This is a genomic window from Actinomadura sp. 9N407, from assembly GCF_044326315.1.
Taxonomy (GTDB): Bacteria; Actinomycetota; Actinomycetes; order Streptosporangiales; family Streptosporangiaceae; genus Spirillospora.
Map to the genome: position 1 here is coordinate 1 of NZ_JBIRAW010000027.1, position 56,019 is coordinate 56,019.

At 69.9% G+C, this 56,019-nt stretch carries 54 protein-coding genes and 1 pseudogene (1 of these 55 only partly in view); 30 read left to right on the forward strand and 25 right to left on the reverse strand.

The window, feature by feature from the left end; translation table 11 throughout:
• The first annotated feature begins 2 nt into the window (after positions 1-2).
• The 7 genes from ACH34Q_RS33145 to ACH34Q_RS33175 all read left to right on the forward strand — a co-directional run bounded on the left by ACH34Q_RS33145 (position 3) and on the right by ACH34Q_RS33175 (position 5,944).
• Positions 3-155, forward strand: coding sequence for a hypothetical protein (locus ACH34Q_RS33145; RefSeq protein WP_395986792.1), 153 nt, complete (start codon positions 3-5; stop codon positions 153-155).
• A 146-nt stretch (positions 156-301) separates the two neighbouring features.
• Positions 302-1,207 carry a VOC family protein gene (locus tag ACH34Q_RS33150; protein WP_395987072.1) on the forward strand — a complete coding sequence of 302 codons (906 nt, stop codon included), beginning with the start codon at positions 302-304 and terminating at the stop codon, positions 1,205-1,207.
• A 13-nt stretch (positions 1,208-1,220) separates the two neighbouring features.
• On the forward strand, positions 1,221-2,759 hold the full coding sequence (locus ACH34Q_RS33155; RefSeq protein WP_395987073.1) for an FAD-dependent oxidoreductase: 1,539 nt from the start codon (positions 1,221-1,223) through the stop codon (positions 2,757-2,759).
• Positions 2,760-2,799: 40 nt separating this feature from the next.
• On the forward strand, positions 2,800-3,693 hold the full coding sequence (locus ACH34Q_RS33160; RefSeq protein WP_395987074.1) for an LLM class F420-dependent oxidoreductase: 894 nt from the start codon (positions 2,800-2,802) through the stop codon (positions 3,691-3,693).
• Positions 3,694-3,700: 7 nt separating this feature from the next.
• The gene (locus ACH34Q_RS33165) at positions 3,701-4,207 is read left to right on the forward strand and encodes a nuclear transport factor 2 family protein (RefSeq protein WP_395987075.1); all 507 of its coding nucleotides are present in this window, start codon (positions 3,701-3,703) and stop codon (positions 4,205-4,207) included.
• Positions 4,197-5,015, forward strand: coding sequence for an SDR family NAD(P)-dependent oxidoreductase (locus ACH34Q_RS33170; RefSeq protein ID WP_395987076.1), 819 nt, complete (start codon positions 4,197-4,199; stop codon positions 5,013-5,015). Before ACH34Q_RS33165 ends, ACH34Q_RS33170 begins: the two co-directional genes overlap by 11 nt.
• 305 nt (positions 5,016-5,320) lie before the next feature.
• Entirely contained in the window at positions 5,321-5,944 is a 624-nt protein-coding gene (locus ACH34Q_RS33175) for a class I SAM-dependent methyltransferase (RefSeq protein WP_395987077.1), read from the forward strand.
• Between the two features lie 227 nt (positions 5,945-6,171).
• Here ACH34Q_RS33175 and ACH34Q_RS33180 read toward each other — a convergent pair.
• Positions 6,172-6,523 (reverse strand): annotated as a pseudogene (locus ACH34Q_RS33180) (transposase); the annotation flags it as partial.
• Positions 6,524-6,668: 145 nt separating this feature from the next.
• Here ACH34Q_RS33180 and ACH34Q_RS33185 point away from each other — a divergent pair.
• From ACH34Q_RS33185 to ACH34Q_RS33195, 3 genes are all read left to right on the forward strand, one after another.
• The gene (locus tag ACH34Q_RS33185) at positions 6,669-7,298 is read left to right on the forward strand and encodes a class I SAM-dependent methyltransferase (RefSeq protein ID WP_395987078.1); all 630 of its coding nucleotides are present in this window, start codon (positions 6,669-6,671) and stop codon (positions 7,296-7,298) included.
• Positions 7,299-7,536: 238 nt separating this feature from the next.
• Positions 7,537-7,782, forward strand: coding sequence for a hypothetical protein (locus ACH34Q_RS33190; RefSeq protein ID WP_395987079.1), 246 nt, complete (start codon positions 7,537-7,539; stop codon positions 7,780-7,782).
• 267 nt (positions 7,783-8,049) lie between these two features.
• Entirely contained in the window at positions 8,050-8,406 is a 357-nt protein-coding gene (locus tag ACH34Q_RS33195; RefSeq protein ID WP_395987194.1) for an MBL fold metallo-hydrolase, read from the forward strand.
• On the opposite strand, the gene ACH34Q_RS33200 is transcribed toward ACH34Q_RS33195, so the two are convergent.
• Positions 8,315-8,857, reverse strand: coding sequence for a DUF4240 domain-containing protein (locus ACH34Q_RS33200; RefSeq protein ID WP_395987080.1), 543 nt, complete (start codon positions 8,855-8,857; stop codon positions 8,315-8,317). The genes ACH34Q_RS33195 and ACH34Q_RS33200 overlap by 92 nt on opposite strands.
• A gap of 200 nt (positions 8,858-9,057) precedes the next feature.
• Positions 9,058-9,504 carry an ATP-binding protein gene (locus ACH34Q_RS33205; RefSeq protein ID WP_395987081.1) on the reverse strand — a complete coding sequence of 149 codons (447 nt, stop codon included), beginning with the start codon at positions 9,502-9,504 and terminating at the stop codon, positions 9,058-9,060.
• A gap of 200 nt (positions 9,505-9,704) precedes the next feature.
• Between ACH34Q_RS33205 and ACH34Q_RS33210 the strand changes: the two genes are divergently transcribed.
• Positions 9,705-10,457: a helix-turn-helix transcriptional regulator gene (locus ACH34Q_RS33210; protein ID WP_395987195.1), complete on the forward strand. Its 753-nt coding sequence runs from the start codon at positions 9,705-9,707 to the stop codon at positions 10,455-10,457.
• On the forward strand, positions 10,454-10,663 hold the full coding sequence (locus ACH34Q_RS33215) for a DUF397 domain-containing protein (protein WP_395987082.1): 210 nt from the start codon (positions 10,454-10,456) through the stop codon (positions 10,661-10,663). The genes ACH34Q_RS33210 and ACH34Q_RS33215 overlap by 4 nt, the downstream gene beginning before the upstream one ends.
• Positions 10,664-10,945: 282 nt before the next feature.
• On the opposite strand, the gene ACH34Q_RS33220 is transcribed toward ACH34Q_RS33215, so the two are convergent.
• From ACH34Q_RS33220 to ACH34Q_RS33245, 6 genes are all read right to left on the reverse strand, one after another.
• A complete protein-coding gene (locus ACH34Q_RS33220; RefSeq protein ID WP_395987083.1) occupies positions 10,946-12,664 on the reverse strand; it encodes a DUF222 domain-containing protein in 1,719 nt (572 codons plus the stop codon).
• 1,019 nt (positions 12,665-13,683) lie between these two features.
• On the reverse strand, positions 13,684-14,667 hold the full coding sequence (locus ACH34Q_RS33225) for an ABC transporter ATP-binding protein (RefSeq protein ID WP_395987084.1): 984 nt from the start codon (positions 14,665-14,667) through the stop codon (positions 13,684-13,686).
• Positions 14,667-15,797 carry an ABC transporter ATP-binding protein gene (locus tag ACH34Q_RS33230; protein WP_395987085.1) on the reverse strand — a complete coding sequence of 377 codons (1,131 nt, stop codon included), beginning with the start codon at positions 15,795-15,797 and terminating at the stop codon, positions 14,667-14,669. The genes ACH34Q_RS33225 and ACH34Q_RS33230 overlap by 1 nt, the downstream gene beginning before the upstream one ends.
• 10 nt (positions 15,798-15,807) lie before the next feature.
• Positions 15,808-16,911 (reverse strand): ABC transporter permease, encoded by a 1,104-nt coding sequence (locus ACH34Q_RS33235; RefSeq protein WP_395987086.1) that lies wholly within the window; start codon positions 16,909-16,911, stop codon positions 15,808-15,810.
• Positions 16,904-17,857 (reverse strand): ABC transporter permease, encoded by a 954-nt coding sequence (locus ACH34Q_RS33240; protein WP_395987087.1) that lies wholly within the window; start codon positions 17,855-17,857, stop codon positions 16,904-16,906. Before ACH34Q_RS33240 ends, ACH34Q_RS33235 begins: the two co-directional genes overlap by 8 nt.
• 97 nt (positions 17,858-17,954) lie before the next feature.
• Positions 17,955-19,523, reverse strand: a complete 1,569-nt coding sequence (locus ACH34Q_RS33245) for an ABC transporter substrate-binding protein (RefSeq protein WP_395987088.1) — start codon at positions 19,521-19,523, stop codon at positions 17,955-17,957.
• A 265-nt stretch (positions 19,524-19,788) separates the two neighbouring features.
• On the opposite strand from ACH34Q_RS33245, the gene ACH34Q_RS33250 reads away from it, so the two are divergent.
• Positions 19,789-21,669: an AMP-binding protein gene (locus ACH34Q_RS33250; protein ID WP_395987089.1), complete on the forward strand. Its 1,881-nt coding sequence runs from the start codon at positions 19,789-19,791 to the stop codon at positions 21,667-21,669.
• A 187-nt stretch (positions 21,670-21,856) separates the two neighbouring features.
• On the opposite strand, the gene ACH34Q_RS33255 is transcribed toward ACH34Q_RS33250, so the two are convergent.
• Genes ACH34Q_RS33255 through ACH34Q_RS33270 form a run of 4 tightly spaced genes read right to left on the reverse strand, consistent with a single transcriptional unit; the run spans position 21,857 to position 24,993 of the window.
• Complete coding sequence (locus ACH34Q_RS33255) at positions 21,857-22,705, reverse strand: SDR family NAD(P)-dependent oxidoreductase (protein ID WP_395987090.1); 849 nt, start codon at positions 22,703-22,705, stop codon at positions 21,857-21,859.
• Positions 22,702-23,538, reverse strand: coding sequence for an SDR family NAD(P)-dependent oxidoreductase (locus ACH34Q_RS33260; protein WP_395987091.1), 837 nt, complete (start codon positions 23,536-23,538; stop codon positions 22,702-22,704). The genes ACH34Q_RS33255 and ACH34Q_RS33260 overlap by 4 nt, the downstream gene beginning before the upstream one ends.
• Positions 23,522-23,842 (reverse strand): ferredoxin, encoded by a 321-nt coding sequence (locus ACH34Q_RS33265; protein WP_395987092.1) that lies wholly within the window; start codon positions 23,840-23,842, stop codon positions 23,522-23,524. The genes ACH34Q_RS33260 and ACH34Q_RS33265 overlap by 17 nt, the downstream gene beginning before the upstream one ends.
• Positions 23,839-24,993 (reverse strand): Rieske 2Fe-2S domain-containing protein, encoded by a 1,155-nt coding sequence (locus ACH34Q_RS33270; protein ID WP_395987196.1) that lies wholly within the window; start codon positions 24,991-24,993, stop codon positions 23,839-23,841. Before ACH34Q_RS33270 ends, ACH34Q_RS33265 begins: the two co-directional genes overlap by 4 nt.
• A gap of 163 nt (positions 24,994-25,156) precedes the next feature.
• Here ACH34Q_RS33270 and hsaA point away from each other — a divergent pair, with 163 nt between their 5' ends.
• Both hsaA and ACH34Q_RS33280 read left to right on the forward strand, forming a co-directional pair.
• Entirely contained in the window at positions 25,157-26,323 is a 1,167-nt protein-coding gene (hsaA, locus tag ACH34Q_RS33275; RefSeq protein WP_395987093.1) for a 3-hydroxy-9,10-secoandrosta-1,3,5(10)-triene-9,17-dione monooxygenase oxygenase subunit, read from the forward strand.
• A 3-nt stretch (positions 26,324-26,326) separates the two neighbouring features.
• Positions 26,327-27,904 (forward strand): FAD-dependent oxidoreductase, encoded by a 1,578-nt coding sequence (locus tag ACH34Q_RS33280; protein WP_395987094.1) that lies wholly within the window; start codon positions 26,327-26,329, stop codon positions 27,902-27,904.
• Here ACH34Q_RS33280 and ACH34Q_RS33285 read toward each other — a convergent pair.
• The 8 genes from ACH34Q_RS33285 to ACH34Q_RS33320 all read right to left on the reverse strand — a co-directional run bounded on the left by ACH34Q_RS33285 (position 27,879) and on the right by ACH34Q_RS33320 (position 35,434).
• Complete coding sequence (locus tag ACH34Q_RS33285; protein WP_395987095.1) at positions 27,879-28,733, reverse strand: alpha/beta fold hydrolase; 855 nt, start codon at positions 28,731-28,733, stop codon at positions 27,879-27,881. The two genes, ACH34Q_RS33280 and ACH34Q_RS33285, sit on opposite strands and share 26 nt — an antisense overlap.
• A 46-nt stretch (positions 28,734-28,779) precedes the next feature.
• Positions 28,780-29,436, reverse strand: coding sequence for a DUF998 domain-containing protein (locus ACH34Q_RS33290; RefSeq protein WP_395987096.1), 657 nt, complete (start codon positions 29,434-29,436; stop codon positions 28,780-28,782).
• A 107-nt stretch (positions 29,437-29,543) separates the two neighbouring features.
• Positions 29,544-29,903 (reverse strand): dihydrofolate reductase family protein, encoded by a 360-nt coding sequence (locus ACH34Q_RS33295; RefSeq protein WP_395987097.1) that lies wholly within the window; start codon positions 29,901-29,903, stop codon positions 29,544-29,546.
• Positions 29,904-29,990: 87 nt separating this feature from the next.
• Positions 29,991-30,275, reverse strand: a complete 285-nt coding sequence (locus ACH34Q_RS33300) for a DUF397 domain-containing protein (RefSeq protein ID WP_395987098.1) — start codon at positions 30,273-30,275, stop codon at positions 29,991-29,993.
• Positions 30,163-31,224 carry a biotin synthase BioB gene (gene bioB / locus ACH34Q_RS33305; RefSeq protein ID WP_395987099.1) on the reverse strand — a complete coding sequence of 354 codons (1,062 nt, stop codon included), beginning with the start codon at positions 31,222-31,224 and terminating at the stop codon, positions 30,163-30,165. Before bioB ends, ACH34Q_RS33300 begins: the two co-directional genes overlap by 113 nt.
• Before the next feature lie 612 nt (positions 31,225-31,836).
• Positions 31,837-32,394, reverse strand: coding sequence for a hypothetical protein (locus tag ACH34Q_RS33310; protein ID WP_395987100.1), 558 nt, complete (start codon positions 32,392-32,394; stop codon positions 31,837-31,839).
• A gap of 353 nt (positions 32,395-32,747) precedes the next feature.
• On the reverse strand, positions 32,748-33,926 hold the full coding sequence (locus ACH34Q_RS33315) for an alpha/beta fold hydrolase (RefSeq protein WP_395987101.1): 1,179 nt from the start codon (positions 33,924-33,926) through the stop codon (positions 32,748-32,750).
• Entirely contained in the window at positions 33,923-35,434 is a 1,512-nt protein-coding gene (locus tag ACH34Q_RS33320) for an FAD-dependent oxidoreductase (protein WP_395987102.1), read from the reverse strand. The genes ACH34Q_RS33315 and ACH34Q_RS33320 overlap by 4 nt, the downstream gene beginning before the upstream one ends.
• A gap of 152 nt (positions 35,435-35,586) precedes the next feature.
• On the opposite strand from ACH34Q_RS33320, the gene ACH34Q_RS33325 reads away from it, so the two are divergent.
• Positions 35,587-36,201 carry a TetR family transcriptional regulator gene (locus ACH34Q_RS33325; RefSeq protein ID WP_395987103.1) on the forward strand — a complete coding sequence of 205 codons (615 nt, stop codon included), beginning with the start codon at positions 35,587-35,589 and terminating at the stop codon, positions 36,199-36,201.
• Positions 36,202-36,297: 96 nt separating this feature from the next.
• Positions 36,298-37,020: an SDR family NAD(P)-dependent oxidoreductase gene (locus ACH34Q_RS33330; RefSeq protein WP_395987104.1), complete on the forward strand. Its 723-nt coding sequence runs from the start codon at positions 36,298-36,300 to the stop codon at positions 37,018-37,020.
• 65 nt (positions 37,021-37,085) lie between these two features.
• On the opposite strand, the gene ACH34Q_RS33335 is transcribed toward ACH34Q_RS33330, so the two are convergent.
• The gene (locus ACH34Q_RS33335; RefSeq protein ID WP_395987105.1) at positions 37,086-38,009 is read right to left on the reverse strand and encodes a 3-oxoacyl-ACP reductase; all 924 of its coding nucleotides are present in this window, start codon (positions 38,007-38,009) and stop codon (positions 37,086-37,088) included.
• Between the two features lie 346 nt (positions 38,010-38,355).
• On the opposite strand from ACH34Q_RS33335, the gene ACH34Q_RS33340 reads away from it, so the two are divergent.
• The 4 genes from ACH34Q_RS33340 to ACH34Q_RS33355 all read left to right on the forward strand — a co-directional run bounded on the left by ACH34Q_RS33340 (position 38,356) and on the right by ACH34Q_RS33355 (position 43,529).
• On the forward strand, positions 38,356-40,590 hold the full coding sequence (locus ACH34Q_RS33340) for an acyl-CoA dehydrogenase (protein WP_395987106.1): 2,235 nt from the start codon (positions 38,356-38,358) through the stop codon (positions 40,588-40,590).
• A 41-nt stretch (positions 40,591-40,631) separates the two neighbouring features.
• Positions 40,632-41,246: a PaaI family thioesterase gene (locus ACH34Q_RS33345; protein WP_395987107.1), complete on the forward strand. Its 615-nt coding sequence runs from the start codon at positions 40,632-40,634 to the stop codon at positions 41,244-41,246.
• 115 nt (positions 41,247-41,361) lie between these two features.
• Positions 41,362-41,979, forward strand: a complete 618-nt coding sequence (gene ccmA, locus ACH34Q_RS33350) for a heme ABC exporter ATP-binding protein CcmA (protein ID WP_395987108.1) — start codon at positions 41,362-41,364, stop codon at positions 41,977-41,979.
• On the forward strand, positions 41,976-43,529 hold the full coding sequence (locus ACH34Q_RS33355; RefSeq protein WP_395987109.1) for a DUF6297 family protein: 1,554 nt from the start codon (positions 41,976-41,978) through the stop codon (positions 43,527-43,529). Before ccmA ends, ACH34Q_RS33355 begins: the two co-directional genes overlap by 4 nt.
• 117 nt (positions 43,530-43,646) lie before the next feature.
• Here the strand turns inward: ACH34Q_RS33355 and ACH34Q_RS33360 are convergent, their stop codons facing one another.
• Both ACH34Q_RS33360 and ACH34Q_RS33365 read right to left on the reverse strand, forming a co-directional pair.
• The gene (locus tag ACH34Q_RS33360; protein ID WP_395987110.1) at positions 43,647-44,204 is read right to left on the reverse strand and encodes a PIN domain-containing protein; all 558 of its coding nucleotides are present in this window, start codon (positions 44,202-44,204) and stop codon (positions 43,647-43,649) included.
• Between the two features lie 2 nt (positions 44,205-44,206).
• Positions 44,207-44,662, reverse strand: coding sequence for an excisionase family DNA-binding protein (locus tag ACH34Q_RS33365; RefSeq protein ID WP_395987111.1), 456 nt, complete (start codon positions 44,660-44,662; stop codon positions 44,207-44,209).
• A gap of 308 nt (positions 44,663-44,970) precedes the next feature.
• Here ACH34Q_RS33365 and ACH34Q_RS33370 point away from each other — a divergent pair, with 308 nt between their 5' ends.
• On the forward strand, positions 44,971-46,077 hold the full coding sequence (locus ACH34Q_RS33370) for a DUF2867 domain-containing protein (protein ID WP_395987112.1): 1,107 nt from the start codon (positions 44,971-44,973) through the stop codon (positions 46,075-46,077).
• A gap of 59 nt (positions 46,078-46,136) precedes the next feature.
• Here the strand turns inward: ACH34Q_RS33370 and ACH34Q_RS33375 are convergent, their stop codons facing one another.
• Complete coding sequence (locus ACH34Q_RS33375; RefSeq protein WP_395987113.1) at positions 46,137-47,804, reverse strand: class I adenylate-forming enzyme family protein; 1,668 nt, start codon at positions 47,802-47,804, stop codon at positions 46,137-46,139.
• Positions 47,805-48,134: 330 nt separating this feature from the next.
• Here ACH34Q_RS33375 and ACH34Q_RS33380 point away from each other — a divergent pair, with 330 nt between their 5' ends.
• The 8 genes from ACH34Q_RS33380 to ACH34Q_RS33415 form a co-directional block, all read left to right on the forward strand.
• A complete protein-coding gene (locus tag ACH34Q_RS33380) occupies positions 48,135-48,896 on the forward strand; it encodes an SDR family NAD(P)-dependent oxidoreductase (protein ID WP_395987114.1) in 762 nt (253 codons plus the stop codon).
• Between the two features lie 124 nt (positions 48,897-49,020).
• Positions 49,021-50,427 carry an ABC transporter substrate-binding protein gene (locus tag ACH34Q_RS33385; protein ID WP_395987115.1) on the forward strand — a complete coding sequence of 469 codons (1,407 nt, stop codon included), beginning with the start codon at positions 49,021-49,023 and terminating at the stop codon, positions 50,425-50,427.
• Between the two features lie 79 nt (positions 50,428-50,506).
• The gene (locus ACH34Q_RS33390; protein ID WP_395987116.1) at positions 50,507-50,635 is read left to right on the forward strand and encodes a hypothetical protein; all 129 of its coding nucleotides are present in this window, start codon (positions 50,507-50,509) and stop codon (positions 50,633-50,635) included.
• Positions 50,635-52,914, forward strand: a complete 2,280-nt coding sequence (locus tag ACH34Q_RS33395) for an ABC transporter permease (RefSeq protein ID WP_395987117.1) — start codon at positions 50,635-50,637, stop codon at positions 52,912-52,914. Before ACH34Q_RS33390 ends, ACH34Q_RS33395 begins: the two co-directional genes overlap by 1 nt.
• Positions 52,901-53,719, forward strand: a complete 819-nt coding sequence (locus ACH34Q_RS33400) for an ABC transporter ATP-binding protein (protein WP_395987118.1) — start codon at positions 52,901-52,903, stop codon at positions 53,717-53,719. Before ACH34Q_RS33395 ends, ACH34Q_RS33400 begins: the two co-directional genes overlap by 14 nt.
• Positions 53,716-54,489, forward strand: a complete 774-nt coding sequence (locus ACH34Q_RS33405; RefSeq protein WP_395987119.1) for an ABC transporter ATP-binding protein — start codon at positions 53,716-53,718, stop codon at positions 54,487-54,489. Before ACH34Q_RS33400 ends, ACH34Q_RS33405 begins: the two co-directional genes overlap by 4 nt.
• Before the next feature lie 4 nt (positions 54,490-54,493).
• Positions 54,494-54,850: a hypothetical protein gene (locus ACH34Q_RS33410; protein WP_395987120.1), complete on the forward strand. Its 357-nt coding sequence runs from the start codon at positions 54,494-54,496 to the stop codon at positions 54,848-54,850.
• Between the two features lie 233 nt (positions 54,851-55,083).
• Positions 55,084-56,019, forward strand: partial view of an AMP-binding protein gene (locus ACH34Q_RS33415; protein WP_395987121.1) — the 5' portion only. Its footprint extends 732 nt past the window's final position; the window shows 936 of its 1,668 coding nt (coding positions 1-936); it begins with the start codon at positions 55,084-55,086; its stop codon lies off the right edge, out of view.

Here is a 56,019-nt window from a genome sequence, read left to right on the forward strand (position 1 = left end):
GGATGCGCAGCGACAACCCGATCCAGCGGTTCTGGCGGGACGCGCACATGGGCCTGGCGCACGCCATCCACGTGCCCGGCTCGGTCTACCACGTCTCCTCCCTGACCGACCTGGACATCGAGCCCCCACAGGGCCCGATGCGCTCCATGATCTGACCCACCCCTCGGCACGCCCCTGCCCCTTTCGCCCACTCTCACTGAGCGGGAGGGCGGGGGCGGCGCCTTCGCTGCCCTGGCAGCTTGACCAGAACGGCGGCCGCCCGCCCGGCCGCCCCACCGACGGATCGAATCGAGGACGGACAGTGACCCAGATCCGAGGGCTCGGCTACCTGAAGGTTCAGACGCAGCACATCGATCGCTGGCGCGAGTTCGCGCTGGACGGGCTCGGGTTCGCCGAGGGCAAGGGGAGCGACCCCAACGGCCTCTACCTGCGGATGGACGAGCGCCGCTCGCGGCTGCAGTTGGTACCCGGCGACAGCGACAAGGTCCTGGCCGTCGGCTGGGAGGTCCGCGACCAGTACGCGCTGGCCGCCGTCCGCGAGGCCGTGGAGAAGTCCGGTACGGCCGTCACCACGCTGACCGCCGATGAGGCCACCGAGCGCGACGCCGAAGAGGTCATCGCGTTCACCGACCCCGGCGGCACCCCCGTCGAGGTGTTCCACGGCGCGGTCCTGGACCACAGCCCGCTGCGTACCGGCAACGGCCAGAAGTTCGTCACCGGCGCGATGGGCATGGGCCACGTCGTCCTGCCCACCCCCAACTTCGCCGAGACCGCCGCGTTCTACAACGAGGTCCTGGGGTTCCTGCCACGCGGCGCGATGAAGGTCGGCCCCGGCGTCCGGATCCGCTTCATGGGCATCAACCAGCGCCACCACAGCATCGCGATCTGCCCCGCCCCGCACGACGGCGCCCCCGGCCTGGTCCACCTGATGGTCGAGGTCGACACCCTCGACGCGGTCGGCATCGCGCTGGACACCGTCAAGAAGTCCGGCTTCTCGATCTCCTCGACCCTCGGCCGCCACACCAACGACAAGATGGTCTCCTTCTACGTCCGCGCACCCGGCGGCTGGGACATCGAGTACGGCTGCGAAGGCACCCTCGTCGACGAGTCCCACTACACCGCCGAAGAGATCACCGCCGACAGCTACTGGGGCCACGACTGGTCCGGCTCCGAGCCCCTGGCCGCCTTCACCCCTCCCGGGAAGTGACCGGGTGAGCTCTGTGGCTGGTAAGGCGGACAAGGCTGGTAAGGCAGGCAAGGCGGGCGCGTCGGTCGAGCCGATCGGTATCGGCGACATCGACGGGTTCGACCACGAATGCGATGTGCTGGTCGTCGGCTTCGGCTGCGCGGGTGCCGCGGCGGCGTACGAGGCGGCGGAGGCCGGCGCGGACGTCCTGGTGCTGGAGCGCGCGAGCGGGCCGGGCGGCTCGTCGGCGCAGTCCGGCGGGGAGCTGTACCTCGGCGGCGGCACCGAGATCCAGAAGGCGTGCGGGTTCGACGACACCGCCGACAACATGTACGCCTACCTGGAGAAGGCGCTCGGCCCCAACGCCGACACCGAGAAGCTGCGGCTGTACTGCGACGGCAGCGTCGAGCACTTCGAGTGGTTCAAGGCGCGCGGCGTGCCGTTCGAGCCGTCCTTCTTCGACAAGCCGACGTGGATGCCGTTCACCAACGACGGCCTGATGTGGCTGGGCGAGAACTCCTGGCCGTACAACACCGTGGCCGATCCCGTCCCGCGCGGGCACCGGCCCCCGGCGGCCGGTTTCGGCGGCAACGTGATGATGGACAAGCTCGTCGCGTCCGCCACCGAGGCCGGCGCCATCACCCACGGCGACACCCAGGCGACCAACCTCGTCCTGGACGGCGACCGCCGGGTCGTCGGGGTGGTGGCGCGCAAGTACGGCGAGACCGTCACGTACCGGGCCCGCAAGGCGGTCGTGCTGACCACCGGCGGCTTCGTCGACAACGAGGAGATGCTGGCCGACCACGCCCCGCTGCTGCTCGGGCACGGCAAGGTCAGCGACGGCCTCGACGACGGCTCCGGGATCCGGATGGCCACCGCGATCGGTGCCGCCACCCGCCGGATGTCGGTCGTCGAGATCGCCCTCACCGCGGTGCCCGCCATGGTCTGCCGCGGGATGCTGGTGGACGGGCTGGGCCGCCGGTTCCTCAACGAGGACGTCTACCCGGGCCACTGGAGCGTGCACGCCGTCAAGCACCAGCCGGGCCCGTACTGGACGATCATCGACGAGGAGGGCTACGAGGACATCGCCGAGGCGGACCGCTGGGGCATGCGCCCCGCGCACGTCTGCGAGACCCTCGCGGAGCTGGAGGAGTCGCTCGGCATGCCCGCCGGCTCCCTGGAGACCACCGTCGAGACGTACAACCGGCACGCCGAAAAGGGCGAGGACCCGTACTTCCACAAGGACCCCAAGTGGCTCCGGCCGCTGAAGTCCCCGTTCGCGGCGGTCGACCCCCGCGCGGGCTTCTTCAACCAGGGCGGTACGGCCCAGGGGACCGGTGCCTCCGGCTTCACCCTCGGTGGTCTGCACACCACCATCGACGGCGAGGTCCTGAACAACTCCGGCACCCCGCTCCCCGGCCTGTACGCGGCGGGGCGCGCGGCGTCCGGCATGCACGGCGAGGGCTACATCAGCGGCACCTCGCTGGGCGACGGCACGTTCTTCGGCCGCCGCGCCGGCCGCGCCGCCGCAGCACTCACCGCCACAACAGCCCCCGCCACACCAGCCGGATGATCCGAAGCACCGAAGCACTGCAGCACTGAAAGGACCCTGAATGAAGTACGCCGTCCTGCTCCCCGTGGCCGCGGGCGTCACGGCCGATCCCGAGTGGATCGGCGGGTACGCCGAGCACGCCGAGGCGTGCGGCTACGAGTCGGTCGGCGCGGTCGAGCACGCCGTGGTGGCGAGCGGTTACTCCAGCGTCTACCCGTACGACAAGTCCGGGAAGATGGAGCTGGCCGACGACCTCGACATCCCCGATCCGCTGGACCTGCTGGCCTTCCTCGCGGCCAGGACCAGCCGGATCGGGCTCGCCACCGGCGTGCTCGTCCTTCCCAATCACCACCCGGTGGTGCTCGCCAAGCGGCTGGCCACCATCGACGCCCTGTCCGGCGGCCGGCTCCGGCTGGTCGTGGGGATGGGCTGGATGCGCGAGGAGATCGAGGCGTGCGGCGTGGACTTCGACGCGCGCGGCCGCCGCGGCGACGAGCAGCTCCAGGTCCTGCGCAAGCTGTGGGACGACTCCGCCCCCGCGGGCGCCGACCACGACGGTGAGTTCTTCCGCTTCAAGGGCGCGATGAGCTACCCCAAGCCGGTCCAGAAGGGCGGCGTGCCGATCCACATCGGCGGGCACAGCAAGGCCGCGGCACGCCGCGCCGGCCGGTACGGCGACGGCCTGCAGCCGCTCGGCGTGGCCGGGGACGAGCTGCGCGACCTGGTGACGCTGATGCGGGACGAGGCCGAGAAGAACGGCCGTGACCCGGAGGCCCTGGAGCTCACGCTGGGCCACTCGCTGGCGGCGGTCACCCCGGAGAAGGCCGGCAAGCTGGCCGCCATCGGCGCCGGCCGCCTGGTCCTGCGCGGCAACGTGACCAAGGACCTGAACGAGGCCAAGGACGAGCTGTCGGCCTGCGCCGAACGCCTCGGACTCGCCGGCTCCTCGGAGTGACCGGCCTATGACCCCCGCTCATCCCAGCGGCGCGTCCCACCTCAACGGGACCCTGGGTGTCGTCGACCAGCTCGCACTCGGCGAGCTGGTCGCCCGCTACGCCCTGTACGCCGACCATCGCGACTTCGACGGCCTGAAGGGCCTGTTCACCGAGGACGCGGTGCTCGTTCTGCCCAACCCGCCCAAGGACCTCGGCCCGGTGCTCACGTCCACCGGCCGGGACGAGATCGCCGCGTCGCTCTCGTCGCTGAACGACATCCCGATCACGTTCCACGCCCTGGCGGGCCAGGTGTTCGACGCGGGCGCCGAGCCCAGCACGGCCACCGGCCATGTCGCGTGCGTCGCCCACCACCTCACCGAACGCGAGCCGGGCAAGCCGGGCGACCTGGTGTGGCACCTGCGCTACACCGACGCGTACCGGCTCGAAGAGGGCACCTGGCGGATCTCGCGCCGCGAGCTCCAGATCGACTGGATCGAGACCCGTTCCGTAAGGAAGTGGCGCAGTGGCACCTGACCGGAAGGCACGGGTCAGCGTGGTCACCGGCGGCGCGCTGGGCATCGGCGGCGCGATCAGCCGCCGCCTCGCCGCCTCCGGTGACCTGGTCATCCTGAACGACATCGACCCCGAGGCCGCCGAACGTACCGCCGCCGAGATCACCGCGTCCGGCGGCCAGGCCGTCACGGTCATCGGCGACGTCGTCGAAGACTCCACCATCGCCCGCATCACCGAGGCCGCCCGCGAGGCCGGCCGCATCGACGTGCTGGTCAACAACGTCGGCGACTTCCGTCCTGCGGCCAAGAGCTTCCAGGACAGCACGTCCGACCAATGGCAGCGGCTGTACGAGCTGAACCTGCTGCACGTCTTCAAGCTCACCCACGCCCTGCTGCCCACCATGATCGAGCAGGGCTACGGCAGCATCGTCAACAACTCCACCGTCGAGGCGTTCCGGGGCATCCCGCAGCACCCCGTCTACGCTGCGTTCAACGCGGGCGTCTCGGCCTTCACCCGCAGCCTCGCCGTCGCGACCGGCCGGCACGGCGTCCGCGTCAACGCGATCGCCCCCGACCTGGCCAACACCGAGCAGACCCCCGTCGAATGGATGCGCCGCGGCTACGACGAGGGCCTGGAACACACCTGGGTCCCGCTCGCCCGCTTCGGCGAACCCGACGACTACGCCGCCGTCGTCGCCTTCCTGGCCTCCGAGGACGCCCGCTTCATCACCGGCCACACCATCCCCGTGGACGGCGGCACCCTGGCCGCCTCAGGCTGGTTCGTCCGAGCCGACGACCAAGGCTGGACCAACCGCCCCCACAGGGCCTAGACGTGTCTTAAAGACCCGGCTGTGTTTCCAAAGACCCGGCCCACTGCACTCGCCTGGCGGCTCGTTCCGTGACCGGTTCTTGTGCGAGCGCGGCATCGCTTCGCGATCTGCCCGGATGAGGCTCGCCTCCGGCGTCGCCTCACCGGCCAGGTAACGCGCTCGCGCGGTGGCTGAGGCCACTGTGAGACAAGCCCTAGCGCCCTCTCCTCGTTGACTCGTGGCGTGTTCGCCCCGTGGCATCGGCCGTGGCGGCCAACACGCCACGAGTCAACGTGAGCTTGGTGAGGGCTCATAGCCTGTGGGGCATGGTCACAGACCCGTCCGATCTCGTCCGCTCCGGCTACAACGCTTTGTCTCGCCACTACCGTGAGGACGACGACACAACCGAGCAGTATGACCGTTGGCTGGCCGACCTCCTGGCGTGTCTGGGCGAACGCGGGCACGTCCTGGACATCGGATGTGGCTGCGGCGTTCCGGTGGCCCGGCGCCTCACCGCCGCCGGGCACCAGGTGACCGGCGTGGACATCAGCGACGTTCAGATCGAACGAGCCCGGTCGCTGGTCCCTGACGCCACTTTCATTCGCGCGGACGCCACGGCACTCGACCTTCCAGATGAATCGTTCGATGCCGTGGTCTGCCTCTATGCGCTGATCCACATGCCGCTCGACCGGCAGCCCCGCCTCCTGGACGACATCGCCCGGTGGCTGCGTCCCGGCGGCCGGCTGCTGGCGACCACCGGTCAGGACGCCTGGACCGGCACCCAGGACGGCTGGCTCGGCGGTCCCGCCACCATGTGGTGGAGCCAGACCGACGCCACCACCTATCGGTCCTGGCTGGATCAGAGCGGCCTAGAGGTCACCGACCAGCGGTTCGTCCCTGAAGGCGACAGCGGCCATGCCCTGTTCTGGGCACGCCGACATCGAACATGATCCAGCCGGCAGGACCTGTGGGCAGGCGCACGGGTCATGAGAGGGCCGCGCCTACGTTCGCGCGGACGGAAGCGGAGCATCGCGACGGCGGCCCGGCGCCGCCGATGCCGCTTCGCTCATGCGTTCCTCCACGGATCCCGGAATTCCGAAGCCGAATCCTGGTTCGGCCAAGGGCGCTAGGGCCTGTCTGACAAATGATCACCTGGCCGTTTCACGGAGCCAGAGGATCATGAGGCCAGGACAACTCCCGCGCGGTAGTGGTCCGCAACCTTGTCGAACCTGGTTGCGATCGCACGGAACTGCTTGAGGCGGGCGAAGCATCGTTCGACCACGTTGCGGTCGCGGTAGATCTCCGTGTCGAAGGCGGGTTGGCCTGCCACCGCGGCGCCCTCGGCGGCGGCGGTTGGCCACCTGGTCGCGGCGCTCGGGAATCGTGGCGGCGATGCCCCGACGCCGCAGCAGATGGCGGATGGCCCTGCTGGAGTATGCCTTGTCACCCGGCACACGGTCCGGTGTCGTGCGCGGGCGGCCCGTGCCGGCGCGCGGGGTGCGGATCCCGTCGAGGACCTGGTGCGCCTGCGAGCGGCCCGGATCTTCCAGTTCGTCCCCGTCCGCGTCCGTCCACCTGCGGCAACAAGGGCTCTATTCGCTCCCATGCCGCATCCGTCAACTCACCTCGACCGGCCACAAGATCAATTATCAGACTGGCTATAGAGTCCTACCCGTGGCGAACCATCAGGACGAGACCAGTGCGGCCTACGACGGAGTCGTCGAGCTGTACGCATCGCTGTTCGCAGACCGGCTGGAGACACAGCCGTTCGCCCGGGCCATGATCGGCACCTTCGCCGAACTGGTGCGCGCGACGGGCAACCTGCGGGCAGCGGACGTCGGGTGCGGGCCCGGACATCTGACGGCCATGCTGCACGAACTGAGCCTGGACGCCTTCGGACTCGACCTCTCCCCCGGCATGGTCAACCACGCACGGCGGGCCCATCCGGCGCTGTGTTTCCAGGAGGCGCGGATGGAGTCCCTTCCGATCGAGGACGGCGCGCTCGGCGGCGTACTGGCCCGCTATTCGATGATCCACACCCCTCCGGGAGAACTGCCGGAGCTGCTCGCCGAGCAGGTACGCGTCCTGGCGCCGGATGGCCTGCTCCTGGTTTCCTTCTTCGGGACCGAAGGACAAGAACCGGTCCGGTTCGATCACAAGGTGGCGCCTGCCTACAGCTGGCCGGCGGATCGCCTCGCTGAACTGCTGGCCGATGCCGGGCTCGTTCCCTTCGCCCGGCTGCTCCACGATCCGGCCTCCGAGCGAGGCTTCCTCGACGCTCATCTGCTGGCCCGCCGATCGTAGGTCTTGCCCGGCAATACCCGCCAGCCGGTCGGCGCACCTCCGGACTGCCAGCTCGGCGGACGCTCGCTGATCCGACTGGAATTGTCAGACAGGCCCTAGTACGGTCTCCCGCTCTAGATGCCGGCCGCCCTGCCGACGTCAAGTCATGGACGGACGAGGGCCTGCTCAAGCAAGTCTTGATGCTTATGGTGCCTCCGGGCGACGCGACGAAGACCCGATACCTAAAAGGCGAGCGACCATGGCGTACACCGCCGTTGACCAGGGCGAGCGGCTGAAGCAGCAGGCGGGTATCCGTTCGGTGCAGCTGGGTGACATGAGGGTGTCCTACGTACCGGACGGGGCGGTGCACCTCAGAGCACGCGACTTGTTTCCCGACACCACCAGCGAGGTGTGGGCCACCCGACCCGAATTCCTGAACGAGTCCGGCGACCTGGTGGCGAGCATCGCCGGCCTGCTGGTGGAGAACGGCGACGCGCACTGTTGATCGACGCGGGCTTCGGGCCGCAGTCCTGGCCGCCCGCGCCGGACGGCCCGCGCGGCGCGATCCACGGAGGTGTGCTCCTGGACAGGCTTGCCGAACTCGGTCGCAGGCCCGAGGAGACCGAGGCGGTGGCCATCACCCACCTGCAACCCGATCACATCGGCTGGCCTGGCATCCCCACCTGGCACCGACCGGCCCGCATTCGCGCATGCCGACTACCTGGTGTCCGAACCGGAATGGGCACAGCGCGAACTGCTGGAGGCGCAGGGCATGACCAAGGAGGTCGCCGGCCTGGCACCGCACATCCGGACCGTGGCCGATGGCCAGGAGATCTTCCCGGGTGTACGGATGCGGATCACCGCCGGTCACACGCACGGACATGCCGAATACGTCATGACCTCGGGCGGACAGCGGCTGATCGCCTTCGGCGACGCCATGCACTCGCCGATCCAGGGCGACCATCCCGAATGGTCCGCTGTCTTCGACCACGACCCCGTTCGATCCGCCGCCCATCGCCGCCGTCTCGTCGCTCACATCATCGGCAAAAGCTATCCCTGCCCGGGCCGAAACAGAATTCCGCCAACCGAGGGAAGTGAGCTCGCGCGATGCGCTCGTCCCCAACGTTGACCGACACCCCAGCGGGGTTCAACGGGCCCGGGTCTCCCTGTTCCGGCATGTGATACGACCCGGTGCGCTTCTCATAGACCGACAGGATCTGAAGCCCGTACGTCTCGGCATGAGAATGGGTGACGTCCGTCCACCGGTCGGCCACCTCCGCCAACCGGTCCGGCTCGTTCACCACCTGCTCGAAGACCTGGCGGCCCTGGCCAATGAGCCAGGCGCGAAAGTCGCAGAAGGAGTCGTCGCCACAGCCGCCCAGAAGCAACGCCGCGGCATCCCAGACCGGCCAAGTGAAGGCACGGTCCTCGATCGCCTCCCAAAGAAACTGAAAGCTCACCAGCTCGTCCAAGGGAAGTGTCATCAGTCGGGCACGCTGCAACCGCACCTGCTCAGCGAAGTCTCCGTGGCTCGCAGCCTGACACGCCTCAACGATTTCCCAGAAGCCATCCTCGGTCATGCGGGAAACCTACTGCACCACGATGACATCCCACGCTCGCAGGCCATGCCGGCCCTATCGCCTCCCGCGTGGTGCAGGCTCTGAATGATCACAGCCCTTGGCGAACAGTGATGATCCGAGAAGCATTCCGATCGCCATGGCGAGGATGATCCCGACCAGGATCGGGACGTAGAGGTCCAAGGCATACCTGCCGGCCGGGATCACGCCGAACTCCGTACAATGATCGCCGCGCACACCCATTTTCCTTTTCCTTCGCTTGTTGGTTCGATCCAGAAGCGGTCCGCGTAAGCCTGTACGAGCATCAGGCCCCATCCGCCGAACACCTCGGAGCGTGACGCGTCGATCTCGTCCAGCGTCGCGACCGGTAGCCGGTTGACCGGGCTCCCCTCGGCGAGATCCAGCACGCCGATCCAGAGATCGGTGCCTCGCACGCTCAGGTGGATGCGGACGGTGGAGGCCGGCTCACGACTGATCTTCACGGCGTTAGTGACCAATTCGGTCACGATCACGCTCGCGGCATCGATGATTCCGCTGATACCTCGTGCGTGCAGAAACGAGGAGACGAGGGAGCGTGCGAGGCCGACTGATGCACCGGTCGCGAGTACGTCTTTGGTCACGGCCGAATCGGTCGTCGGTGCGGCTGTCATCTCCCGCTCACTCCCCAGATGAGATGTGTGTGCTTCCACGACACATCTTCCGAGGAACGGCTACTCTCAGATAGAGAACAGCGCCTACAAAATGCCCCCCGTACCTACGGTCACCTACAATCGACTGTAGATAGTCCGGAAGGTCTACTATGCCGGATATAGACCCCATGGCTTCACTTCACGATCTGTACGTGTTCCATATGCGCCGTCTCCGGGACGCGGCCGGACTCTCCCAGGAGGCCCTCGGCCCGAAGGTCGGATACACCGGAAAGTTCATCGGGCTCGTCGAGTCCAAGAAGCGGCGACCGAACAAGAAGCTGTCCGTGGCCATGGACCACGTCTTCACGGTCCCGAAGTTCTTCGAGGCGCTACTCCCGCGAATCGCCGAAGAGGTCGGCCTGCCTCCGGGCTTCTGGGAGTACATCGAGGAGGAGAACAATGCCTCTCGGATCAAGATGTACAACCAGAACTACATCCCCGGGCTGCTCCAGACCGAAGCGTACGCCCGGGAGGTCCTCCGGGCAGGAAAGCGAGCGGATCGGATCGAAGAACTGGTCGCAACACGACTGGAGCGACAGGAGATCCTTCGACGGGAGTCGCCGCCGAATCTGGTGGTGCTACTCGAAGAAGGAGTTCTTCGTAAGACGGTCAGAGATAGGGAGACGACCAAACAGCAGCTCGCGCACCTTCTCAAACTTCTCCAAGAACCAAACGTGGCGATCTATGTCGTCCCGAGTGACGCTCCGATCTACCCAGAGAGTTCGTTCACCGTCCTCAGTTTCCATGACGAGCCGGATATGGGATACGAGGAAAGCGTGGGAGGCGGCGGCCGCCTCATCCAGGCAGGCACTCAGGTAACCGACCTTGCAGTAGGGTTCGAGCTGATCAGGGAACGAGCCATGACTGTGGCCGATTCGGAGACTCTGATCCGAACGCTGATGGAGTCGTTATGAGCGTGAAGGAGATGCCGGTCATGCAGTGGCGTAAGAGCAGCTACAGCGGGGGAGAGGGTGGCCAATGCGTCGAGTTGGCCGCACTGAACGCCTTTGCCGTGGGGATCCGGGACAGCAAGAACCCCTCCGCCCCGCACTTGACCGTTGCCAGGGATGAGCTGGCGAGCCTGGTCGGCCGCATCAAGTCCGGAGATCTTGACCTGTAGCGATTGAGGCGAAGAGGTCCCTCCCCCCGAGCGGACCTCTTCGCCTACCGTTCGCCTCGGGCGCCATCGTTCGTCCCGGCCCTATCGGCCGATCAGTCTCATGACCGGTGGCAGTTGATCACGGTGGCAGTTGATCACTGGAGCCGTCCCCGATTCCCAAGAGCGGGAGAGCCCACACCACACGGGCGGGACGAAGGGTGTGCCGGGCGTCGGTCCCGGTGTTCATTCGGGGTGGACGATGTGCCAGGTGCCCGACGGGGTGATCCAGACCAGGAGTCCGGGCTAGGGTTGGAACAGCCACCAGCCGGGTGTCTGCTTGGTGCGGTGGTGGCGGCGGCACAGGGGTGCCAGGTTGCACCCGCAGGTCGGTCCGTGGGCGTCGTAGGCGATGGTGTGGTCGAGGTCGCAGTGCTGGACGCGGCGGTTGCAGGTCGGGAAAACGCAGGACGAATGACGCGCCTCGATCATCCGCCGGAGCGCGGCGGGCGGCCGGTAGCCCGGGTGGCCGTGGCGCCCGGCCTCGTCGGTGTCGCACCAGGAATCGCGGTACGGCACCAGGCTGCGGTGCAGATCCCGTACCGCCTGGGAGGCAAGCTCGGGCAGGTCGGCGAGCTGTCCGGTGGCGCGTAGCCGCGCACGCAGGGCGGACAGCCGCAGTTCGGCGTCGTTGGCGAGTGTTCGCAGCAGGTGCTGCTGTGGGCTCGCACCCTCGACGACGTGCCGCTCATCGTCATCGCCAGCCCGTGGCGCGATACTCAGGGGCGTACCCGCCGTACCACCGCTCTGGTTCTCTGCGAGAGGCGCCTGCTTCTCCGCGCCAGATGGTCGCGGAGCTGGGGGTGCCGGGCGCGTGAGAGCTGGCCGCTCCTCGGCGAAAGATGGTCGCGGAGTTGCGGGTGCCTGGAGCGTGAGAGGTGGCTGCTGATCACTGCGCTGTCTGTCTCCAGGGCGCCGAGGTCTCGGGCGCTGGGGCCTCGGGGGTCCCAGCCGGAGGATGAAGCGGCCTTGTCGGGTCTGCGTGCTGGAGATCGGTCCGGTGATGACGTGGCATTCCTGCCAAGCCCGCCTCCCGTTCCCGGTGCCCGGCTCGGGCTGCGCCTGAGCGTCCACGATGATCGCCGACGCCGTACGTTCCGGGATGCGGTCTCCTGCCCTATCCAGGTCGTCGCCGTACTGGCGCCTCTGGTGGTGCGTGGCGTGGTGGGCGGGAGACGGGGGAGCATCCGCACGGGCCGTACCAGACACGTCGCAGGGTGCGGTGGTGATCAAGGCGGTGATGGCGTCGGGTAGCGGGTGGCCGCGTAGTAGCAGCGTGGCCAGGTCGGCGCGCAGTTGGTCCAGGGGGCGAGGATCGCCGTCGGTCCGCATCGCGGACGCCGCTGCCGTGATCTTGGCGTGGATGGCGTGGGCATCGTCGGCGGTGATGTCCAGGAGGGCCAAGGCGGCGGTGCCGGTGGCGTTGTCCCACACCTCTACCCGCCGCTTGCGCCCGGCCTTGTCGGCCAGTTCGTCGCACAGGTCGGGGGCCAGCCGGCGAGCCAGGCTCTTGGCCCGACGCCGCAGCTGCCCGGTGGTGCGCTCGGCGGCATGCTCCAGCAGAGCGGTCTCGATCCGCGTGCTGGTGTGGTCGGGCATGCCGTCGGTGGCATCGCAGATCACCCGAGCCTTGAGCAGGTCGATCCGACCCTGTTCCAGGGCGGTACGGGTGCCCGGCAGGGCGTGCGCCAGGCGTTCGGCGGTGTGCATGAGGGTGGCGGCGGCGTTGCCGGTGACGGTCAGCGCGGCTGCGATCTCCTCGATCAGGGATTCACCGGCCGAAAGCACCCGGTGATCGGGCTCCCGCTCATCCTCGATGTGCCGCCGCGCGGTGAGTTCGGCGATCGCGGCCAACTCGCGGGCCTGCGCCCAGGCGGTTTGTCGACGTGCCGCCGCCATCATCTCGATCAGTTCGGAGTCGTCCAGGTCGCATAGCCGGTCAGTGTCGGACAGGAAGGCCGCCAACTCCGGCCCGGGAGGAATATCACCAAGCCGCCGGACGCCGCATTCCACTGCATCGATAACAGGCTTAGCGCCGTCCATTGAATTCCCCCTCTCCGACTCCTTCCATCATAGTCGAACGTGTGATCGACAGCCACCATTATTCCAACATCATTCGCCTCAAATAAAGGGCCTTATGTCGGATTAATACAACTTCTGAACAATGGTGGAATGCTCCCATTTCCAAGCATCAAGGCCGAGGAAATGCGCCCGACGCTCCAGCCCAAAGACGGCACCGCCTATCCAGCGGTTCTGTGCGGATAGGCGGTGCTGATCAGCGCAGCAACCCCGCAGCTGCCTTCGCCCACTCCAGCATTACTCCACACCTCCACCACCGCAACCAACGTGACGCCCGCCACCAGCACACCCGCGCATCTCCGATCAGCCGCAGTGGTTACCGCAGCCACCCGCCTACAGCACCACCAAAAAGTGAAAGCTGAGATCGACCACCAGCGCCCGGATCCCACCGTGGGATGACCACCTCAGAGGCAGGGGGCTATTCGCTGGCGGTGGCTCTCGACTGGCAAAACCAACGAAGCCGCTGGCCTGATCAGAAGAGAACCGGAACCAGAACCCGAATCAGAACCCGAATAGTCGAGGGTCTCTACGAAGATCTCATCGGGCGGGATGCAATGGACGGGGCTCAACGGACGGGGCTCAACGGACGGCGTCTGGCCCGGCCCGGATATTGCCATCTTGAAGGACGGGCGTCTCGCCGGGCTTGTGTGTTTGACGCCTGGTGGAGCCAGTCTCGATGGACGGGGTATGGCTGCCGAGCCGCTGACCAGTGCGGGGAGCGCCAACCTTCGCCGGGCTATCCACTCCCGTTGACTCGTGGCGTGTTCGCCTTTCATCCACCAGAGGAAGGCGAACACGCCACGAGTCAACCCGGCGGCGCGAGGCGTGGGCCTGGGCTTGGGCCTGGGCCTGGGCGCGAGGCCTGGGTGTGGGCCTGGGCGCGTGGACGGAGGGGGTCGGCCGCTTTAGATATCCACGTTGTGGCAGGCCACGTGGTGGCCGTCCGCAGCCTGGCGTAGCTTCGGCTCCTCTTGCGCGCACTGGTCGGTGGCCAGGGGGCACCGGGTACGGAAGCGGCAGCCGGACGGGGGGTTCAAGGGGGACGGCGGTTCGGAGTTCTCCTGCTTGGCCCCATCCAGTACTGCAGCGGGGTCGGAGTCGGGGACGGACTCCAGCAGCAGGCGCGTATACGGGTGCAGGGCCGAGCCGGCCAGCGCCGCCGAGGGGACGACCTCGCAGATCTTGCCGAGGTACATCACCATGATCCGGTCGCTGATGTTCTTCACCACGGCCAGGTCATGGGCGATGAAGACCATGCTGAGGCCGTACCGGGTCTTTGTCTCCTCGAGCAGGTTGAGGATCTGGGCCTGTACGGACACGTCCAGGCTGGACACCGGCTCGTCGCAGATCAGGACCCGGGGGTCCAGCATCAGCGCGCGGGCGATGCAGACGCGCTGGCACTGGCCGCCGGACAGCTCGTGCGGGCGGCGGTCCCAGACGGTGGCCGGGTCGAGCCCGACGGCCTCCAGGACTTCCTCGACGCGCTTGCGGTCGGGCTTGCCGCCCCAGACGGACGGGCCCTCGGCGACCAGGTCCTTGACCTTGCGGCGGGGGTTCAGCGCGGCGACCGGGTTCTGCAGGATGATCTGCAGCTTCTTGCGCTGCTCGCGCAGCGTCGCGGCGGACATCCCGGTCAGCTCGGCGCCGTTCAGCTTGACCGAACCGGCGGTGGGCGGCGGCAGCTGCATGACCGCGCGTCCGGCGCTGGTCTTGCCGCAGCCGGATTCGCCCAGGATGCCGAGCGTCTCGCCGTCCAGGAGGTCGAAACTGATCCCCGAGACCGCGTGCACCTTCTGCCCGCCGCCCGCCGGGAACTCCACGACCAGGTCGTCCACCGTGAGGACGCGGTCGCCCTCGGAGCGCATGTGCGCGGTGCCGGTACCGGCCATCAGGCACCTCCAGCGTTCTCAGAGTCTCGGGCTGTGCTGTCAGAGGGCGGGGAACCGACGGGATGGAAGCAGGCGAACGCGTGCCCGTGATCGTCCCCGCTGACGGGAACCAGGACGGGCAGCTCGTCCTGGCAGTCGAGCTGGGCGTGCCGGCAGCGCGGGGCGAACCGGCAGCCGTCGGGCAGCGCGGCGATGTTGGGCGGGGTGCCTTCGATCGCCTGGAGGGTGGTGTGCGGCGGGTCGCCCAGCTGCGGGACCGAGGCCAGCAGCGCCTCGGTGTACGGGTGGCGCGGATTCTCGAAAAGAGCGGCAGCCGGGGCCGTCTCGGCCATCCGGCCCGCGTACATCACCGCGACCCGGTCGGCGCGACCGGCCACCACCGCGAGGTTGTGGCTGATCAGGATGATCGCCGTGCCGAGCTCGGACTGCAGCCGGGCCAGCAGGTCCAGGATCTGCTTCTGTACGGTCACGTCCAGCGCCGTGGTCGGCTCGTCGGCGATCAGTAGCGAGGGCTCGCCGGCCAGCGCCATCGCGATCACCACCCGCTGCCGCATCCCGCCCGACAGCTCGTGCGGGTACTGGTCCAGCCGGCGGCGCGGCTCGGGGATGCCGACCAGGGCGAGCAGTTCCTCGGCCCGGGTACGGGCGGCGGCGCGCGACAGGCCGCCGTGCCGGCGCAGGCTCTCGGTGAGGTGCCGTCCGACCCGCTTGACCGGGTTGAGGGCGGTCGTCGGATCCTGGAAGATCATCCCGACCCGGGTGCCCCACAGCTTGCGGCGCTCGGTGTCGGACAGCGCGTGCACGTCCGTGCCGTCCAGTACGGCCTTGCCGGTCACCGTCATGGACGGGCCGTTGCTGTACAGGCCCATCACGGTGCGGCCGAGCACGGACTTGCCGGACCCGGACTCGCCGACGATGCCGAACATCTCGCCGCGGCCGACGGTGAACGAGACGCCGTCCACCGCCCGCAGCGTGCCGCGCTCGGTGTGGATCTCGGTCCGCAGGTCCTCGACCGACAGGACCGGGCCCTGTGCCGTGCCCCCTGCCGTACTCGCCGCAGCACGCCCTGCCGCACTTGCTGCCGGGCTCTTCTCGGCGGGGCCGGCGCTCTGGTTCGGGCTCTTGTTCATCGCTGCCTTCCTAGAGCTTCGCCTGCCGGGGATCCCACCGCTTCCTGGCCTTCTCGCCGATGAGGTTGAACGCGAAGACGGTCAGGAAGAGCGTGATGCCGGGGACGAGCACGATGTGCGGATGCTCGGAGAACGCGTTGTTGTCCTGGCCCTCGGCGATCATGTTGCCCCAGGACGGGGCGGGGGCCTGGATGCCGAGGCCGAGGAAGCTCAGCGAGGCCTCCGCGACGATCAGTACCGAGACCATGACCATTCCGTACGAGGCCAGCGGCAGCGCCACGTTCGGGGCCAGCTCGCGCAGCATGATCCGCCACCGGGACGCGCCGAGCGCCTGGGCGGCCAGGACGAACTCGCGCTGGACGAACGCCAGCGTGTTCGCCCGGGCCATCCGGATCATGCTCGGCAGCGCCAGCAGCGACAGCGCGATCGCGATGTTGCGCAGGTTGGGCTCCAGGACGGTGCCCAGCGCGATCAGCAGGATCAGCGGCGGTACGGCCAGCAGCGCGTTGGTGAAGATCCCGATCGTGGCATCGGTGGCGCGCCGGAAGTAGCCGGCCGCGATGCCGATCGCCCCGCCGACGAGCATCCCGATCGCCACCGCGCCGACCGAGACCACCAGCGACGAGCGGGCTCCGTAGACGACCCGTCCCAGCAGGTCGAGCCCGAAATTGTTGGTACCGAGCGGATTCTCGGTGGACAGGTCCGGGACCGCCATGCCGGGGGCGTCGAGCGTGTGGACGATGTCCTGGTGCTCGCTCAGCGGCAGCAGCGGCGCCAGGATGGCGGCGCCCACCAGGGTGATCAGCCAGACGGTGCAGACCCAGAACATCAGGTCGAACGAGGCGCCGAAGAGGGCGTGGCCGACCCTGTTCAGTCCCATGTACGAGGCGCCGAGGCCGGCGATGACGGCGACGATCTGCGGCCAGCCGGTGCCGGCCAGCACGGTGACCGACAGCCCGAAGACCACGAGGCCGGGGATCGCCAGGGCCAGGCCCGGCCAGGAGACCCTGCGGGCCGGCTCTGCGGGCTTGCCGGGGCGGCTCGGGGAGGTGACGGCGGCGTCGGTGCGCGTGGTGTTCGCGGTGTCTTCGATGTGCGCGGAGGTGTCAGACATGGGCCCGCCTGATTCGTGGGTCGAGACGGCCGTAGGACAGGTCGATCAGCGCGTTCACCAGGACGTACAGCAGCGCGATGACCAGCACCGCCCCCTGCACCATCGGGACGTCGCCCTGGTCGGCCGAGCCGATGATCAGCGACCCCATTCCGGGCAGCGCGAACAGGAACTCCACGATCACCGTGCTGCCGACCAGCCGTCCCATGCTGATCCCGAGCAGCGTGATCAGCGAGAACGAGGACGGCCGCAGCGCGTCCCTGACCAGCACGTGCAGCGGCGACATGCCCTTGGCCCGCGCGGCCAGGATGAAGTCCTCGCGCAGCGTGGTGATCAGGTCGCCGCGCAGCACCCGGGCGAACGTCGCGATCTCCACCAGCGCGATCGTCAGCGCGGGCAGGAACGCGTGGTGCAGGTTGGCGCCGAGGCCGTCGGTGATCCGCGCCCACTCCAGCCGGGGGAACCAGCCGAGCCCGTTGGCGAAGACCCCGATCAGCAGCATTCCGGCGAGGAAGCTGGGCACCGACAGGATGCCGAACGTCCCGGCGCTGACCAGCTGGTCGACCCGGCCGCCCGCGTGGTACGCCGACCACATCGCCAGCGGGATCGCGATCACCAGGGCCATGAACAGCGCCATCAGGGCCAGCTGCACGCTGACCGGCAGCGCGGCGCCGATGCGCTCGGCGACGTCGCTGTACGGCGGCAGGAACGAGTCGCCCAGGTCACCCGTGAGCGCCGACCCCACCCATTCCCCGTACCGCACCGGGAACGGGTCGTTGAGGCCCATCTTGTCCCGCTGCGCGTCGTACTCCGCCGCGGTGTGGCCCTCACCGAGGACCACGACCGCAGGGTCGCCCGGCATCAGGTCCACGAGCGCGAACGTTCCGATGCTGACGATGAACAGGACCAGGGCCAGCTCGCCCAGCCGTTTCGCGAAGTTCAGCAGCATGGCGGTCACCTCCCTCCCCTGCTAGCGGTCCCGGGCATCGGGCTGGTCATCCCGTTCACCGAGCTAACGACCCCGGGCATCGGCCTGGCGAGCCCGTTCACTTGGCGATCCAGGCGTCGTTCAGGAGGACCATCGCGTTCACGGTTCCGATGACGCCCTGCACGTTCTTCTGCCAGGCCACGAGCTCGGGCTGCGGGCCGAAGATCAGAGCGGGGACGTCCTCGTTCCACTGCTGCTGGATCCGGCCCATGACCTCGCGCTCCTGCTCGACGGCCCCGGCGCTCTGCAGTTCCTCGATCAGTGCCGACATCTTGGGCGTGTCGGCCATCCCGTAGCGGGCGTTCCCCTTGGAGTGCAGGGTGGCGTACATCCGGCCGAACGGACCGGCCTCGCGCCAGCTCATGCCCCAGCCGGAGATGTCGTAGCTCTTGTTGATGGCGACCTTGGCGGTCTGGTCGGCGATCGAGCGGACCAGGTCGAGCTGGACGTCGAAGCCGACGTTCTCCAGCATCGCCTTGACCGCCAGCGACGTCGTCCGTGATGCCGGGTCCTGGCCGTCCAGCCAGCTGACCTTGCCGTCGTAGCCGCCGGCCTTGGCCTGCTTGAGCAGCGCGCGGGCCTTCTCGGGGTCGTAGGCGAGCGGCTTGACGCCGGTGTGCCAGCCGGAGAACTTCGGGAAGATCTCGTTCGAGGCGAGGCCGCTGGCGCCGGGGAAGGCGCGCTGGTAGATCACCTCGGGCTTGATCGCGTGGAACATCGCCTTGCGCACCCGGGGATCGGCGCCGGGCCGTCCCGGAGCGGAGTTGATCACGCCGACGTTGCCGAGCGCGACCAGGTTGTAGAAGCCGTGGTAGCCGGCGTCCAGTGCCTCCTGGGCGAGCACGGGGTCGCGGAGGAACGCGGCCTGGGTCCGGTTGCCCTTGAGGGCGTCCAGGGCGGCGTTCGGGTCGTTGACGTAGACGATCCGGACCTTGTCGAGGTTGGGCCGGCCGTCCCAGTAGTCCTTGCGGGCCTCCAGGACGGTCTCCTCCTGCGGCGCGTAGTTGCCGAGGGTGAACGCGCCCGCGCCGACCGGCTTGAACTTGCCGCCCGCGTCGGCCGACTTCGCGACGATCATGCCCGCGCCGCCGGCCAGGACGTAGCCGAAGCTCGGCCACTTCTTGGTCAGCTCGAACACCACGGTCGAGTCGTCGGGCGTCTCGACGGCCTTGACGTTGGCCTTCCAGAGCGCCGCCTCGTCACCGCCGTTCTTGACGTACCGTTCGATGCTCCACTTCACGGCCTGGGCGTCCAGCGGCTCGCCGTCGCTGAACTCGACGCCGTCGCGGAGGTCGAGCGTCCAGGACGTGCCGTCCTCGCTCGCCTTGAGGCCCTCGGCCAGCTGGGGCTTGAGTTCACCGGACGCGGTGTCGTACCGCATCAGGACGTCGTAGACCGCGGCCAGCTCGATGCCGCCGGTGGAACCGGCGACGATCGCGTCCGCGGGGTCGAGCAGCCCTTCCTCGGAGTAGGCGCTCAGGGTCAGGGTGCCGCCCTTGACGGGAGGACCGCCCTTCTCCTCGCCGATCATCCCGACCTTGTGCTCGGTCCTGGGGCCGGTCTCCTGCGCCGCGCCGCCGGCGCCGCTCGCGCCGCCGCCCTGCCAGGCGCACGACGTCGCCAGCACCGCGGCGGCCAGAAGGCCGGCGGTGGGCCGTGGCCATCTACTGAAGGTCTTCACAATCCTCCCGTGAACCGCCGCCAACCGTGCTTCGGTAAGGCCGGAACGAGACAAACAGCACTGACCACATCGGGGGACACCAGTCCCGATGAGTGAGACCTAGGCCACTTCACCAGGCAACATGCCGGGATGTTCGCTGGCGGACAGGTTCATTCGAAGGAGGGGAGACGGCATGGCGGGCGGTTCGGCGAGCGGTGCAGGAAGCAGTGAGGTGAACGGACCAAAGCGTGACCCACACGACCGGGAGCGCGACCCGGAGAACGGCGCAGAGCGCGATCCGGGGAACGCGGCTGTGGGTGCCCTGCCGCCCGAGGAGCGGGGCACCGGACCCGTCACGTTCGCGGAGCTGATCGCCGCGCGTTCGGCCGACGACCGCACCGGGGTGTACTTCGAGGACCGGAGCTGGACCTGGCGCGAGGTCGTCGCCGAGGCGCGGCTGCGGGCCGGCCTCGCGCGCGAGATCAAGGGAACGGCCGGCGGTTCCCGGCAGCGCGGCCCCGGGCAGCGCGAGTCCTGGCACATCGGCCTGTTTCTGGAGAACGGCCCCGAGCACCTGTTCTGGATCCTGGGCGCCGCGCTGGCCGGGATCCCGATCGTCGAGCTGAACCCGACCCGGCGCGGTGCCGAACTGGCCCGCGACATCGGCTTCACCGACTGCCGGATACTGATCACCGAGACCGCGCGGCAGCCGCTCCTCGACGGCGTCCTGACAGAGCCCTCGGGCCGCGCGGACGTCCCGGGCGTCTCGGATGACCCGGGCGTTTCGAACGTCTCGAACGTCTCGGAAGTCCCGGGCGTTTCGAACGTCTCGGGCGTCTCGGGCGTCTCGGATGACCCGAATGGCACGGGTCGCGCGGACGTCCTGGATATCCCCGTCCTGACCATCGACGCCGGCGCGTACGCCGAGCGCCTGGCCGCCGCAGAGCCGCTGCCCGCCGACGCCCCCGCCGTGAACCCCGCAACGTACTTCTCGCTGGTCTTCACCTCCGGGACCACCTCGGCCCCCAAGGCCGTCATCTGCAGCCAGGAGCGGCTCGGACGGATCGCCCTGCAGCAGCGTGACCGCCGGGGCCTCACCCGCGACGACGTGTTCTACGTCGTGATGCCGATGTTCCACTCCAACGCGCTGATGGCCGGGATCGCCCCCGCCGTCAGCACGGGCGGCGGCCTGGTGCTGCGGCGCAAGTTCTCGGCGTCGGGGTGGCTGCCGGACGTGCGCCGGTACGGGGTGACGTTCTTCAACTACGTCGGCAAGCCGCTCAGCTACATCCTGGCCGTACCCGAGCAGGAGGACGACGCCGAGAACACGCTGCGGATCGCGTTCGGCAACGAGGCCGCCGAGCGCGACATCGCCGAGTTCGGCCGCCGGTTCGGCTGCCAGGTGATCGACTCCTACGGGTCGAGCGAGGGCGAGATCCGGCTGAACCGCGTTCCCGGGACGCCGTCCGGCTCGCTCGGCGCGGCACCGGAGGGCACGGTCGTCGTCGACCCGGACACGCTGCGGGAATGCCCGCCCGCACGGTTCGACGAGCACGGCACGCTGCTGAACGGCGAGGAGGCCATCGGCGAGATCGTCGACAAGACGGGCGCCGCGCGGTTCGAGGGCTACTACAACAACCCCGAGGCGACGGCCAAGCGGGTCCGCAACGGCTGGGTGTGGTCGGGCGACCTCGCCTACCGCGACGCCGACGGCTACTGGTTCTTCGCCGGCCGCGACAGCGACTGGCTGCGGGTGGACGGGGAGAACTTCGCCACCGCGCCCGTCGAACGGCTGCTGGCCCGCTTCGAGGCGTTCGACGACGTCGCCGTGTACGCCGTACCGGACGAGCGCGTCGGCGACCAGGTCATGGCGGCCGTGACGCTGCTGCCGGGACGCACCTTCGACGCCGCCGCGTTCGCCGCGTTCCTGGACGCCCAGCCCGACCTCGGCACGAAGTGGGCGCCCCGGTACGTCCGGATCATGTCCGAGCTGCCCCGTACCGCCACCAACAAGGTGGTCAAGCGCCCGCTGCGTACCGAGGCCTGGAACACCACCGACCCCGTCTACAAGCGAGACGGGGCCGGCTACGTGCTGGGCCAGGCCGTGTTTTAAAGTCCCGGCTCACGGCGCTCGCCTGGCGGCTCGCACCGTGACCGTGCCTTGGGCGAGCGCGGCATCGCTCCGCGATCTGGCCGGTGAGGCTCGCCTCCGGCATCGCCGCACCGGCCAGGTAACGCGCTCGCGCGGTGGCCGAGCCACTTTGAGACAGGCCCTAGAAGCCGTAGGGCTGAGCCAGGGCTCAGCTGCTCGGGGGCAGCATCTTCTTCATCGCCTCGTGGGCCCCCGCGACCATCTTGGCGCGGGGGAACCCGCTGCGCTTCTCGGCGGCCACCCGGTTGCCGCCGGCGACCCAGACCGGGCCGTCGGCGAGGTGCTCCAAGCCCTCGCGCGCGATGTCGTCGGGCTCGGCGACGTTCAGGCCGGGCATGTCCATGTTGAGCCCGGCCCGCGCCATCGCCGGGGTACGGGTGACGCCCAGCACCAGCTCCAGGACGTCCACGCCGTGCTCGCGCAGTTCCAGCCACAGGCCCTCGGCGAAGATCCTGCCGAACGCCTTGACCGCCGAGTAGATGCTGATCTGCGCCTGGCCCATGAACCCGGCCAGCGAGCCGACCAGGATGATCCCGCCGCGGCCGCGCTCCTTCATCAGCGCGCCGAAGTGCTGGGTGATCGCCAGCTGCGCGGTGATGTTGAGGTCGATGACGCCCTGGAAGCGCTCCAGATCGCCGGTCACGAACTCGTGCCCGTAGCTGTTGGCGCCCGCGTTGAAGATCATCAGGCCCACCTCGAGCCCGTCGGTCACCGCCCGGATGGCCTTGAGCGGCTCCGGCGCGATCAGGTCGAGCTCGATCGTGCGCACCTCGACACCGGTCGCGGCCCGTACCGCCGCGGCGGTCTCGGCCAGCGGGCCCGGCTTGCGGGCGATCAGCACCAGGTTCAGGCCCGCCTCGGCGAGCCGCATCGCGAACGACGCGCCGACCCCCTCGGAACCCCCCGCGATCACGGCCCAGGGCCCGTAGCGGTCCTTGTCGATCACAGCCCCGCCGGTCTCCCCGTCGGTCACCCCGTGGGTCTCCCCGTCGTTCATTCGTCTCCGTCCAGATCTGGCGTCCACGCGACGCCGTTGATATGCGAGCCGCCGTCCGCGAACAGCGTGTTGCCGGTCAGGTAGCGGGCTCCCTCGCTCGCCAGGAAGACCACGATCGGCGCGATGTCGTCCTCGGGGTCGCCGAGCCGGCCCATCGGGTTGGCCTGGTCGGTGGCGGCCTCGATCTCCGGATGCGCCGCCGCCATCCGCCGGAACGCCGCGCTCTTGGCCCCCGGGCACACCGCGTTCACCACCACGCCGGTGGGCGCCCACTCGCGCGCCGCCGTACGGGTCAGGGTGCGCAGGGCCTCCTTGGCGGAGTTGTACTCCAGCGTCCCGATATGGGCGTTGACCCCGTTCAGCGAGCACATGTTGATCACACGGCCCCAGCCCTGCGCCTTCATGTGCGGGAACGCGGCCTGCATCGCCCACAGCGGGCCGTAGTAGCCCATCGCGAAGCCGCGTTGCAGCTGCTCGTCGGTCTTGGTCTCCACCCGGCTCACGGACCCCGCGCCCCAGGCGTTGTTGACCAGGACGTCCACCGTGCCCCACGCCTCGACCGCCGCCGCCACCATGGCCAGTACCTGCGCCTTGTCGGTGACGTCGGTGGCCACGAAGCGGGCGTCGGCGCCGAAGTCCTCGACCAGTTCCTTGGCGACGCGCCGCCCGCTGTCCTCGTTCAGCTCCGCGACGAGGACCTTGGCGCCCTCCGCGGCGAACCGGCGGGCCACGCCGCGACCGATGCCGTCACCGGCACCGGTCACGATCGCGGCCCGCCCCGCCAGCTCAGTGCCCACCAGCCCAGTGCCCGCCACTTCAGTGGTCATGGTCATGGGCCGGGCGCTCCCCCTCCGGCACGCCGGCGCCGTAGTCCGGTGTCTCGTCGTCGAGCACGGGGAGGCGGCCCGTCGCGGCCGCCCTGGCGATCGACTCGCGCAGTGCCGGGCACGTGCTGTGGCCGTCGGCCGGCGGGGTGGAGCAGACGGCCATCGCCTGCGCGTTCCACTGGATGCTGGTCTGCTCCCAACTGGCCTTGCGCACGAGCACGGCGACACCGCACCGCGCGCAGTCCACCTCCGTCATCGGCACGCCGCCGGACGCGACGGAGCCCAGCCGTTCGTCCTGCCGAACAATCATGACGATGCTGCCTTTTCCCTCCTGGCGATGTTCTCCTCGACCTCCCGCTGCCAGGACTCGACCGGGCGGGTGGTGTCGAGCTCGTGCTCGAACCGCGCGGTCATCTCCGGGTCGATGTCGGCCACGTCCACGTAGAACTGCTCGTACCAGCGGCGCAGCTGGTAGACCGGGCCGTCCTCCTCGCACAGCAGCGGGTTGTCGATCCGGGCCTTGTGCTTCCAGATCTCGACGTCCTGGTCGAAGCCGCTGAGGATGAACTTCGACATCGTCTTGGCCATCTGGTCGGCCGCGTCGCCGGGCAGCTTGTCGGAACGCTGGGCGATGATCCCCGACATCAGCACGAACGAGTTCTCGTCGATCGGGTAGTGGCAGTTGATCAGCACCGACTCCAGGTCGAAGCCCTCGTAGTGGTACGTGAGGTCGTCGATCATGAAGGACGGCCCGTAGTACGACGCCACCGAGCTGTTGCCCGTCAGCACGGGCGCGTTGCTCGAGGCGGGCCGGGCGGTGTCGGGACGGCTCTTGCCGTTCATCACCTGGGTGGCCACATGCCCCTCGAACACGTTCTTGAAGAACGTCGGGAACGAGTGGTGGATGTAGAAGAAGTGCGCCATGTCGACGACGTTGTCGATGACCTCGCGCACGTTGGTGTGCACGACGGTCTTGTTCCAGACCCAGTCGGTCCAGTCGTCGCGGGTCGCGCCGGGGATCTTCGGCACCATGACCTCGGGCGGCGGCGGGTTGCCCTCCGGGTCGTTCCAGACGAAGAGCATCCCGTCCTGGTCGGCCGTCTGCCAGGCGGCCGTACGGGCGCGCAGCGGCACCCGGCGGGAGTAGGGGATCTGCTTGCAGCGGCCGTCGCCGCCCCAGCGCCAGTCGTGGAACGGGCAGGCGAGTTCGTTGCCCTTGACCGTTCCCTGGGACAGGTCGCCGCCCATGTGCCGGCAGTAGGCGTCCAGGACGTTGATCTTCCCGTCCTCGCCCTGGAACACCACGAGCTTCTGGCCGAAGGCGTTGATGGTGTGCGGCTTGCCGTCCTTGAAGCCGTCGGACAGGCCGAGGCAGTGCCAGCCCCGGGCGAACCGGGTGGAGATCTCCTCCGCCTCGATGACGCGGATCGCGTCGGACTCGGCTGCGGTCACGTGGATCATCCCTTCCAGGGCAGGGGTCTTTGCAGACCAGTGCATCAGGGTGAACGCTAGGTCGCGGATCGGATCACCGCCCCCCGGCGTCCCAGTGGCCGGGACGCTCCCGCCCGGCCGCGGCCCGTCGATGGTCTGCTGCCATAGTAAGGAGAGCGCGTTAGGGGAGCCGATGAGCAACCAGGTCCAGGCCGCGGTACGCGAGCTGCTGCCGCAGCTGGCCGAGCGGGCCAAGTCCGTCGACGAGAAGGGGCGGATCCCGGACGAGAGCATCCGGGAGCTCGCCGAGGCCGGGCTGTTCCGGATGCTGCAGCCGCGCCGCTTCGGCGGCACCGAGTCCGAACCCTGGCGGTTCTACGAGTCGATCAGGGAGATCGCCGGGGCCTGCGCGTCCACCGGCTGGGTCGCCGGGATCCTGGGCGTGCACTCCTGGCACCTGGGCCTGTTCCCCGAGACCGCCCAGCGCGAGGTCTACGGCCGCGACCAGGACACCCTGGTGTGCTCCTCGTACGCCCCCGTGGGCCGGATGACGCCGGTCGAGGGCGGCTACGAGGTTTCGGGCCGGTGGGGCTTCTCCTCCGGCTGCGAGTTCGCCTCCTGGGGCCTGCTCGGTGGCCTGGTCGTCGGCGCCGAGGGCAAGCCGGTCGACTTCATGACCGTCCTGATCCCGCGCCAGGACTACGAGATCAGCCCCGTCTGGGACTCGATGGGCCTGCGCGGCACCGCCAGCGACGACATCGTGGTCGAGGGGGCGTTCATCCCCGAGCACCGCACGATGCGCAACTTCGACCAGGCCCAGCTCCGCACGCCCGGCCGCAAGGTCAACACCGGCCCGCTGTACCGGATGCCGTTCGGCACGATCTTCACCTCCGCGGTCACCGCCGCCGTGATCGGGATCGTGGAGGGCTGCCACCGCTCGTACGTGGCCGCGATGCGCGACCGGATCCGGCTCAGCCTCGGCGGCGGCCGGTTCGTGGAGGACCAGTTCGCCCAGGTCGCCGTCGCGCGCGCCTCGTCCGAGATCGATGCCGCCGTCCTGCAGACCGAGCGCAACGTCCGCGAGATGTACGAGTGCGTCGTCAAGAACGAGTCCATCCCCATGGAGCTGCGCCTGCGCGCCCGCCGCGACCAGGTACGCGGTACCGAGCGCGCCATCGAGGCCATCGACATCCTGTTCAAGACCGCCGGCGGCAACTCGCTGCGCCGCGGCCACGTCCTCGAACGCGCATGGCGCGACGCCCACGCCGGCAGCCTCCATGTGGCCAACGACGTGGAACGCGGCCTCTCCATGTACGGGCGAGGCACCTTCGGCCTCACCGTCGAGGACAACCTGATCTAGGGCATGCCGGCCACAAGCGCGTCCGATGGCACCGTGGACGAGAAGTACGACGTGGTCGTCGTCGGGGTCGGTGCGGCCGGCTCGGCGGCCGCGCTGGCCGCCCACGAGGCCGGTGCCCGCGTCCTCGTGGTGGAGAAGTGCGATCCCGGCACGGCGGGCGGCAACACCCGCGTCAGCGGCGGCGGCTGGTTCGTTCACGACGACCCGTCGCGCGCCGAGCTCTTCCTGCGCAACCTTTCCGAGGACTTCCCCCTCCCCGACGACGTCGTGGAGGCATGGGCCCGGGAGACCGCCGGCCTGTCGGACTGGGTGCGCGGACTGGGCGCCGATGCCAGGGCGAACCCCGATTACCACACGGGCCCGGAGTACGACGACGTCGAGGGAAGCGACTGCTACGGCGGCATGGAGACCGTCGAGGGCCGGATGGGCAACTTCCTGCTCTACGACGCCCTGCTCTCGGCTTTGGCCGAACGCGGCATCGAGGTCCGTTTCTCCGAGCCCGCACAGCGCCTGCTCACCGACGGGGACGGCAACGTCACCGGCCTCGAGACCCCGAGCGGCACCATCGGCGCGCGCGGCGGGATCGTCCTGGCCACCGGCGGCTTCGAGGCCGACCCCGACATGGTGGCGAACTACCTCCGGGTCGCCGACCACGTCACCTGGGGCTCCCCGTACGCCACTGGAGACGGCCACAGGATGGCGCAGGACGTCGGGGCCGACCTGTGGAACATGAGCAACATGATGACGATCGTCGGCGTCCCCACCGGCGACGGCAGGGGCAACCTCCTCGCGCTATGGCATGCCCAGAACTACATCTTCGTCAACGGCGAGGGCCGCCGCTTCATCGACGAGAGCTCCCGCAACAAGCACGGCCACGTCCTGCGCAACGGCTATTACGAGCATTTCCCGCTGCGCCCCCTGTACCTCGTCTTCGACGAACGCGTCCGTACGGCGGGCCCGATCGTCCCGGGCCCCGAAGCCCTTCCCGTCGGCTGGTCGACCCTCATGGACGGCCACGCCTGGAGCCCCGACAACTCCGCCGAGATCGACGACGGCCGGATCGAGCGGGCGGAGACCGTCGGAGGGCTCGCCGCGCTCCTCGATATGGATCCCGCCACGCTGGCGCGCACGATCGACTCGTACAACACCTCAGTGGCACAAGGCCGCGACGACGCCTTCGGCCGCAAGCCCACGACCCTCGCCCCGGTCTCGCAGCCCCCGTTCTACGCCGTCCGGTGCCACCCCCTGCTCGGCTGGAGCAACGGCGGCCCTCGCCGCAACGGCCGCGCACAGGTCCTGGACACCCGCGGCAGCGTGATCGAAGGACTCTTCGCCGCAGGCACCGTCAGCTCGACCTACAGCTCCCTCAAGGACGGCGGCTTCCACATAGCCGACGCGTTCGCCTTCGGCCGCGGCGCCGCCCGCGCGGCCGCCACCCGCGGACGGCGCCCCCATCGTGGACTCGTGGCGTGTACGCCACGGGCGTCGCCGGGGGAGGCGAACACGCCACGAGTCAATGTAAGGGCGACGACGTGGCGAAGGTTCGTGGTGGTCGCTAGTGGGGTGCCTCCGTTCCGGTGATCCGCGTGAAGGTGTCATGGACGATCTCTGCGCCGGCGGCGGCGTCGGAGGCCAGGCCCTGGTGGTCGCCGGGGAACTCGACCGGCTTGACGTCGAGGCGTTCCGCGAGCGCGCGGGCGGACCGGAGCGGAACGCCCTCGGGTGAGGAGGCCCCGACGCCGACTGCGATCCGGGTGGACCGGAGCGCGGCGATGTCGGGCTCGAAGCGCAGCACCGGCAGCAGGACGTGGGCGAGGAAGTAGTCGAGGTTCCCCTGGATCCGGCCCATCATCTCCAGCGCCTCGGGGGGCATCTGGGACGGATCCGGCATCACCGGCGGAGCCGCGTCGTCCCCCTGAACGGTGGCGACGAACTTCATCATCGCCATCCCCGGGCCTTCGCTGCGGTACGTGTCGTGAACGTCCTGGAACGCCGCCCGCCAGTCCGTACGGTCGGGCAGGAGCTCGGGGATCGGCGGTTCGTGCGCCACCAGGGCGCGTACCTGCTCGGGGTGGCGTGCCGCCAGGTCCAGGCCGGTCAGCGCGCCGCCGCTGTTGCCCAGCACGAACGCGGGCTCGCTGCCCAGGGCCGTGAGAAGTCGGTGCGCGTCCTCACTGAACGCCTCCACGTCCTGGTCCTCGATCGGGCCTGCCAGGCTGCTGCGGGACAGCCCGCGCTGGTCGTAGTTGACGACGGTGTACCTGTCGCAGAGCTGAGCTGCGAGCCCGCTCAGTGCTCCGGCGTCGGCGGGCGCGCCCGGGATCATCAGCAGCAGCGGACCGGTTCCGCTGACCTCGTAGTGCAGTCGTGCTCCCGGAACTTGGAGCGTCCTGGTCTCGATGCTGTGCATGGGTGTTTCCGTTCTTGCGTAGTAAGGAATTCAGGCCGGTCGGCGTTCACCGTTGAGTCGTGGCGAGCCGTACGGTCGTCGCGGACAGCCACACCAGGCCCAGCGCCGCCCCCGCGAGGAAGATCAGGACGCTCGCGCCGGAGGCGGCGAAACCGGCCAGGACCCCCACCGGAACGATCCGGGACGCCACCGCCCAGCCGCGCCGGCCGTCCGCGGAGAAGCGCCGGGCCAGCACGATGAACGCGGCGCAGAGCGCCAGGTAGCCGACCATGCCGCCGAGCAGGTGAACGGTGCCGTGCGTGCTCAGCGTGGACGGGCCGTCGGCGGTACCGGCGGGGAAGCCTGCGCCGGGATCGGCGGCGAACACCGCGCTGACCAGGAACGAAGCACCGAACACGGCGACCAGCCGGGGCGCCCAGGTACCGCCGGGCCCGCCGTTCAGCGTTCGCCACAACCCGATCGCACCGGCGATGATCAGCGCGCCGGTGAGCACGAAGTTGGTCACCTGGATCCAGCCCAGGTCGCCGAGGCTGAGCTGGCTGATGGCGTTGCGGGTGAAGTCGTAGCCGTCGCGGGTGAGCCCCTGGATCACGCCGGCCGCCAGGAACAGCGGGCCCGCGACGATCCCGCCGGCCAGCAGGGGCCGGGCCGCCGGAAGAGCCTGCGGGGGACGGGTTTGCGGGGCACTGAGTGTCTGCGTCATGAAGGTCTCCTTCGTTCGAGGATCAGGCCGGCCGGTAGGTCGGGTCGACCACACCGGTGGTGAACGTGACCGATCGGAGGAGTTCGAGGGGCACCTGCCCGGACCCTTCAGGGAAGAGCCGCCGCCCGGTGCCCAGCACGATCGGATGCACCAGCGCTCTTCCCCGGCTGCCGCTTCAGCGCGGCCAGCGACTCGACGACGTCACCGTCGATCAAGGTCGTGTTCCGCCAGCCGGCCTCGGCCAGGCTGGTGGAGGCGACCAGCTTGCGGATGTCGTTGATCCGGTCGGCCGGCTCACCGGTCTGATGCGGCCACATCGCGGCGAACGCCTCGTACGTCACCCGGCCCATCACCAGGGTGTCGGCCTCGGCGTGCATCGCGCCGACGGCCGTCCCCATCTTCGGGGCCTCGACCACGCCGTCCAGCGAGATGAACAGCCCGGCCACGATCTCGCGTGCCGCGGTCATGCGTACCCGTTCCTCTTGGTGATCGATGTTCCGCAACCATCCATCTGCGGAGGACACCGGATCAACGCAAGATCGCGGCACGATCGTTTACCTGAACTCAAGAATCGACCCACAGACCCAGCCCAGGTCGTAGGCACCGTTCTTGACCTGCTCGGCGAAGGCACCCCACTCGCGGCGAGTGAACGCCAGCCGCCCGCCCTCGGGTTCCTTGCTGTCGCGCACGGCGACCGCCCGCCCGGTATCGCCGACCCGCCCGTGATCAGCCGTCGGCCGCCCGATCGCCGCCGGCGCCTCGGCGGCGGATCGCGACCAGATCGTGCCGCGCGGCAGGGAGCGTCCGCTCGTCCGCGCCCTCGACCTCGAACCCGGCATCGGCGATCATCTGCAGGTCGGCGGCGCCCGGCTGGCCCTCACTGGTCAGGTAGTCGCCAAGGAAGATGGAGTTGGCCAGGTGCAACGCCAGCGGCTGCAGGCTGCGCAGATGGATCTCGCGCCCGCCCGCCAGCCGGACCTCCGCATCGGGGAAGAAGAACCGGAACAGCGCCAGGATCCGCAGGCACCGTTCCGGGGTGAGCTCCCAGCGATCTCCCAGCGGAGTGCCTTCGAACGGGATCAGGAAGTTCACCGGCACCGAGTCCGGGTCCAGCTTCCGCAGGTCTCGGGCGAGGTCGACGATGTCCTGGTCCGATTCGCCCATCCCGAAGATCGCTCCAGAGCACGGCGACAGTCCGGCGGCGGTAGCCCGGCGGAGGGTGTCGGTCCGGTCTGCGAACGTGTGCGTGGAGCAGATCTCCGCGTAGCGCTCCTCGCTGGTGTTCAGATTGTGGCTGTAGGCGTGCGCTCCCGCCGCGGCGAGCCGTTCGGCCTGGCCATCGGTGAGCAGCCCCAGGCACGCACACACCTCGACCTGCGGGTTCTCCGCCTGCACCGCCGCGATCACGTCCTCGATCCGGCCGATGTCCCGGTCGCCGGGGCCCCGCCCGCTGGCCACCAGGCACACCCGCTTCGCACCGGCCCGTACCGCCCGGTCGGCGTGCTCGGCCGCCTCGGCGGCGGAGATCCAGGAGTACTTGAGGATCTCCGCCTTCGATCCCAGCCGCTGGGAGCAGTAGGAGCAGTCCTCCGGGCACAGCCCGCTCTTCATGTTGATGATGGTGTTCAGCTTCACCCGGTGGCCGAAGAAATGCCGCCGCACCCGCGCCCCCGCCGCCACGACGTCCAGCAGTTCCTCTTCACCGGCGAGGACGGCCATGGCTTCGGCCGGGGTCGGCGCTGCGCGCTTCAGGGACTTGGCCGCAAGGCTCTCGAGAAGTGTCGTCACGAGGCTCAGCCTCACCGCCCGCGATCAGCAGCGGCAATGGTCGTACCCACAAGGTTCGCCTTGGCGTTCTTGTTCACGCGAGAGCCTTTCCCAGGTGGCCCGATGTCGGCCGGGGTGCCGGCTTCGCCGTGCATCTCGCCGCCGACCGAACACCTGGCGGGCGGAGACCGTCGAAGATCGCTCATCATGGACCCGGCCACCTACCAGTGCTGGTACGCCTCAATGGCCCGGCCGCTCGGGCCCTTCTCCGAACGCTGGGAAACGAGTGAGGCCCGCTCTCAACCCGTCAGAAGAAGCATCGGGGCTGGCCTCACCAGTAGTTGGGCGGGACCGTGCGTGTATCGAAGCCTCGAGCACGCAGAACTTTTTCACGGGCCTCGTCTTCAGCGTCCTTGTATGCCTTTGAGACCTTCCACAGCGCAGCAGCCGCCATACCAGCGGGGCCTACCAGAGCACATCGGCGGCCAAGGTCCAATTCGTCGATGCGTCAAGAAGCTTATCTCCGCTCATTCTCGCTTCTTTGGAGCGTACTTCGACTTCGTTTCCCCACCTGATGACACTCCAATCTTCCGTTGGACACCCAGGAAATCGATGAACTAATAGAGTGGAGGGTCAAAGTCTGTCAATAACGTTCCCCGCAAGCCTGCGGGCGCTCTCAAGTGGTTTTTCGCCCTTCAGTCCGCGGTGCCGAGGAGAGGATAGGAGGATCGTAATGATCAAATCCTCTTCCAGTACTGAAACCGAAAGGGTCAACCTATGCAGGAACCAGCACGCCCGATAGCTGGATACTTGGAAGTACCGGCAGCCTCCTTGGCCTTGCAGGGTATGGCGACCATAGAGTTCCCGGGTGTGCGCGACCCGCGCCTCCTTATTCGTCATGCCCTTGAGTCCTTCACCCGCCACCTGGATCATGAAACTGGCGCTTGGATTCTGGTCCGATGGTGCACGCCAGGAGCAGCCTCGCCTCTCCGAGGCCTTGTCACCCTCCGGCCGGGGCGATCCTATTTTGTCTCCCAGCAACGAAGTAAGAAAAGCCCTATCCGCCAGTGCACAGGCATCGGGAACGTGGGCGTCCGCCGCGGCGTCAGCGGAGTTCTTCTTCTGGCTCGGCTGTTTCTCACCGGCACAACCGGCCAGCAGAACCCCTATCATCGCGGTACTGACTCCCACGTGTGCAATTCTCAGAAGCCACTTCTTTTCCCGTCGGCGGGAGCGAATTCTAGTTGACATGATCCCACGTGCCCCTCTCCTTGACTGCCGGCGGAATATCGTTGGGCCTCTTCAGTCGAACCTGTTCCGCCTTTACCTGATCAGAATGGCCTATAGCCGGTTCTTGTAACGCTATGACCTGGTCCATTACGCTGCACGACAGATCGGGTACTGGCCACATCAGGCCAATGGATCATTGAAAGCGTTCCCGGGATCTGGCCCGGGATGGCGCTGACCGAGCGAAAAGATCATGGGAATGGCTGAGGCCCGCGTCCCTCTTTGGGGGCGCGGGCCTCAGGTTGTTGCTGGGTGACTCAGCAGTGGGTGGTGGGGGTGCGGCCTGCTCTCAGGTCTTCTACGTACTGGAACGTGTCGTCGTACGAGGCCTCGATCACGCTGCGGTGGTCGGCGCCCTCGTAGTGGTTGTAGGCGATGCCCGTGGCCTGCTTGCACAGGTCGGCCACGACGGCGTCGGTGGCCGGGGTGGTGACCGAGGTGTCGGCCGAGCCTTGGACGACCAGGGTCGGGACCTTGAGGGTCAGGCCCATCGGCTCCTGGGAGCGCAGGAAGTCGACCAGGGGCGCCAGGTCGGCGTCGGGCTTGAAGACCTTGTCGACGGGCAGGTCGGCGGCCAGTTCGCCGATCTGGGCGTTGCAGGCGGTCGTACGGCCGGCCCTGAGGACCGCCGCGGCCTCGTCGGTGAGGAGATCATCGACCTTGAGGGACGGGTCGACGGCCTGGGCACCGTTCATCAGGACGAAGAGGAACGACAGTGCGTGGCGCGCGCCGGGCAGGTTGTTCTTGACGTACGCCGGGGTCTGGCTCGTCATGGAGCCGGGGGCCAGGGCCACTGCGCCCTTGAGCCGTACGTCCCGGGGCTGCTGCCGGGCGGCGGCGGTGTAGAGGGCCGCGTGGCCGCCCTGGCTGTGGCCGATCACGAACCAGTCGCGGCCGACCTTGCGGTCCAGGTCGCGGGCGGCGCGCACCATGTCGATCGTGGTGTTGGCCGCGCTCTTGCCGTGCATGTACGGGTGGCCGCCCGGGGTGCCGAGGCCCTCGTAGTCGGTCTGGACGACGGCGTACCCCTTGGCGACCCACTTGTTCAGGTAGCCCTGGCCGATCGCGAGGTAGCTGTGGGCCGGGCCGTCGGGCGTGTCGGCCGAGGGTGCGCAGATGTCGGCGTTCCCGGTGGTGCCGTGCGTCCAGCTGATCACCGGGTAGCCGCCGCGCGGGGCCGGGGTCTTCGGCAGGGCGACGGTGCCGGTGACCTTGATCGGCTGGCCGTTCGCCCCCTCGGAGGTGTACGTGACCAGCCGGTTCACGGCGGCGGCGGGCAGTGCCGAGGAGCCGGTGAGGGGACGGTCGCTGATCACGTTGCCGCGGTGGCCCGGCGGGACCTGCTGGGGGGCCGCCTGCGCGGGGACGGCCGCGATCATGGCGGCGGCCGCTGCGGCCGTGGTCAGGGCGGCCGTCAGGGCGATCCTGGTCTTCATGCGCCTGCCTTCATGTCTTGTACGGCGCGGTACGCGAACGCCATTGCCGAGCCGATCGGGATGCCCGGACCGGGGTAGTGCGCGCCGGTGAACGAGGAGGTGGTGTTGCCCGCCGCGTACAGGCCGGGCACGGGGGTGCCGGAGGCGTCCAGGACGCGGCTGTCGGGGTCGGTACGGAGCCCGCCCTTGGTGCCGAGGTCGCTGAGGACCATGCGGGCCGCGTAGTACGGCGGCTGGTCGACGGGGACCAGGCAGGGGTTGGGGCCGTCACCGGCCGCGAAGAACGTGTCGTACGGGTCCTCGCCGCGGTGGAAGTCCTCGTCCACGCCCTTCTCGGCGAAGCCGTTGAAGCGTTCGACGCCGGCGGTCAGGGCGGCGGCGGGGACGCCGATCGCCTCGGCCAGTTCGTCCAGGGTGTCGGCCTTGACCCAGGTACCGGCCTCCAGGTTGTCGGCGGGGGAGGCGCCGGGGAGGCTGATGGCGGGCAGGCGGCCCTTCGACCGCGAGTCGAAGACCAGGTGCGCCGGTACGTGGCCCATCATGGCCCGGCCCATCTGGTCGTACGGCAGCGACTCGTTGGCGAACCGGGTGCCCGTGCCGTCCACCATGAGGCCGCCGCGGAAGCCGAGGGTGAACGAGGCGCGCCCGCCGGGGTCGGCCGTTCCGGGGCACCACCAGGCCTGGTCGAGCGGGCCGGTGGCGGCGCCGATACGGGTCGCGGCGTTGATGGCGTCGCCGGTGTTGCCGCCGGGCGCCATCGTCCACGCGGCGTCGCCGGGCAGGTCGCCGCGCATGGCGGCGTCGTTCTCGTACCCGCCGGCGGCGAGCAGGACGCCGCGCTCGGCGCGCAGCCGGAGCCCGCCGGCCTCGACGCCCACGACGCGGCCGTCCTCGATGATCAGCTCGGTCAGGCCCGTACCGGTACGGACGGTGCCGTTCCCGCTGTTGAGGAACGCCAGGAGGAGGCGGCCGATGAGGGCGCGGCCCTGCTGCAGCGGCGCGGACGGGTCATGCCCCTTGCCGGCGCGGTCGCGGTCCACCGGGGGACGGACCAGGGCGGCCGAGTCCCCGAGCTCTTCGAGCGGCAGGTCCAGTGGCATGAAGGAGCGGCCGAGGTCCATCCGGCCGGGCCGGGCGAAGTAGTCGGGGAACGGGCTCCACTTGAACTCGATGACCGGGTCCCGTTCCAGGAACTCCACGACCTCGGGCGCGGCCGCGAGGAAGGACTCGCGGTGCGCCTCGCCGTCGTCCCCGAGCAGGGCGCGGAGGTAGGTGCGGGCGTTCTCGGTCGAGTCGTCGAGGTTCGCGCGCTGCTGTACCTGCGTGCCCGGCAGCCAGATGGACGCCCCGGAGTACGCGGACGTACCACCGAGCAGGTCCGTCTTTTCCAGGATCACGGTGCGCAGCCCGCTCGCGGCCGCCACCAGGGCACCGGTCATCGCGCCCGCGCCCGATCCGGCCACCACCACATCGAAGGAGTCGTCCCAGTCCCGCCCGGCATTCCCCATGTGATCTCCTTTCACGTTCTCGGCGCGACCAGGCAAGCGCACGGCAACGCGGGGCGCGCCGGTGCGTCCCACTCACCGGTATCCGAAGGACGTCCAGGGGTGCCTGGCCGTATGTATTGTCGTGACGTTGGTGGACGTGAACGGGGGATGACGTGCCGAGGATCGCATCGGCGAGGCCGGCGGCCGAGCCCAGCTCTCCGGAGCAGCATGACCGGCGCCGGCGCATCCTCCGTGCGGCGACCCGGATCGGCAGCGAGAAGGCGCTCGAGCGCGTCCAGATGCACGAGGTCGCCAAGGGCGCCGGCGTGGCGATCGGGACGCTGTACCGCTACTTCCCCTCCAAGACCCACCTGTTCACGGCGGTCATGGCCGACCAGGTGGACCGGTTCCAGGAGAACGTCCGGCCGGCCGGGGCGGACGTCACGCCCGAGGACGCCGTCGGCGGGCTGCTGGTCCGCGCCAGCCGCGAGCTGCTGTCGCGGCCGATGCTGGCGAACGCGATGCTCCAGTCGACCAACGCGGCCACCGTCGCCACCGCGGCCGACGCCGTCCGGATCGACACGACGTTCCGCGAGATCGTGCTGGTCGCGCTGGGAATCGAGCAGGCGACCGTCCAGGACGTCACCCTCGTCCGGCTGCTGATGCAGTGCTGGTACGGGGTACTCCAGTCGAGCCTCAACGGCCGGGCCTCCATGGCCGACCTGGACAACGACATCCGCCTCGCCTGCCGGCTGCTGCTCGCACCACGCTCCAACGCGCCGTCCTGACCAACGGGACGGGCAAGCCCGCTGCGCGAGGGCGGACTATACCGTTCCGCCATGAATCGCTTTGATAGCCGCCTGGGTCGCTTCAGTAATCACAGAGTGCTCCTCACCGGTGCGGCGTCGGGAATCGGACGGGCCACCGCGCTCCGCCTGACCTCCGAGGGCGCGTCGGTCTTCGCCGTGGACCTGTCCGGGGACGGGCTGGCCGAGACGGCGAAGGCGGTGACCGGGCCGGGGACGATCGCGACCCGTACCGCCGACGTCACCGACGAGGCCGCGGTGATCGAGACCGTCCAGGAGGCCGCCGAGGCCCTGGGCGGCATCGACATCCTGATCAACGTGGCCGGGATGCACCGGACGACCCCGATTGAGACGCTGACGGTCGAGGACCTGCAGAAGCTGTTCTCGGTCAACCTCGTCGGGACCGCGCTGTTCTGCCGGGAGGCGCTGCCGCACCTGCCCGACCGGACCGGCGTCATCGTGAACATCTCGTCGCTGGCCGCGACCCAGGGCAACCCGTTCATGAGCGCGTACGCGGCGTCCAAGGGCGCGGTGCTGGCGTTCTCGCTGACCCTGGCCGCCGAGGTCAGCGGACGCGGGATCCGGGTGGTGCCGATCTCGCCGGGATCGACCGACACGGCGCTGACCAAGGCCGTCACGTTCCCGGAAGGGGCCGACGCCAGCTACTACATGAAGCTCATCGCCCCGCTGGGCGTGGCCACCCCGGAGCAGATCGCGTCCACGATCGCCTTCGCCGCCTCGTCCGACGCCGGCTACGTCACCGGAGCCGAGATCCGCGTCGACGGCGGCGCCCACATGTGACGTTCACTCGTGGCGTGTTCGCCCGTTCGCGAGCTTGCGAAGGCGAACACGCCACGAGTCGACGGTCAGCGCTGCTGGGTGGTGCCGGTGGTGTCGAGGGCGGCGACGCTGTACGCGGCGTACGTGCGGTGCGGCTCGCGGCCCTCGAAGTACGGGGTGAGCTGCGCGCCGAACTCCTCGACCGAGAAGACGCCGTCGGCCGCGGTGAACTTCTGCTCGACGGTCGGGGCGGCCATCAGCGCGACCATGTCGCCGTACACGACGAACACCTGGCCCCGGATGTTCTCGGCGGCGGGGGAGGCCAGGTAGCTCACGAACGTCCCGACCCGCTCGGGGGCCATCGCGTCGACGCCGCCGGGAGCGGTGCCTTCGGTGAACGCCTCCTCGGTCATCGCGGTACGGGCGCGCGGGCAGATGGCGTTGGCGCTCACGCCGTACCGGGACAGGCCCTGGTTGGTGGACAGGGTGAGCGCGACGATGCCGGCCTTGGCGGCGGAGTAGTTCGGCTGGCCGGCGCTGCCGAACAGGAACGCCTCGGAGGAGGTGTTCACGACCCGGCCGTAGACGGGGCCGCCGGCGGCCTTGCTCGCGGACCGCCAGTACACGGCGGCGGCGCGGGACACCGAGGCGTGCCCCTTCAGGTGGACGCGGATGACGTCGTCCCAGTCGGACTCGGCCAGGTTGAACAGCATCTTGTCGCGCAGCACGCCCGCGTTGTTGACCACGATGTCGAGCTTGCCGAACGTGTCGACGGCCGCCGACACCAGCCGGTCGCCCAGCGACCAGTCGCCGACGTCGCCGGTCACCGCGACGGCCTGGCGGCCCAGCGCGCGGATCTCGGCGGCGACGTCCTCGGCCGCCGGGCCGACGTCGTTGACGACCACGTCGGCGCCCTGGGCGGCCAGGGCCAGTGCCTCGGCGCGGCCGAGCCCGGCGCCCGCGCCGGTGACGATGGCGGAACGGCCCGCCAGGGTGAGGTCAGCGTTCATCGATCGGCTCCCGGTAGTGATCACGGTGGGTCTGGTGGGTCAGGTGAGTCTGGTGGGTCAGGGCGGTCTGGTGGGTCAAGGGGTCTGGTGGATCAGGGGGCTGTGGGTCTCAGGGACCGGATGGGCCCGCAGGTGAGACGGGGCCCAAAGGCGAGACAGGGCCCAAAAACTAGTATGTATTCTAATTTTGTGCTGGTCAGGGTCCCGCTGAGCGGGTGCGGGTGGCGTCCGGCGTGACCCGCTCAGCGGGACAGCCGGGGACCAGATGCAGAATGAATTCTAATCTCCAGGTGTTTCCCATTCTCCCAGGCCTGCACCAGGACCTTCACACGGAACCGAGGCGGACATGACCATCGGACTGACCCAGGAGCACCGCGACCTGCGCGACGCGGTGCGCGCCTTCGCGTCCCGGCACGTGACGGCCCAGACCGTACGCGCGGCCGTGGACGCCGGACAGGACGCCGTCCCTCCGTTCTGGAAGCCGCTCGCCGAGCAGGGGCTGCTGGGCCTGCACCTGCCGGAACGGGCGGGCGGCGGCGGGTTCGGCCTGGTCGAGCTGGCCGTCGTGACCGAGGAACTGGGCCGCGTGCTCACCCCCGGGCCGTTCCTGCCCACGACCCTCGCGGGTGCCGTCCTGAACAGGGCCTCCGACCACGGGGCCGGGCACAGCCCGTACCTGGAAGGGCTCGCCGAAGGCACCACGATCGGCGCCGTCGGCCTGCGGCCGGGTGGGCTGACGCTGACCCGCAAGGGCGACCGCATCGCCGTGAACGGCGCGTACGAGCCGGTCCTCGGCGGCCAGATCGCCGACCTGTTCGTCCTTCCGACATCCGATGGTGACGGCACCTCCTGGATCGTGCTGCCGCGCGAGGCGGTCCGGGTCGTCAACATGCTCAGCCATGACCCGACCCGGCGCCCGGCGCAGGTCACGGCCGACGACGTGACCGTTCCCGAGGACGCCGTACTGACCGGCCTGGGCGACCAGGACGTGCTGGACCTGGCCGCCGTGCTGTTCGCCGCCGAGGCGTCCGGGCTGGCGGACTGGTGCACGACGACCGCCGCCGAGTACGCCAAGGTCCGCGAGCAGTTCGGCCGTCCGATCGGCCAGTTCCAGGGAGTCAAGCACCGCTCCGCGCGGATGCTGGCCCGTGCCGAGCAGGCCCGCGCCTGCGCCTGGGACGCCGCCCGCGCCCAGGAACCCGGCACCGACCCGGGCGAGGCGTCGCTGGCCGCCGCCGTCGCGGGCGCCACCAGCGTGGAGGCCGGGTTCGCGGTCGCCAAGGACTGCATCAACACCCTCGGCGGCATCGGCTTCACCTGGGAGCACGACGCCGGCCTCTACCTGCGCCGCGCCCAGACGCTGCGGATCCTGCTCGGCCCCACCGCCGGATGGCGCCGCCGCGTCGCCAAGCTCACCCTGGACGGTGTACGGCGCGAGCTGGGCGTCGACCTGCCGCCGGAGGCCGAGACGATCCGTGCCGAGGTACGGGCCGAACTGGAGCCCGCCAAGACCCTGACCGGCGCCGCCCGTACCACCTACCTCGCCGAGCACGGCTACACCGCCCCGCACCTGCCGGCCCCCTGGGGCAAGGGCGCCGACGCCGTCGCCCAGCTGGTGATCGCGGAGGAGCTGCGGGAGGCGGCGCTGCGCCCGTACGACATGATCATCGGCAACTGGGTGGTGCCCACGCTGATCGAGCACGGCGCCACCGGGATCCACGAGCGGTTCCTGCCCGCCACGCTGCGCGGCGACCTCATCTGGTGCCAGCTGTTCAGCGAGCCCGGCGCCGGCTCCGACCTGGCCGGGCTGTCCACCCGCGCCGAGAAGGTCGAGGGCGGCTGGAAGATCAGCGGCCAGAAGGTGTGGACGTCCATGGCCCGGACGGCCGACTGGGGCATCCTGCTGGCCCGTACCGACCCGTCCGCCCCCAAGCACAAGGGCCTGTCGTACTTCCTGCTGGACATGTCCACCCCTGGCATCGACATCCGGCCGCTGCGCGAGCTGACCGGGGACGAGCTGTTCAACGAGGTCTTCCTGGACGGCGTCTTCATCCCCGACGAGATGCTGGTCGGCGCTCCCGGCGAGGGCTGGAAGCTGGCCCGTACGACGCTGTCGAACGAGCGGGTCTCGCTGGGCAGCGGTTCCTCGCTGGGCCATGGCGGCGAGGCGCTGCTGGGCATCCTCGCCGCCGACCCCGCGGGCCCCGACGATGAGCGCCTCACCGAGCTGGGGGATATCCTCTGCGAGGCCCAGTCCAGCAGCCTGTTCGGGCTGCGCACCACGCTCCGCTCGCTGGCCGGCGGCCAGCCGGGCGCCGAGGCCAGCATCGGCAAGCTGATCGGCGGCGAGAACATGCAGCGGGTCTGGGAGACCGCGATGGACTGGACCGGATACGCCGCCGTCTGCACCGACAACACCGTCGGCGAGGGCGTGGGGATCGAGGGCCGCGACGTGACCTGGCGATTCCTCAGCTCGCGCAGCATGTCGATCGCGGGCGGCACCACGGACGTGCAGCTCAACATCATCGGCGAGCGGTTGCTGGGCCTGCCCCGCGACCCCGAGCCGGTCAGCAAGAACTGAAGACCCAGCGCGAACCGAAGAATCAGGGGGAACCGAAAGAGATGATGTCGGTCGAGCTCAACTCCACCGCGAACGACACCGGTGTGGACGCGGCCGTCGCCGCGGCCCGCCGGGTCATCGCGGGGTTGGTGCGCGCCGGAGACCTCTCCGGTGCGGACATGGCCGGGATCGCCGAGCGGCTGAACGCCGTCGCCGACGACCTGGACCGGGACGCTCCCGACGTGGAGGACCGGCTGGTCAACATGTGGCGGGGCGACGGGACCACCCGGCACGACCCCGCCACCGGGCCGGAGAACCCGATCGCGCCGCCGCTGACGTTCGAGGGCAAGGACGACGGCTCCATCGAGGCGGAGGTCACGCTGGACCTGCCGTACCAGGGCCCGCCGGCCAGCGTCCACGGCGGCGTCTCGGCGCTGCTGCTGGACCACACCCTCGGGGTCGCCAACCACTGGGGCGGTGCGGCCGGCATGACGGCGGAGCTGACGCTTCGCTACCACCGCCGCGTGCCGCTGTTCCGGCCGCTGACCATCAGCGGGCGGCTGCTCTCGGTGGACGGGCGCAAGATCCGTACGGCCGGCTCCATCTCGGCGGACGGCGAGGTGTGCGTCACCGCGGAGGGCCTGTTCATCTCCAAGGACATGGGCCGCCCACGCTGAGACCCTGACCCCGTCGCAACCTGTGAGCCCCACCCGTGAGCGTCACGGGCCTCCCGCATCTGGGCCTCCCGCATCTGGGCCTCTCACATCACGGCCTCCCGCATAGGTTGGGGGCATGCCAGAAACGATCATCGTGGCCCGTGATGTGGGTGTGGAATTGGGCGGCGTTCCGGTGCTGCGCGGAGTCGATCTCACGGTCGCGGCGGGGGACGTGGTGGCGGTGGTCGGCGCCAACGGTGCCGGCAAGACGACCTTGCTGCGCTGCCTGGCGGGGCTGCAGCGAGCCACGGGCAGCGTCGGCGTGCTGGGGCGCCCGCCGGTGGACGAGCCGGGCTTCTGGCGGGACGTCGTCATGGTCGGCGACGAGCCCGCCTGGTATCCAGGGCTGACCGTACGGGAGCACCTGGAGCTGATGCGCGCGGTCCACGGGCCGGGGCGGCTGGAGGTGGCGGCGGCGCTGGAGCTGTTCGAGCTGACCGGATGCGCCGACCGGGCGCCGACGTCGATGTCGACCGGGCAGCGCCAGCGGCTGTCGCTGGCCATGGCGCTGCTGCGGCCGAGCCGGGTGCTGCTGCTGGACGAGCCGGAGCGCGGGCTCGACGCGGCGTTCCGGGAACGGCTCGCGCGGCTTCTCGCCGAGTACGCGGCGGACGGCGGCGCGGTGGTGATGGTGACGCACGACCTGCGGTTCGCCGAGGGCGCCCGCCGTGTCGATCTGGAGGCCGCCGCGTGACCGGGGCGGCGGAGGTCCGGACGTTCGTGCGTGGCCGAGGCCGCAGGCGCCCCACCTGGACGGACCGGTACTCCACGCTGCTGGGGATCGGCATGCTGGTGCTGCTGGCCTTCCCGGCGATCGATCACATGGTGTCGGCCGTTCCGCGCGAGGTGGACCCGGCACGGGCGGGCGCCGGCCTGGCGCTGATCGCGTTGCTGGTGGCGGGTTCGCTGGCCGCCGCGCGCGCGTTCGGGCCTGTGGCGGTGTCGGCGGCGGACGCGGCATGGCTGGTGCTGTCGCCGTTGCCGCGCCGGGGCGTGCTGGCCCGCACGCTGCTGGTCCTTGGCGTGGTGTGCGCCGTTGGAGGCGCGGCCGTCGGACTGGGCCTGCTGGGCGCGCTCGGCGCCTCGGACGAGCTGCCACTCCGGCTGCTCACGGCGGTGGTGATCGGTACGGCGTGGACGCTGGGCGGGATGTCGGCGGCCGTTCTGGCGCAGGCGTGGCAGACCTGGGACGGCCGCCTGGTGACAACGATCATCGCCCTCGCGGTCGCGGCGGTCGCCGTGACGGCCATGAGCATGGGACCGGGCCAGGGATCGCTCGCCTGGATCGCCTCCGCGCCGGTGGCGGCCTGGTCGGCGGCGGCGACCGCATCGGCCGCCGTGGCCGCCGCCCTCACCGGGCGGGCCTGGACGGCCGTCCCGCGCATCCCGGCGCGCGCCGTCCTGGACGCCTCGGCCCGGACCGGGAACGTGACGGCCGCGGTCGGCGTCATGGACCCGAGCTCGCTGACCTGGATCGCCGAGGACGCGCACTGGCGTTCGCGCGTGCTGCGTTCGCGCGCGTGGCCGTCCCGGCTGCGCGGTGTGGCGGCGGTGGCCTGGCTGGACTGGCGGCGGCTGGCGCGGCGGCCCGGACGGCTCGCGCTGGTGGCGGCGACGCCCGTCCTGCCCGTGCTGGCCGCGAGGGCGGGCGGTGGAACGTCAGGGGCGTTGATCGTGCTCGCCGTAGGAGCGTTGGCGGCCGCCGCGACGGGCACTGCGGGAGCGTGCCGGGATGCCGGGGACCCGGCGCTGGCCCGGCTGCTGGGCTCCGGTCCCCGCGCCCTCCTCGCGGCGCGGGCGGTACTGCCCGCGCTGCTCGGCGGCGCCTGGCTGACCCTGGCCCTGGCGGCACTGGACCTCTCGGGCTCCCTGAACATTCCGGGCTCCCTGGATATCTCGGGCTCCGGCGGGCCGTTGCGGACACCCGGGCCGTTGTGGCTGCTCGGTCCGCTGTGCGCGCCCGCGCTGGCGGCCGGCGCGCTGCGGCTGGCGCGGCGCCGCCCGATCGACCACGCGATGCCCGCCCTGGACACGGTCATCGGGATGGTCCCGCTCGGACCGGTGCTGTGGGCACTGACCGGCGCCGACATCGCCCTGCTCGGCTGCCTGCCCGCACTCACGGCCATCACCGGCGGAGTGACCGCCCCACTGCTCGCAGCACAGGCGGTATCGGGCGCCGCCGTGCTGGCAGCGCTGTGTTTTAAAGTCCCGGCCCACGGTGCTCGCCTGGCGGCTCACACCTAACCGGGCCTGTGCGAGCGCGGCATCGCTTCGCGATCTGGCCGGTGAGGCTCGCCTTCGGCTTCGCCTCACCGGCCAGGTAACGCGCTCGCGCGGTGGCTGAGGACTTTGAGACAGGCCCTAGTTGCGGGTGCGCAGGGCTGCGACGGACTCGACGAGGCCGGCGCGTTCGAGGGCGTCGAGGACGTCATCGAGGGTCTCCGGCGGGTTGCTCCGCGAGTCGACGATCTGCTGGACGCAGGCCCAGATGACCCGGTCGTCGAAGTCGATCTGGTCGAGGACGAAGTCGTCGGGGCTCTTGGCCTCCACGTCCCAGGGCGCGAGCATCCCGGCCGGGAAGTCCCGCAGGTTCGAGGTGACGATCATCTGCGCGGGCGCCTTGATCGCGGCGGCCAGGACGTGCCGGTCCTTCGGATCGGGCAGCTTCAGCGACTCGATCAGCGGCTCGTGGCCCTCGACGAGGACGTCGGGGACCGCCCGGTTCATCAGAGCGCGCAGCCTGGCCAGCTTCTCCGCCGGGATGTCCGGGCGGTTGGTGGCGAGGTTCCGCTGCATCTCGTCGAGGATGGCGTTGCTCCACTTCGCCTGGACCAGGCCCGACTGGGCGATACGGATCAGCAGGTCGCGCTGCGTGTTGCCGTACAGGACGCAGGCGTCGTAGACCACTACGAACGTCATGGTCAGATGCCCAGCTCCTGGCCGAGGTCGGCGAGTTCGTCGGCGGCGGCACGGCTCTGCGCCTCGGTCTCGCGCTTGTAGTGCATGAGGTCGTCCCACCTGACGCGGCGGTGCCGGCCGACCAGCTTGAACGGGATCGTCCCGGCCTCCAGCAGCCCGATCAGGTACGGGCGCGAGACGTTCAGGAGGTCGGCGGCCTGCTGGGTCGTCAGCTCGGCGTGCGAGGGCATGACCGACACCCCTCGCCCGGCGGCCGCCTGGGACAGGATGTAGGCCAGCAGGCTCACCGCCGGCCGCGGCAGGACCAGCGCCTCTTCGCCGCCGACCTCCGCCTGCACCCTGATGGTCTGCTCGTCGGGGTTGCGCTGGAGGTAGTCCTTGATCCGCTGTACGGCCCGCGCGGCCTGCTCGGAGTCGATCGCCCCGGGCTCGATCCGCCTGACCTGGATATCCGCCATGGCTCCCCCTCACCGCCTCCGCCTCGTCTGGTCTCTTCGCAGTATGCGAAATAAACGAAGCGAACGCAAGACGCCGCGAGAACCCCATGTGATCGGCGCCCGGGCAAACATCGAACAAAGATTCGAATGATGGGGGGTGGTCGCGGTGTGTCTCGGCTCACCTCACGCCGTATATACGGCCCCGTATAAGCGGGCTAGGCTTCTTCTATACGCCACCGTATAAATGAGCTTGAGACGGTGAGTGGCGCCCCTTGATGGCGGCGCCGTCGTCACGACCGTCCGCGGGTAGAGGAAAGGCGGCTGCGGCCATGAGGCTCCCGAACACCGCGCACACCAGTCGGTCCTGGCGGATCCACGAGATCGCCGGCGACTTCCGGCTCGAGGACGTGTGGGCGTTCCGCACGCCCGGCGCCGGGCCGGACGACTTTCCCACGATGCTCGCCGCACTGCAGGCGCCCGGCGGCCCCAAGAGAGACCCTCTGCCGTTGCGGTTCCTGCTCGCGGTGCGCTGGAAGGTCGGTGCGCTCCTGGGACTGGACAAGTCCAAGGAGGGCGTCGGGGCGCGGACCCGGTCGCTGCGCGACCGCCTGCCGAACGACCTCCGCGAGGCCCCGGGTGGCTCGGACGCCGGTATGGCGCCGTTCACTCCGGTGTACGAGCTCGGCGACGAGTGCGCCCTCGAACTGGCGAGCAAGACCGTCCATGCGGTCATGCATCTCGGGTGGGCGCCGGCCGAGAAGGGCGGGCACGAACTGCGGATGGCGGTCCTGGTGAAGCCCAACGGCCCGCTGGGACGGCTCTACATGGCCGCCATCTCGCCGTTCCGGCGCCTCATCGTCTTCCCCGCGTTCACCCGGCAGATGGAACACACGTGGCGGGACCGTGGGCGCCCGGGGCCGGACGGCGGGAGCCCGGCCGCCGTCCACAGTGCCGTGGGAATTCACAGTGCCGTGGGAACCGGCAACGTCCCTGAGTCCATCCGCGCTCTCAGTTCGTTGCCTGACATCGATTACGCCGACCACTTCACCCTCTCCGTGGACGCCGGCACGGGCACGGACGTGACGCCGGAGGAATGGGCGCGGACGATGTTCGGCGACGTCCCCAGTGCGGCGGAGAAGCTGATCTGGCGCGGGTTCCTCGGCATCCGGCTCAGCCGAGGACGATCACCCGACACCGTGGCCGGATGGCGGATCGCCGAACGTGGCGAAGACTGGATCCGGCTCGAAGCCGCGTCGTGGTTCCTGACCTGCAACCTCGTCGTACGGGCCATCGATGGAGGGGTGTCGCTGGGGACCTTCCTGCGCTATGACCGGCGCCTCGGCCGTGCCGTATGGCCACCGTTGTCCGCCGTCCATCGCCGGCTGGCGCCCGGCCTCCTCCGCGACGCGGCGGAGAAGGTCCGGGTACCCCGCTAAGGCTGCGTGCCCAGGTAAGGCTGCGTACCCCGGTAATGCCTGTACCCCGGTGAAGAGTTTCAGAGGGTGGCTTCGACGTCCTTGCGGATGACCTTGCCGGTGGCGTTGCGGGGGAGGGGCTCGGTGCTGATCTTCCAGCGGGACGGGACCTTGAAGTAGGCCAGCCGTTCCTTCGCGAAGTCGGCCAGCTCCTTCTCCCGGCCGGCCTGGTCGCCCGCGGCGCCGTCGGCGAAGACGACCACGGCCATGACCTCCTGGCCGAGGTCCTTGTGCGGGGTACCGAGCACGATGCACTCGCGGACGCCGGGGTACTCGGCCAGCACGTTCTCGATCTCGGCCGGGTAGACGTTCTCGCCGCCGCGCAGGATCAGGTCGGAGCGCCGGGTGGTCAGCCGCAGCCGGCCCTCCTCGATCACGCCGATGTCGCCGGTGTGCAGCCAGCGGCCGGCGTCGATGGAACGGCCGGTGGCGGCCTCGTCCCGCCAGTAGCCCAGCATGTTGAACGCGCTGCGCACGCAGACCTCGCCCTCCTCGCCCTCGGGCAGCGCGCGGTCGTCGGCGTCGCGGATCTCCACCGAGACGCCGACGATCGGGCGGCCCAGCGTGCCGGGCGCCTCGGCGAGGTCGGGCGGCGAGGCGGCGGTCACCGCGGTGCAGGTCTCGGTGAGCCCGTAGCTGTCGACCAGCGCGTCCCGGGCGGGCGGGAACGCCTTGCGCAGCTTGTCCTTGAACGCGGGCGACGACGGCGCCGACGCGAGCGCGAACGACCGCAGCGAGGACAGGTCGTACCCGGACAGGTCACCGTGCTCGATCAGCCGGTTCGCCATGGTCGGGACCGCGCCCCAGTTGGTGACCCGCTCGGCCTCGATCAGCCGCAGCACCTTGTCGACGTCGAAGCCGCCCTCGTGCAGGATCACAGCGCTGCCGGTGGCCAGCCGGGGGATCGCCAGGTTGTGCAGGCTCGCGATGTGGAACAGCGGCAGGACCAGCAGGTAGCGGCGGCTCGCCGGGTCGGTGGGGTCGCCGAACGCGCGCATCAGCGCGTCGTTCATCCGGTGGTACTCGATCACCGAGGTCAGGTTGCGGTGAGTGTGCACGGCGCCCTTGGGCCGGCCGGACGTGCCGCTCGTGTAGAGGATCACCGCGGGGTCGTCCTCGGCGGCCTCGGGGATGTCCAGGACGGCGTCCGGGTAGCGGCTGCGGGCGGCCTCGGCGATCTCCTCGATGCGGAGCAGCGTCATGCCGTCCCGCTCGGGGGCCGTGTCCGCCCATTCTGGGAGTAGGGCGGCGCGCTTGGCGTCGGCGATGAGGACCTTGGGCTCGGTGTGCCCGAGCGCGTACTCGACCTCGTGCCTGGTCCACCAGGCGTTGTAGCCCACGGCCACGGCGCCGGCGGCGATCGTGGCCCAGAACGCGAGGATCCAGCCCGGCGAGTTGGCGGCGTTGATCGCGACACGGTCGCCGGGGCGTACCCCGTACTCCTCGCGCAGCAGCGCGGCCAGCGACGCGACCAGCGCGGCGTGCTCGGCGAAGGTCAGCCGCTCCCGCGCGGTGACGATGTAGTCGGCGTCGCCGTACGCGGCGGACCTGGCCAGCACCTCACCGAGCCCGCGCGCCCTCCCGGCGAACACCGGGATCCGCGCGCCGAGGACGTCCTCCTCGCGCAGTTCGAACTCACCGCCGGGGCCCGTGAGCCCCCGCACGATGTCCATCGCCGTCATGGCCATGAGCCCTCCCGCTTCGCTTCTCTCGAACCCGCCGGTCGCGCCGTTCTCGCCGGCCGTGCCTGCCGCGGGTGCTTACCGACCGTGCTCGCCGACCGCGCTTACCGACCGTGCTCACCAAGCGTGCTCGCCGATCGTGCCCGGGCGCTCATTGTCGTTCCCGAATCCGGCTCTGATCAGGCTTTCCCGCTCAGTGAGACCGCCGCGGGCGGGGGGCGAACGTGCACCGCGTTCCCGGTGAGCGGGACTCAGCGTATTGGGTGTGTCAGGTCACATCACCATGGCCTCCACCGGGACACGAACACCCTGGACATTCACATCACCGGGAGAACCATGGGAAGCCTCGACGAAAAGGTCGCGATCGTGACCGGCGCTGGACAAGGCGTCGGTCAGGGCATCGCTTTGGCGCTCGCATCGGAGGGCGCGACCGTCGCGGTGCTCGGCCGTACGGTGGCCAAGCTGGACGCGACGTGCGAGCTGATCGCCGAGCGCGGCGGCAAGGCCGAGGCGTTCGGCTGCGACGTCGGCGACCTCGAGGCGATCCCCGGCCTGGTGGAGCAGATCGCCGGCCGGTTCGGCGGCATCGACATCCTGGTGAACAACGCGTACTCGGGGAAGTACGGCCCGCTGCTGTCGATGAGCGACGCCGACTTCCAGAAGGGGTTTCGCAGCGGCCCGTTCGCCGCGTTCGCCTTCATGAAGGCCTGCCACCCGCACATGAAGGCGCGCGGTGGCGGCAGCATCATCAACCTGGTCACCTCGGCCATGGTCCGCTGGGACCCCGCCACGTACGGGGCGTACGCCGCGGCCAAGCAGGCGCTGCGCTCGCTGACCCGTACCGCGGCGGGCGAATGGGGCCCCGACGGCATCCGCGCCAACTCGATCGCGCCGCATGCCCTCTCACCAGGGCTGAAGCGCTGGGCGGAGGCCGACCCCGAGGCGGCCGAGGAATTCCGCAGGACGATCCCGCTCGGCTACATCGGCGACTGCGAGCAGGACATCGGCCAGGCCGTGGTGTCGCTCGTCCAGCCGGGCCTGCGCTACCTGACCGGCGCCACCGTGCCGCTCGACGGCGGGCAGGCGTTCTTCGGCTGATCATCCGCGGGCCGGCGGCGGTACGTCCCCGGCCCCCTATGCCCCGCCACATCCCACTGCTCCCGCTCACCTCATTTCCACCCCCACCTCGCCGCCCCGGCGGCCGGTGAAAGGAGTACGACCGATGAAGGTCGACAAGATCGGGCGCCTGGCGGCAGGCGCCGTGGCTCTCGCGATGATCACGACCGCCTGCGCGAGCGAGCGCTCCGGCTCCGACGGCCTGCCGGCCGAGCAGGCCGGCGGCGACGCGGCCGCCGGCGCCAAGGCGTTCGGAACCATGCCGTCGCCGTGCGGCAAGGGCGACGCCAAGGGCGCCACCGACCAGGGGATCACCGACAAGGAGATCACCATCGGCTTCGGCGACGACCGCGGCTTCCCGCAGGCGCCGGGCCTGTCCAAGGAGATGGGCGACGCCGTCAAGGCGATGATCGACTGGTGTAACACGCAGGGCGGCATCAACGGCCGCAAGATCAAGGGCAACCAGTACGACGCCGCCTACACCCAGTCGGTCAAGGTCATGCAGGAGTCCTGCAAGCAGGACTTCATGATGGTCGGCCAGGGCTTCGCCATGGACGAGGCCGCCGAGCAGTACCGGGTCGGCTGCAAGCTGCCCACGGTCGCGGGCTTCAGCATCGGCCCGAACGCGGTGATGGGCCCGATGAAGTACGAGGCGCTCCCGTACCCGGTGGACCTGCTCAACGTCGGCGCGCTGCGGATCGCCCAGGACAAGTTCCCGGCGTTCAAGGACAAGACCGACCTGCTGCTGTCGACCTCGCCGGCGGTGAGCACCGGAAACAACAAGATCGCCGCGGCGATGAAGAAGATCGGGACCGAGCCGCTGAACTGCGGGGTCAAGCTGAACGACAAGGGCGAGAGCAGCTACATGCCGTTCGCCGAGAAGATCAAGGACTGCGGCGCCGAGGTGCTGTGGACCTCCGACTCGCCCGACCCCGGCCAGTTCAGCCTGCTGGAGTCGATCGAGCGGGCCGGCGTCAAGCCCACGTACCTGTTCGAGTCGACCTGGTACGGCAACGCGGTGGCCCAGTGGAACAAGGCCGGTACCGGGAACAACATCCACATCAGCATGATGTTCCAGCCGTTCGAGAACGCCGCCAAGGTCCCGGCGGTCAAGCAGTACCTGGACCTGGTCAACGCCCAGAAGGGCAAGACCGCGCTGCTCGGCATGCAGGCCACCTCCTCGTTCCTGCTCTGGGCGCAGTCGGCCCAGAAGTGCGGCTCCGACCTCACCCGGCAGTGCGTGATCAACGAGCTGTCCAAGGTGCACGAGTGGACCGGCGGCGGGCTGCACGCGCCGAGCGACCCGGGCCGTAACAAGCCGGCCTCCTGCTCGCTGATGGTCAAGCTCAACGGCACCAAGTACGAGCAGGTGCACCCCAAGAACATCGGCGAGTTCGAGTGCGGCGCCGACTTCGTGCTCGAGACCGACCCCAAGACCTGGGGCACCAAGCTCGACAAGGACCGGATCGCCACCACGTACCTGACCGACGACGTGATCCGGCCCAAGGCCTGACCCCCCACGGCGGCGACGTAAGGCGCGATCAATGGCAGTTCGACGATCAATGGCGGTCCGACGATCAATGGCGGTCCGAATGGCGATCTCCGTAGACCCGGCGGCGACCGATCCGGCCGCGATCCGGGTGGAGACCCGGGTGGAGACCCATGCGGATCCGACCGTGACCGATGACGGCGTTCCCGACCGCTGGAGGGCGGTGACCTGATGACGACGTTCCTGACCTACACGATCCTGGGGCTCGTCCTGGGCGCGGTGTACTCCATCGCGGCGTCCGGGCTCGTCCTGACCTACAACACCTCGGGCATCTTCAACTTCGCGCACGGCGCGCAGGCGATGTTCGGAACGTTCCTGTACTGGCAGTTCTCGCAGGGCTGGGGCTGGCCGACCTGGCTGTCGGTGCTCGTGGTGGTGGGCCTGGTCGGCCCGGCGATGGGCGCGGCGCTGCATGCCGTGATCATGAAGGGGCTGCGCGACACCGCCGATGTCACGAAGATCATCGTGACCGTGGCGGTGCTGCTCGGCGCGGTCTATCTGGCGCACTGGATCTGGAACCCGGACCAGACCCGCACCGTGGACATGTTCTTCGGCGCGGACGCCAAGCTGACCGTGGCCGGCGTCGTGATCCGCTACCACGAGATCGTCTGCCTCGTCGCCGCCGTGGCCATCGCCGTCGGGCTGCGGGTGCTGTTCACCCGCAGCCGGACGGGCGTGGTGATGCGCGGCTCCGTGGACGACCCCGACCTGCTGCGGCTGAACGGCCACGACCCCGAGCGGGCGGCCATGCTGTCGTGGGTGCTGGGCTCCACCCTCGCGGTGGTGGCCGGCGTCCTGGTCGTCCCGATCAGCGGCGGCGCGCTGGAGGCCAACGCGCTGACGCTGCTGGTGATCGACGCCTTCGCGGCGGCGATGTTCGGCCGGCTGCGCAGCATCCCGCGCACCTTCGTGGGCGCGATGGTGCTCGGCCTGGCCGCCACGTACGTGCTGGCCTACGTGCCCTCCGCGGGCACGCTGACCGGCAACCTGCGGGTCTCGCTACCCATGATCATCCTTTTCGTGGTGCTGGTCGTGCTGCCGCAGGACCGGCTGCGCGGGGCCGCGATCCGGACCCGCGAGCGCTACCGGGCCCCGACCGTACGGGCCGCGGCCGTCTGGGGCCTGGTCCTGGTCGGCGTGGTGTTCCTCTACAGCCTGCTGCTGGAGGACTCCGGCGTCACCACGTTCGCGCTGGGCATGACGTTCGCGATCATCGCCCTCTCGCTGACCGTACTGACCGGGTACGCCGGCGAGCTGAACCTGGCTCCGCTGTCGTTCGGGGCGGTGGCCACGATCGTGGCCTTCCACTTCGGCATGGAGGGCTCCGGGATGGCGGCGCGGCTCAACCTCCAGGGCATCGTGCTGGCGATCCTGGCGGCGGCCCTGGTCGGCGGGCTCGTGGCGCTTCCGGCGCTGCGATTGCGCGGCCTCTACCTGGCGCTGGCGACCATGGCGTTCGGCGTCTTCCTGTCGAACATGGTGCTGCGCGACACCACCGAGCACGAGTTGTTCGGGATGAAGTTCACGGTGTTCCCGGACGGCGCACTGGTCGTCCCGCCACCCAAGATCGGCCCGCTTGACCTGCGGGACGGGGACACGTTCCTGATGACGGCGACCGTGCTGTTCGCGCTGCTGGGCATCGCGCTGGCCGCGCTGCGCAGCAGCGGGTACGGGCGCCGGCTGGCGGCCATGAAGGACAGCCCGGCGGCCTCGGCGATGCTCGGCCAGAACCTGGTCAGGCTGAAGCTGAGCGTCTTCATGATCTCCGCGGCGATCGCCGGGCTGGGCGGCGTGCTGATGTCGGCCGCCACCGGCTCGGTCTCCCAGGAGAACTTCGTGATCATGGCCAGCCTGGGGCTGGTGATGATGACCGTGGTGGCCGGGATCGGCTACATCAGCGGTGCCCTGTTCGGCGGTCTGATGATCGGCGTCGGCGCGTCCGTCCTGGTGGGCACGTTCAGCGACCTGGCGCTGGAGCACGAGTCGATGGCGTCGATCTTCACCGCGCTCGGCCATCTGGTCCTGGTGGGCACCGCGCTCGTCGGGATGGGCGTCGGCAAGAACCCCAGCGGCTTCGTGCACGACATCATCGATTCGTACCGGGGACTGCGCGGGACCAGGCCCGTCCTGTACGGCGGCGCCGCGTTCGGCGTGCTGGTGTACGCGCTGGCGCTGGCCGGCGTGATCGGCGTCTGGACGTTCGCCGTCGTCGCGCTGTGCGTGATCATGCTGCTGCCCGTCATCGGGAAGATGCTCACCGAGGAGGGCCGCCGCCGGGAGACGCCGCTCGCGCTGCTGGGCGTGGACGAGCCGTACACCGACGAGCTGCGCGCCAAGCTCGACCGCGAGCTGCGCCTGCCCGTCGCCCACCGCCCCACCAGGGGCCGTCCGGGGAACCACGTCATCCCACCGATCCCCGCCGAGAAGGGAGAGGCCAGTGTCACCGCCTGAAACCCCCGTCCCCAGCAACCCCGAGCCCAGCACCCCCGAGCCCGGTACCCCCGTTCTGGGGATGCCCATCCTGGAAACACGGGGCATCGTGGTGAAGTTCGGCGGCAACACGGCCGTCAACGACGTCAGCCTCGGCATGGCCGAGGGGCAGATCACCGGCCTGATCGGCCCGAACGGCGCCGGCAAGACCACGCTGTTCAACACGATGACCGGCCTGCAGAAGCCCGACTCCGGGCGGGTGCTGCTGGACGGCACCGACATCACGAAGCTGTCCCCGTCCAAGCGCGCGCGGCGCGGCATGGCGCGTACGTTCCAGCGGCTGGAACTGTTCCTGTCGCTGTCGGTACGCGACAACGTCCGCGTGGCGGGCGACATCCTCAAGTCCAGCAGCGGCCTCAAGGGCAGGGCGCGCTTCGACCTGGACGAGGCCACCGACAAGGTGCTGGAACGGACCGGGCTGACCGACATCGCCGATCGCGACGTGTCGGACATCCCGATCGGCCGGGCCCGCGTCGTCGAGGTCGCCCGCGCGCTGATGACCTCGCCGCGCGTGCTGCTGCTGGACGAGCCCGCCTCCGGCCAGACCGACCGCGAGACCGAGGCGTTCGCGGAGATGCTCACCGGCCTGGCCGCCGAGGGCCTGGCGATCTGCCTGGTCGAGCACGACCTGCCGCTGGTGATGGGGCTCTGCGAGACGATCCACGTCCTGGACTACGGGGCACGGATCGCCTCCGGCACGCCCCGCGAGATCAAGGACTCGCCGGAGGTCATCGCCGCCTACATCGGTACGGAGGAGGCGGCATGACCGGGCGAAGCGAGGCCGACCGGGGGCTAGGGGCGGAGCCCCAGCCGGGGGGCGGAGCCCTCAGCATGGAACAAGAGCCGCTGCTGGAGCTGGCGGGGATCCGGGCCGGGTACGGCGCGATCGAGGTCCTGCACGGCGTGGACCTGGTGCTGCGGCCGGGCTCGCTGCTGGCCCTGCTCGGCCCCAACGGCGGCGGCAAGTCCACCACGATGAAGGTCTGCGCGGGGCTGCTCCCGGCCACCGGCGGGGAGCTGCGGTACGTGGGCCGCAAGATGAACGGCATCTCGGCGCAGGAGGCCGCCCGGCTGGGTGTGTGCTCCATCCCCGAAGGCCGGGGGATCTTCCCGAACCTGACCGTACGGGAGAACCTGTGGGCCGCCACGGGGACCGGCGCCCGGCTGCCCGACATGGAGGAGAAGGCGTACGCCCGCTTCCCCGTACTGGGCGAGCGGCGCGGCCAGCTCGCCGGCTCGATGTCCGGCGGCGAGCAGCAGATGCTGGCGCTGGCCCGCGCGCTCGGCACCGATCCGGCGGTGCTGCTGCTCGACGAGCTGTCCATGGGACTGGCGCCGATGATCGTGAGCCGGATGTACGAGACGGTCGCCGAACTCGTCGAGGGCGGCCTGTCGGTGCTGTGCGCCGAGCAGTTCGCCCGCGCGGTGCTGCCGATCGCCGACACCGCCGCGCTCATGCTGAACGGGAGGGTCGTGGCCGCCGGCAGCCCGGACGCGATCGAGGACCGGCTGTCCAGCGACTATCTAGGAGGTTGACGGGATGCTCACCGAGGAACGCCGCACGCAGTTCAAGGACGACGTGGCGGGTCAGAAGCTCAAGACCGACCAGGGCAGGTTCGACGGCGTGCAGCGCATCGTCGGCGTGCTGCTGATGGTGGTCGGCGTGGTCGGCGCGTTCATCGCGTACAACAACTCGCTCGCGCAGGACGACCTGCGCAACGTCGGCTCGTTCCAGGCGCTGGCGACGGCGTTCGCCGCCCTCACCGTCGTGGGCGCCGCGCTCTACCTGGCGTCGGCGCTGAGCCGGGTGCTGCGGCTGTGGCTGCTGCGCCAGCTCGTCGAGTCCCAGGACCGGACCGACCAGATCACCGCGGCACTGGAGAACCGGAAGGCCTAGGCCGGCCGTTCTCGACGAGGGCTTCAGCGCCCCGAGTTCAGGGCCCCGAGTTCCAGGGCCTGGGTTTCAGCGCCCGAATTTCACTGTACGAAACTCCCAATCAGCGGGATGGCCGGAACGCCCGGTCATCCCGCTGTTTTAGCGTCAGGACCGCCGCCCAGCAGTAGCGTTCGCGCGGCGGCGACAGGGCCGAAGACCGAGAGCAGACACCAGAGGGAGCAGGGGAAGCAGGAGTGCGAAACGAGACGATCGCGGATCTGCTGCTGGAACGGCTCGGCGACGGCCGTCCCGGACTGCGCGACCGTGAGCGGACCTGGACGTGGGACGAGGTCGTCCGGGAGAGCGCGGCACGGGCGTCGCTGGCCCGTGAGCTGCGGCAGGACGGGCCGTTCCACATCGGGGTGCTGCTGGACAACGTGCCGGAGTACATCCTGTGGCTGGGCGCGGCGGCGCTGAGCGGCGCGACCATCGTCGGGATCAACTCCACCCGGCGCGGCTCGTACCTGGAGCAGGAGGTCAGGCACACCGACCTGCAGCTCCTGATCACGGACGAGGCCGGGGCCAAGCTGCTGGACGGACTGGACATCGGCGTTCCGCGCGACCGGTTCCTGCTGATCGACGACGCGGCGTACCCCGCCCAGGTGGCGCGGCACGCCTTCCCCGCCGAGCAGTCCCCGGGCCGGGATGCGGAGATCACGCCGGAGACGCAACTGCTCCTGCTCTTCACCTCCGGTACGACCGGGGCGTCCAAGGCGGCCCGCTGCTCGCAGGGCCGGCTCGCCGAGCTGGGCCGGGTCAACAGCGCCAAGTACGGCCACGTGCGCGAGGACATCGCCTACTGCCCGATGCCGCTGTTCCACGGGAACGCGCTGATGGCGCTGTGGGCTCCGATGCTGGCGGTGGGCGCGTGTGTCGTGCTGGCGCCCAAGTTCTCCGCGTCCGGGTTCATGGACGACGTCCGCTTCTACGGCGCGACGTTCTTCACCTACGTCGGCAAGGCCATCGCCTACGTCCTGGCGCAGCCGGAACGGCCCGACGACGGCGACAACACGCTGACGCACGCGTTCGGGACCGAGGCCGCGCCCGGCGACAAGGTCGAGTTCCTGCGCCGGTTCGGGTGCCCGCTCCAGGAGGGGTACGGCTCCAGCGAGGGCGCCGGCATGATCAAG

Coding starts and splice junctions, on each gene's coding strand:
- ACH34Q_RS33145 (WP_395986792.1), top strand. CDS start 3: ATGCGCAGCGACAACCCGATCCAGCGGTTCTGGCGGGACGCGCACATG.
- ACH34Q_RS33160 (WP_395987074.1), top strand. CDS start 2,800: ATGAAGTACGCCGTCCTGCTCCCCGTGGCCGCGGGCGTCACGGCCGAT.
- ACH34Q_RS33165 (WP_395987075.1), top strand. CDS start 3,701: ATGACCCCCGCTCATCCCAGCGGCGCGTCCCACCTCAACGGGACCCTG.
- ACH34Q_RS33175 (WP_395987077.1), top strand. CDS start 5,321: ATGGTCACAGACCCGTCCGATCTCGTCCGCTCCGGCTACAACGCTTTG.
- ACH34Q_RS33190 (WP_395987079.1), top strand. CDS start 7,537: ATGGCGTACACCGCCGTTGACCAGGGCGAGCGGCTGAAGCAGCAGGCG.
- ACH34Q_RS33195 (WP_395987194.1), top strand. CDS start 8,050: ATGACCAAGGAGGTCGCCGGCCTGGCACCGCACATCCGGACCGTGGCC.
- ACH34Q_RS33200 (WP_395987080.1), bottom strand. CDS start 8,857: ATGACCGAGGATGGCTTCTGGGAAATCGTTGAGGCGTGTCAGGCTGCG.
- ACH34Q_RS33205 (WP_395987081.1), bottom strand. CDS start 9,504: ATGACAGCCGCACCGACGACCGATTCGGCCGTGACCAAAGACGTACTC.
- ACH34Q_RS33210 (WP_395987195.1), top strand. CDS start 9,705: ATGCGCCGTCTCCGGGACGCGGCCGGACTCTCCCAGGAGGCCCTCGGC.
- ACH34Q_RS33215 (WP_395987082.1), top strand. CDS start 10,454: ATGAGCGTGAAGGAGATGCCGGTCATGCAGTGGCGTAAGAGCAGCTAC.
- ACH34Q_RS33225 (WP_395987084.1), bottom strand. CDS start 14,667: ATGGCCGGTACCGGCACCGCGCACATGCGCTCCGAGGGCGACCGCGTC.
- ACH34Q_RS33230 (WP_395987085.1), bottom strand. CDS start 15,797: ATGAACAAGAGCCCGAACCAGAGCGCCGGCCCCGCCGAGAAGAGCCCG.
- ACH34Q_RS33235 (WP_395987086.1), bottom strand. CDS start 16,911: ATGTCTGACACCTCCGCGCACATCGAAGACACCGCGAACACCACGCGC.
- ACH34Q_RS33240 (WP_395987087.1), bottom strand. CDS start 17,857: ATGCTGCTGAACTTCGCGAAACGGCTGGGCGAGCTGGCCCTGGTCCTG.
- ACH34Q_RS33255 (WP_395987090.1), bottom strand. CDS start 22,705: ATGAACGACGGGGAGACCCACGGGGTGACCGACGGGGAGACCGGCGGG.
- ACH34Q_RS33260 (WP_395987091.1), bottom strand. CDS start 23,538: ATGACCATGACCACTGAAGTGGCGGGCACTGGGCTGGTGGGCACTGAG.
- ACH34Q_RS33265 (WP_395987092.1), bottom strand. CDS start 23,842: ATGATTGTTCGGCAGGACGAACGGCTGGGCTCCGTCGCGTCCGGCGGC.
- ACH34Q_RS33270 (WP_395987196.1), bottom strand. CDS start 24,993: ATGATCCACGTGACCGCAGCCGAGTCCGACGCGATCCGCGTCATCGAG.
- hsaA (WP_395987093.1), top strand. CDS start 25,157: ATGAGCAACCAGGTCCAGGCCGCGGTACGCGAGCTGCTGCCGCAGCTG.
- ACH34Q_RS33280 (WP_395987094.1), top strand. CDS start 26,327: ATGCCGGCCACAAGCGCGTCCGATGGCACCGTGGACGAGAAGTACGAC.
- ACH34Q_RS33285 (WP_395987095.1), bottom strand. CDS start 28,733: ATGCACAGCATCGAGACCAGGACGCTCCAAGTTCCGGGAGCACGACTG.
- ACH34Q_RS33290 (WP_395987096.1), bottom strand. CDS start 29,436: ATGACGCAGACACTCAGTGCCCCGCAAACCCGTCCCCCGCAGGCTCTT.
- ACH34Q_RS33295 (WP_395987097.1), bottom strand. CDS start 29,903: ATGACCGCGGCACGCGAGATCGTGGCCGGGCTGTTCATCTCGCTGGAC.
- ACH34Q_RS33300 (WP_395987098.1), bottom strand. CDS start 30,275: ATGCCGGGTTCGAGGTCGAGGGCGCGGACGAGCGGACGCTCCCTGCCG.
- ACH34Q_RS33315 (WP_395987101.1), bottom strand. CDS start 33,926: ATGAAGACCAGGATCGCCCTGACGGCCGCCCTGACCACGGCCGCAGCG.
- ACH34Q_RS33320 (WP_395987102.1), bottom strand. CDS start 35,434: ATGGGGAATGCCGGGCGGGACTGGGACGACTCCTTCGATGTGGTGGTG.
- ACH34Q_RS33335 (WP_395987105.1), bottom strand. CDS start 38,009: ATGAACGCTGACCTCACCCTGGCGGGCCGTTCCGCCATCGTCACCGGC.
- ACH34Q_RS33340 (WP_395987106.1), top strand. CDS start 38,356: ATGACCATCGGACTGACCCAGGAGCACCGCGACCTGCGCGACGCGGTG.
- ACH34Q_RS33345 (WP_395987107.1), top strand. CDS start 40,632: ATGATGTCGGTCGAGCTCAACTCCACCGCGAACGACACCGGTGTGGAC.
- ccmA (WP_395987108.1), top strand. CDS start 41,362: ATGCCAGAAACGATCATCGTGGCCCGTGATGTGGGTGTGGAATTGGGC.
- ACH34Q_RS33360 (WP_395987110.1), bottom strand. CDS start 44,204: ATGACGTTCGTAGTGGTCTACGACGCCTGCGTCCTGTACGGCAACACG.
- ACH34Q_RS33365 (WP_395987111.1), bottom strand. CDS start 44,662: ATGGCGGATATCCAGGTCAGGCGGATCGAGCCCGGGGCGATCGACTCC.
- ACH34Q_RS33370 (WP_395987112.1), top strand. CDS start 44,971: ATGAGGCTCCCGAACACCGCGCACACCAGTCGGTCCTGGCGGATCCAC.
- ACH34Q_RS33375 (WP_395987113.1), bottom strand. CDS start 47,804: ATGGCCATGACGGCGATGGACATCGTGCGGGGGCTCACGGGCCCCGGC.
- ACH34Q_RS33380 (WP_395987114.1), top strand. CDS start 48,135: ATGGGAAGCCTCGACGAAAAGGTCGCGATCGTGACCGGCGCTGGACAA.
- ACH34Q_RS33385 (WP_395987115.1), top strand. CDS start 49,021: ATGAAGGTCGACAAGATCGGGCGCCTGGCGGCAGGCGCCGTGGCTCTC.
- ACH34Q_RS33390 (WP_395987116.1), top strand. CDS start 50,507: ATGGCGATCTCCGTAGACCCGGCGGCGACCGATCCGGCCGCGATCCGG.
- ACH34Q_RS33395 (WP_395987117.1), top strand. CDS start 50,635: ATGACGACGTTCCTGACCTACACGATCCTGGGGCTCGTCCTGGGCGCG.
- ACH34Q_RS33405 (WP_395987119.1), top strand. CDS start 53,716: ATGACCGGGCGAAGCGAGGCCGACCGGGGGCTAGGGGCGGAGCCCCAG.
- ACH34Q_RS33410 (WP_395987120.1), top strand. CDS start 54,494: ATGCTCACCGAGGAACGCCGCACGCAGTTCAAGGACGACGTGGCGGGT.